Genomic DNA, 45,646 nt, shown 5'->3' on the forward strand with positions numbered 1-45,646 from the left:
TTGTCGCAGACACTCACGACGCTGTCTGATACAGATGCGTCAATTTAGTAACTCGGTGTTAGAAATGTCTTCCCGTTCGACTTGCATGTGTTAAGCACGCCGCCAGCGTTCGTCCTGAGCCAGGATCAAACTCTCCAAAAAATATATCTAACTCGGCCTTTTCACCATTATCTTTGTCACTCATCATCAGCTGCGTTCCATGTACATCAGTACACCATCACTTGCTGATTTCTTCGTTCCTCGATACTGGCAAAAATTCCTTCGTTATATACTCTCTCAGATAACTTTGAATGGCTCTAAAGTTTCTAGAATTACCTTTGTAATAAAGGAATTTTAGTTTGGTCCGTCGTCAACATCTACCAATCAGCTGCGTCGCACGCGACTTGCTTTTTGGGATGTTTTGACATGGGCAATATTTACCAATCGCTTTCGCTCTTGGATATTGCTCCAACAAACTATTGTATGTTTATTACTTCCGAAGAAATAATACCATCATCTGGCTTGAATCATGTGTGCATGATTCCTGTTGCATTGTTTAGTTTTCAAAGAACACCGCCAACTCCTTGAGTCAGCTTTTACATAATATCTTAAAATCATGACCATGTCAAGATTTTCAATATTATATTTTGTTGCCCTGACTGCTTGTTCTAAATTAGCGCCGACAACATGGATAATAATACTCTCAAACAAACTCTTTGTCAACCGTTTTTTGATTTATTTCCACATATTACTATCCAGGAATTCTCCCTTGAGGTGTACCGTTGAATTCATAAGCTCTACAACCATACTTTCATCATATGCAGTTATCAGATTAACTGCTGTATTGTCCTGACGGATATGCCACATATTATTAAGTGGCATTCCCAGGGCATAGGCCAACAGGGTCCTGATTACGCCACCATGAGCTGCTATAACGATATTTTCTCCCTCCGGGGATTTTATTATCTTCTTTAGCTTGGCCACAGCCCTGGCCTGAACATCAGCAAAGCTCTCACCATCAGGACAAGTCATTTCACCTGGGCATTTAAAAAGCTTTTCGTGTTCCACAGGCCATTTATCATGTATCTGGTCATAGGTCAGGCCCTCCCAGGCCCCAAAATTAATTTCCTTAAAATCATCACAGCTTTTTACCTTCAACCCGAATTTACCAGCCACTGCTTTTGCTGTTTCCACTGCCCTGTTAAGAGAGCTTGAGTATACTGCATCCACCTTGTCAAAAGGAAAATTTTCCTTCAGAAGCTGTGCCTGTCTCCGTCCCTGTTCACTTAATTCCACATCTGCCTGCCCCTGATATTTTCCCAGCTTATTCCAGGCAGTTTGTCCATGCCGTACCAATATTATTTTTTTCATTTTATCACCTGTTTCTGCACTTTAGCAGTACTTCTCTGATTGCATCCACCAACAAGCTGTTTTCATGCTCTGTCCGTACTGCCGTCCTTATGTGAAAATCATCCAGTCCAGGATAATTACTGCAATCCCGGACCAGAATGTTCTGTCTTGCCAACAGTTCAACAAATTGACTGCTGCTCAATCCTGTTTTTTCTACACTGAACATGATAAAGTTCACCGTTGGGCTATATACATCAAGTTCTTCAAACGCTGAGAGTCTTTCGTATAATGCCTTCTTGTATTTTTGAATCAGCATTCTGGTTTTCTCCTGATAGTCAACATCCTTTAATGCAGCTACTCCCGCATACTGGGCCAAGAGATTAACATTCCATTGGTCCTTTCCGGCTTCCAGCATGTTAACAAGGTGTTCCCCGGCAACACAAAACCCCAGACGCAGGCCAGGAACAGCAAAAAACTTTGTCATGGAGCGTATAATCAATAAATTTGAATATTTATCAGCGACATCTATTAAGGTGTAATTTTCCTCATCTGTTAAGAAATCCAAAAAGGATTCATCGATTATCAGATCAGTATCGCTCTGCGCTGATTTTTCCAGAATTTCCTCAAAGTCTCCCCTACTGATCAGACTGCCGGTTGGATTGTTGGGATTTCCCAATACAACTGCATCAACCTCCGGTATTTTTTCCATTAATCTTGTCTTGTTCAAGGCAAAATCATCTGCTTTGTCCAGATATTGATATTCCACTTCACATCCTGCAGCCCTTGCTCCTCGTTCATATTCACTAAAGGATGGCACCGGTATCAAAACTCTTTTTGGCCGCCTGGAGTGAAAATATACATACAGCAATTCTACTGCGCCGTTCCCCAATACTATATTTTTCATATTGGTTTTATAATGCACAGAAATAACCTGTTTCAGCTGCAATCCGGATGGATCAGGATAGTGAACCAGGTTATCAACATGTTTTATTATTGTATTTTTTACCTTATCAGATATTCCCAGTGGATTTATATTAGCGCTGAAATCATACAGCTCAGGCCTGCAGACTCCAGCGCTATATACATTGCCACCATGTTCAAATGGTCTCATTACTCACCTTACCTCTGTCTGATAATCCAGCCCCCTGGAATCAGGCGCTCCACATCAAAATATTCCATATGTGGAAATTTGTCGCCAATCATCCTGACAACATCCAGCACCTTTTTCATGGATTCATCCGGTTTAAACATTACTCCCAGCATAGTCCCACTATGAGCCACATTCACACCTATTGCTCCCTGTGATTTAGCAAACTCTATAATCTCATCCAGCTGTGGCTTGGCCAACAGCTTTTGGTTTGCCAATGCACTGATAGTTGCTACCCTGCCTATATTTTCTGCAGAGAAATCCTTGGAAAGTGAATCAACGGCCTCCAACAACTCAGAAGGACTATCCGCATTCCCACTGTTATCTGAATAATCAGAGTGAAAATCTATTGTATTTACAGTCCCACCAGTGTCAAACATGGCAATAATGATTTTAGGAACATTCTTATATGACCTTACAAGTTGACCTGTCATATAATTCATCAGGACTACGCCTTCATAAAAAACTCCATCCGTTGGTTCAATGCCGGCTGCAAGCTCTGCAACCTCTTCAGGTGCCAGTTCATCGTCGATAGCCGTAGCCACAGCCTGTATGACCGCAACAATATCAGCTGTACTAGCAGCCATTCCCTTACCAGTAGGCAATTGTGATTCCAAGGCTAATCCAAGAGGAAACTCCGTAAATCCCATATAATTCACAGTGTTCTTCAAGGCTATATTGGCTTTCTTCCCCAATCCGGTTTTTGCAGAGGTTCTTTCTGTCACCAATGCTCTTGAATAAAGACCTATAGGACAAGTTACCAAAAAAGGCTGCCCATCCTTCCACCCCTGGGCAATCTCTCCACAGGAGCCAGGCACCAAAACTTCTAAAAGCATATTATATTATCCCCCTCTCAAAAAGGTATGTTCCAAATATAAAGGCAATGATAACCACCAGCTCACACAATGTGGTCACAGCACCATATACATCACCTGTCAGTCCGCCAAGAATCCGGGATACATAACAACCAAACAAGGCAGTAAAAACCATGGCATATAGTACAGCCAATGCAGCACTCCAGCCCCAGGGAAGTACAAACAATAGCCCGGAAACGAATGCAACCAGCAGCGTATTTCCCTTTGATGAATTTGTAAAGGACTTTCCCATGCCTTCCTTGCGGGCATAGGGGAAAAGCGTTATGGCCATTACCATCATCATCCTGGAAATAATCGGCATAACAAAAAGAGCTACCGGTAATTGCTCCGCAGGCAAATCAGAAATCGCTGCATACTGCAAAAGAATAAACAATACAAAGGAAATTACCCCAAAGGCTCCGGAGCAGCTGTCCTTCATTATTTCGAGCATTCGCTCCCTGCTGCGCCCGGAAAACACTCCATCAACAGTATCCATCAGGCCGTCGCAATGAAGAGCCCCTGTACACAGAACCGGCAAAGTAACCAGTATAGCATTTACCAGGTGTTCCGGCATATCAAGGCCATAGGATGGCGCAAGACAACAGAGAATCCAGGCTGTACCACCATATATTGCCCCCAAGACTGCCCCCACAAGAGGAAAAAACTTCACACTTCTGCCAAAATCCTCCTCGGTCCAAACAGTCTGCTGCACGATATGGATCCTGGTCAAAAACTGCAAGCCTATCAGAAAACTCTGCATTTAAAGCACTCCAATACTATATATTACACACAAAATATGACAAACAAGCAAAAACAATATTACATCCGTATACATCATACAAATTGTTTTAATAATGTGTTCCTTATTTATTGTTTCATCCGGATCGCCCATATACGCCCTAAAATGAACTTTGCCAAAATATGAATTATAGCCGCCAAGCCTTATTTTCAATGCGCCGGCCACAGAGGCCTCAGCCCAGCCCCCATTAGGACTGGGATGTTTTCCCGCATCCCGCCACAGGATTTTCCAGGATTTTTTTCCATCATAACGAAGAATAAAGGCCGAAACCACAAACAATAAGCCGGTAATTCTCGCCGGTATATAGCCAAGAACATCATCCAGCCTTGCGGATACCCGGCCAAAATACAGATATCGCTCATTTCTGTATCCTACCATGGAATCAAGGGTATTTACCGCCCTGTAAAGATAAGCCACCGGCAATCCTCCAATCAGGAAAAAAAATAACGGTGCTATGATTCCATCCACTGTATTTTCCGCTATGGTTTCAACTGTAGCCCGGGAAACCTCTCCGGAATCCAGCTGATCCGTGTCCCGGCCAACTATCCAGCCCACCTTGTACCTGGCATTTTCCAAGTCACCTGCTGCCAAGTAGCCGTACAGTTCTTTGCCGGCAGCAGCCAGACTCTTGGGTGAAATTGTAAAGCTCAGCAAAAATGCCTCTATCAGCATTGAGACATAATAATTGTTTAGCATATTCACAATATTCATTATACCATTTACCAATAAAAAGGTGAATAGCAAAACAATACAAGCCAGCAGGCCTCCCAACATCAATTTTCTGGTATTGCTGTCTTCCTTCCTGTAAAGAGGTCCCTCCAACGCTGCAATCAGCTTGCCTATGAGTACCACAGGGTGAAAATTGCTCCGGGGATCTCCGATAACTGCATCAATCAAAAATGCCGCAATAGCTGTTATCATCAATTCTCATCACCCATTATTTTCTCCAGTCTGACCATATCCATGTTCTGTTCAACTATATCTGCCAGACGCTCATAATTTTTCTGTTTCTCGGCCATAACATTCCGTGATGATTTCAATGGCAAAAGTCCCTTGGAGGTCCTTACTGCATTTAGAAGCTGTCGCCGAAACTCATCATTGTCAAATATTCCATGAATATATGTTCCCAGTACATTACCGGAAGCTGTTACAGTCCCCTCCGTACTGCTGCACTGCCCGCGACTGCGCTCTTTTATCACAAAAGGATGCCTGTCTGATTTGTCGACAAATTCCGTCTTGCCCGTATGAATTTCATACCCTGTTATATCATTCGCCTTAATCATTGCGCCCATAAATTCAAGCCCTGTACAATCTGCCTTTACTTGACTTGTCAGTTTTTTTTCTGCAAATACGGTTTCTACCCCCAAAAGCCCCAAGCCAGCAATTTCGTCATGCTCCGATTCTGTATGATGCGGATCCCGAATCATTCTTCCAAGCATCTGATAACCGCCACAAATACCTATCAATGGTTTTCCTTTGACGCTATGACCATTAAGCAGTCCGGACAATCCTGATTTGTTGAGATACATCATATCTTCAACAGTATTTTTACTGCCGGGCAAAATGACCATGTCCGGATTCCCAAATTCATCGGTATTACGGACATAATAAAGGGATACATCTCCTTCATGAGCCAATGCATCAAAATCAGTAAAATTTGAAATCTTTGGAGTTTGAATAACAGCAATTTTTATATCGGCATCATCACGCACAGATACTTTTTCATCCAGGGATACCGAGTCTTCATCGTCTATTCCCATTTCCTCAATATGAGGTATTACACCCAATACCGGTTTACCTGTTTTTTCCTCCAGAAAGTCTATGGCTGGTGTCAGCAGGCTGATATCTCCACGAAACTTGTTGATTACCAAGCCCTTCACCAGTTGACGCTCATCTTCATCCAGTAATTCCAAGGTGCCAACCAGTGAAGCCAATGCGCCACCTCTATCTATATCGGCAATCAAAAGCACAGGTGCATTAAGGTGCTTGGCCACCCGCATATTTACAATATCATTGTCCTTCAGATTTACCTCGGCAGGACTTCCTGCACCTTCAATCACAATGGTATCATATTCATCATCAAGTTGATTCAGGACAGACTTCACAGCATCAAAGGCTTTTAATGAGTATCCCTTGTGATATTCCCTGGCCGACATGTTTCCTACAGGTTTTCCCATAATGATCACCTGGGAACAGGAATTGCCAGTTGGTTTTAACAGCACCGGATTCATTTCCACTGTCGGTTCCAACCCTGCAGCCTCTGCCTGTGCTACCTGAGCCCTGCCCATTTCTCCACCATCCCTGGTCACATAGGAATTAAGCGCCATATTCTGTGCCTTAAAGGGTACTACACGACTGCCCTTGCGATAAAAAATTCGGCACAGAGCCGTTGCCAATATACTTTTTCCCACATGGGATGATGTCCCCATGCACATAATTTTCCTAGCCATTTTCTACCTCATTTATCAGATATTCTCAGAGATTTTTTTGATGTCCACCGGAATCCCGGATATTACCATATACACTTTTTCAGCAGCCTGGGCGAGCATCTGATTTGTCAATCCCGATAAATCTCTGTATTCCCTGGCCAAGCGGCTGTTGGGAACTATCCCGGAGCCCACCTCGTTGGTAACAATTACTACCGTGGCATCAGAGGCTGTAATTGCCTTTATCAGCTGTTGGATATTGTCGGTAACCAGTCTGTAATTTGCATCAAAATCGTCTATATCGTTGACAGTGCTCAATATATTGCTGATGTATATTGTCATACAATCAAACAAAAACATATCATAGCTTTTGCCCTGTTTTTCAATCACCTCGTAGGCATTAAAGGGCTTCTCAAAGGTCTTCCATTCCTTGGGACGGCGCTCACGATGCAGCTTTACCCTATATTCCATTTCCACATCGCTAACCTGGGATGTAGCAATATACCCGATTTTCTTGCCATATTTCGCAACATATCGTTCCGCAAACGAACTCTTGCCACTTCTTGCCCCACCAGTAACCAAAATAATTTTTCCCATTACTATCCCTTATTTCCTCTAAAATTCCTGCAGGCTTCCACAAATTCTGATGCTGCATCCGGATAACCTGCAAAATGTATATGCAGATATGAGCCCAATACATTCCCCCTGACATAACCGCCAGGATAATGTACGCCATTTCTGGCCCGAACAAACTCAAAGGCCCTTTTCCCCTCTGTATTGTCTTCCCTGGGAAGCTCAACCGAAAAATGGAACTCATGTCCCTTGAGCACATCTCCCTTTTTCCCAAGGATTGTATCTGTCTGTAGCTCAGCCGAGACATAGCCTACCATCTGCAATTTGTTGTTCATTTTAACCCGGCATGGCAATATATCACACATGGGGAATACTTCGCCATTGAAAGCTTCCATTGAACTGCTCAAAAACATAAAGCCGCCACATTCGGCGTATATAGGCATGCCAGCAGCTGCTTCTTTTCTGATACTTTCAATAAGCTCAAGATTACTGCTTAATTTGTCTGCAAACATCTCCGGGAAACCGCCACCAAAAATCAGTCCATCCACCCGGGGAAGCTGTCGATCAGCAAGGGGGCTGAAATAAACAACTTCTGCACCCTGTTGTTCAAGGACACTGATACTCTCCGGATAATAAAAGGAAAATGCATCATCCCTGGCAATGCCGATACGGACCTTTGGTAAGGTATTTTCATATATCTTGCCATCAGGCACATTAATTGCTGCCGCGCCCTCACCGACCTTTATTATTGCAGCAATATCCAACTCACGGGCCATGGCCTGTCCCATATCATCAACAACCTTAAGCTCTTGATTTTCCTCAACCGGCAATAATCCTAAGTGCCTTTCCGGCATAACAAGATCATCATTACGATGAACCGCACCTAAAACCGGAATATTAAGATCAGCCATTGCCTCACGAATAATTCGTTCATGGTTATCTGAGCCAAGTCGGTTCAATATAACCCCAGCCAGCTGTACATCCTTGTCAAAGGATTTAAATCCCAGGGCAACTGCCGCTGCAGATGCTCCCATGGATTTGCAGTCCACAACCAATATTACCGGGGCATGTAGACATTTGGCAATCTCAGCAGAAGAGCTTATCCCGTTATTTCCACCATCATAAAGGCCCATAACGCCCTCGATCACAGCCAATTCAGCTCCACAGGCGGATGCAGCAAATACTTCCACCATCTTTTCCCGGGGCATCAGCCAGGAATCAAGATTATGAGACGGCCTGCCACTGGCCAGCCTGTGATATCCGGGATCTATATAATCAGGTCCGACCTTATAGGGCTGAACCTTTATTCCTTGTTGCCGCAGTGCCGCCAACAAGCCTGTAACTATTGTTGTCTTGCCGGAACCACTTTTAGTGGCAGCAACTACTATTCTTGGAATACGGCATTCCATATACTACGCCCCTTAAATATCACACACGGTTATTATCAATAATATACATAACAGCATTAATAACCGAAGCTGCAATCGGACTGCCTCCTTTTGTTCCGGCCACGGTTACATAAGGTATAATGGAATTGTTCTCCAACGCCTCCTTGGAATCTGCTGCTCCCACAAAGCCTACAGGAATCCCGACGATTAATGCAGGCCGAAGGCCTTCGTCCTTCACCATGCGTAACACTTCAAACAAAGCGGTAGGGGCATTTCCTATAGCCACAATGGCACCATTCATATCGTTGCCAAAGCTCCTCATTGCCGCCATGGACCTTGTAATCCCCTGCTGTTTTGCCAGCTGGCTTATCTGGGGATCAGCAACACGGCAGAATACCTCTCCCCCAAAGGTTGCCAGCTTCCTTTTATTAATGCCGGTACGAACCATTTCAACATCTGTATATATGTTGCATCCACTCAAAATTGCCTTTTTCCCTGCTTCAATTGCTTTTGGGTGCATTCTGATTATGGGCGCATATTCCACATCACCGGCTGCATGAATAATCCTTGAATATACTTTCGTGGCATCCTCATCCAGGTTCAGGCCCTTAAGGTGCGGTGCAATAATTTCCATACTCCTTTTTTCTATTTCCATAGGCTGCCTTATAAAATCCATGTAAATCCTCCACAAAATCGAAATAACATATATCTGCTTTTTATCAAAGTTTGATTCCCCCACCTATAGAGTAAGAGGACATCCATAACCTAATCATAACTTATACTAAAAAACACAATTGAATTATAACACATGATAATATATTACAAAAGTGAACCGCTCCAATGGATACCTTTAATCAATATAAGTATCACAAATTTTATTCATAATAAATTCCATTATAAATCTTTAAAAATTTTATTATCTTCCCATTAAATGTTTGTATATAAATAACAACATGGTATAATAAAAATAGAAAGTTAACATTTATTAGGTGGTGATACAATATGAAAAAGAAAATTCTCATTATCGATGACGCCGAAGTAAATCAGATGCTTTTATCAAGAATGTTGGAGAAATATGAGGTTCTTTCAGCTTCCAACGGTGCACAGGGCCTGGAGCTTGTACAGGCAAATGCTGACACTCTGGCACTTATAATATTGGATATAGTTTTGCCTGAGACTACCGGTGTTGAGCTTTTGGAGAAAATCAAGGCAGATCCGGCTACGATGGATATTCCGGTAATAGTTATGAGTGCACAGCACCAGACAGAGGAACAGGTAATGGAACTTGGTGCCATTGATTTCTGGCGCAAGCCTTTCTATGCTGCCAAGGAAATTCAGGAGAGAGTAGCGCGTATTGTCGGGTATTGAAAAGTCATAAGCTGAAACTTATCTGGAGGGAGTTTTTACTCCCTTCTTTTTTATTCCCATTTACCCAATAACAGCCAAAAAGACTCTTCGACAAAATCAAAGAGTCTTTTTTACTGCACTAAAAAAGTATAAATGTATTCATTAATATCTTTCTTCCACCGCAAGGCGAAATATCATTACACATTTTCCCGGACAAAACTCAGAATATCCTGAAAGCTGTTTGCAATATTTGTGTATTTCATTTTGGGCCTGTCAATAATCACCAGAGGTAACTCAAGGTCTCTGGCTGCCTCAAATTTTGTATCCGTGCCGCCCATGGAGCCACTATTCTTGGTTACTACAACATCCGCATTGTACTTCACAAAAAGTTCCCGATTCAGCTCCCTGGAAAAAGGACCTTGCATGGCAATGATATTATCAGGAGTAAACCCCAGCTCCCTGGCGCCCTTCACCACCTCGGCCTCAGGTAAGATGCGGCAGATAAGTCGGCATCCAACCAGCTCATCGGCTTTGGAAAAAATACTGAGGGTCCTGCTGCCGGTAGTCAAAAATATATTTTCCCCCAGCTCACCGGCTTTTTTTGCAGCAGATTTATAATCTGCCACATAATAAGCCTTGTCGTATTTGAGCTGACTGACCTCCCTCTCAAACCTTATATAAGGTATCTCACACTTTTTACACGCTGCCATGGCATTTGATGATATATTGGCAGCATAAGGATGACTGGCATCCACAAAACATTTTACACCATTTTTACGCAAATAATCCGTAAGTCCTGATTCATCCAAGGGTTTGTCATTTATTTTTATACCCTGATATGCCTTGAGCAGAGACTGACCATATTGACTTATTACAGAAGCTGTCACATCGTAGCCCTGATTCAGTAAATATCCTGCCAGTTCCCTGCCATCCTGCGTACCTGCTGCAACAAAAATCATACCTTATACCCTCGTGGAGTTATCATGTACCCATCTTTTACATAAGTCCTGCTGTTTCCAATGATGACAATGGAGAACATTCCTATTTCCTCCTCAGTAAAATGAGCTAAATCACTTATAACATGACTTTCCTGATCACGACTGGCACCTGTTACTATTCCAACAGGGGTTTTAGGATCTCTTGATTCCAAAATAATTTTTTGTATCTGGTTGATGTAGTCCGGGCGTGATTTACTCTTCGGGTTATATAAGGCAATCACAAAATCACCTTCCCCGGCCAATCTTGCTCTTTTTTGTATCAGTTCCCATGGAGTGAGCCAATCACTAAGACTGATTACTGCAAAATCGTGCATAAGGGGAGCACCCAAAATAGATGCCGCTGCATTGACGGCCGATACCCCTGCTATTGTTCCACCAAATTCCGGTCTCGATTCCCCAGGACATTGCAAAAGCATTTCCAATACAAGACCTGCCATGCCATATACCCCGGCATCACCACTGGAAACTACCACGGTATTACTTCCATTGACCGCTTCTTCCACAGCCATACGGCAACGGTCTACCTCCTGCATCATCCCTGTACCGATTACTTTTTTACCATCAAGTAATTTTTCTATCAACTTGATATAGGTTGTATAGCCAACAACCACATCAGCTGATTCTACTGCCGTCCTTGCTCTTGGCGTCATATCCTCAATACTTCCGGGCCCTATTCCAACTACAGTTATTTTTCCCATACCAGCGCCACCGTCACTTTCTCAAATTTCGTTTTTGGTAAGGCCAGCGCACCATGACTACAGCAGCAATAAGCTGCTGCCTCTGACACATTGCCTACGCCTACATTATTTTTGACAAATTCCGATTCCTCCAAATTATAGGAATCTATTTTTTCAGCCAATTTGTCATTTTCATAAAAACTGATTTTTCTTTTCAGCTGTGCAGCTGCAGCCAAAAGGCCCTGTTCATCAGCCTTGATACCGGCACTTGCCAGCTCATCTATACGCCCGATCTGCCAGTCGATGCTGTTACAGGCCTTATCCAGTGCTGACAAAACCAGCTCCTTACCAACACCGCGGCGACAGCCTACTCCTGCAATAAGCCTGCGAGGTTTTAAAAGCAAAACCTTTCTGCCTACAGAAATATCTTTATCACTTATCACCACAGTATAGTAATCCTTATGGGCAATTATACTGTCAAGCCCTGAAATATTATCGATTACAGTCGGATGAATTGCCATTTTCCCGAGAGCGTTTATATAATCCTCAAGACAGGGTATTTCTTTATCGATGATATACTCCACCACAGCACCCTTTAATATTGCACTGTTAATGGAAAGAATATTACCTGTTGGATACGGCATAAGTCCCAACCTGGATGCAATAAGATCAGGGGCCAGCATGTTATTTATGTCGGTTGCTGTTGTAATGACCGGATTTGCTCCCAGCCCTTTTGCCAAAAACTTGGTCAGTTCATTGGCTCCACCAATATGACCTGACAAAAGACTGATTATATTAAGGCCCTTTTCATCCATTACCACCACAGCCGGGTCATGCAATTTCCCCTTTAAATGTGGGGCAATCGCCCTTACCACGATTCCCGTTGCCATAATGAATATCAATGCAGAATACTTATCAAAAACCTCCGTCACTGCCTCAGTCACCCGGCTATAAGGTATAAAACCACTATTTTCCTTTAAATTTTTATGCCCATATATATCTATGGTGCCATTCATCATAGACTGAACCCTTTTGGCCAGCTGCAATCCCTGTGCAGTTGAGGTAAAAATCGCACATCTCATTTTTTTGCATCCCTATAGCCATGACTAAATTCCGGTGCATACAATCTGGACAGTTCATAATCACTGCCCAAAACATGGCTGACAACAATCATGGAGGTTCGGTCTACCCCCTCACCTTCTATTTCACTGCATATTGTTTCCAAAGTAGCCCTGAATATACGCTGCTCAGGCCAGGTTGCCCGTTGAACAATAGCAATTGGTGTATCTGGCTCATAACCGCCGGCAATCAGCTCTGCCACTACTTCCTCCAACATGGAAATACTCAAAAAAATACACATTGTAGCCTTATGCGCTGCCAATGACTTCAGCTTTTCCCGGTCAGGTACCGCAGTGCGCCCTTCATTTCTGGTGATAATCACTGTTTGTGTAACCCCAGGCAAGGTATATTCCTGCTTCAGTACCGCCGCAGTTGCCAAAAAGCTGCTTACTCCCGGTACTACTTCAAACTCTATTCCCTTTTTGGATAAAGCATCCATTTGTTCCTGAATGGCTCCATAAATACTTGGATCCCCGGTATGCAGTCTTACTACTTTTTTCCCTGCCTCCACGCTTTTCTCGATGACCTCCAGGACTTCCGGCAAAGACATTGATGCTGAATTATGGATTTCACATCCTTCCCGGGCATATCCCAATAATGCCTTTGGCACTAGTGAGCCTGCATAAATAATTACATCAGCAGCCTCCAGGAGCCTGCGGCCCTTGACGGTAATCAGTTCCGGATCACCAGGACCTGCACCTACTATACTAACATTTACCATGTACATAACCTCATTTCTTAATACAAGTAACAATAAAAATTGGATTATTGGCTTTTACCATATCATATGAACCTAGCTGATGAAGCTGACTCACCTGTACCTGAACAGCATCATAGCTATAATCCTTGCGATTGCGCAGATATTCTATACACTGTGCTATGGTCTGGATAGTTATGCAATTGATTACAATCCTTCCACCGACTTTAAGTTTACTGTCCACCAAATCCATAATAGGTGCCAGATTTCCACCGCTGCCACCTATTATGGCAGCATCCAATAAAGGCAGCTGCTCCATCCCATCTGGTGCACAGGCCTCAATTATCTCAAGATTATCAACACCAAATTTCCCTGCGTTGGCCTTTATAAGCCCGATTCCCTCCGGATTACGCTCCAGTGCATAAACCCTGCCCTCCGGGGCCTGAATTGCTGCCTCTATGGACAAAGATCCAGTACCTGCTCCTATATCACATACCAGACTGTCCCTTTTAATACCGGCCTTGACTATGGTCAATATCCTGATTTCCTGTTTGGTCATTGGAACCTTGCCGCGTATAAACTCCTCATCAGGAATTCCAAGGGTATACATTATGCCACCACCACCAATACACAGTTATAAAATGTTTTCTCAACCATTGCTGCATCACCAAGAGTTGTTTTTATGATTTCCTCATCATCATAGGACAACCGGCTGCATATCCCCAACATGGATGAATCCGGCCAACCTCTTTCCTGCAGCATTTTAGGGATCGTTTTTGAATTATTATTTTTATCAGTCAAAAAGCCTATCACTCTGCCAGGCTGGAAATCCAGGCTTTCAGGAGCAGGCTGTCGGCCATGCATACTGATTAAATCCGCATCATGCCAAGGCAGTCCAAGCTTGGCAAAAGCTACCTGCATTGAGCTGAGCCCGGGAATCACTTTGATACATTCATCGGAATAACTGCGGCGAACAGCGTCCAACATGGAATAATAGCCAGGATCACCGGATACCATTACTATCACATCATTATCCGGCAAATGCAGTTCAATAAATTCCATAACCGCCGCCATATCTGCCCTAATTATAAACTGTTTTTGCCCCTCAGGATTTCCGTACTGCTCCATGGCCCTGCTACTGCCCACCAGCACCTTTGCCCCTTTTATGGTATCAAGAGCCTCAGGTACCATATATCTAGGTGAGCCAGGGCCTATCCCCACTATTATGATTTTATGTGCCATCCTAATTCTCCGCCTATCATCCTTGCATTATCATCCATCCCCAACAGGGATCCCTTTAAGGTTACCAGAACAGTACCCACTGTAAGCTCATCGAAGACCAGCCTTTGGGCACGCTGACTAGCCCTGGCTGCAATAGTTTCATATACAGCTTCCAGCCCGTATTTTTCTATTACAGGGAGAGCCGCCTCCGTCGTTAGTGACTCCAAAATCTCCCTCACACCTTCGGCAGGCATACCTGCAGCGGCACTATAAGCCGCCATGGTCTCAAGTCTGCCATCCCCGACACGGTTGTGGGTATGGAAAACCCCGGCGGCCACCTTGGCTAATTTGCCGATATGACCAAATAGCAGGACCTTATCCACGCCAGATTCCGCAGCCTTTTCCAGCATATGACCGATAAAATTACTGGTTTGCACCATGGCTTCAACAGGCAATCCCCATTCTCCGGCTATTCTTTCACCGATTTTCCCCGGCACAAAAATCTGGCTTGTATATCCGGCAGCATAGGCCACTTTTATCTGTGGGACCAGCGAATCCTTAAAGGCTTCCTCTGACATGGGTTTAAGAACTCCTGTGGTCCCCAAGATAGAAATACCATCACGAATACCCAAAATCGGGTTAAGGGTTTTTTTTGCCAGTTCTTTTCCCCCAGGAATATCAATTCTTATCCTACAGCCAATGACTTTTCCGTAAGCTGCTTCCACTGTCTCCTTTATCAGCTGTCTTGGTCCCGGATTAATGGCCGGCTCACCAGGTGAAACTGCCAAACCTGCCTTGGTCACGGTTCCCACACCTTCACCAGCGGTGAATTCCAAATAGTCAATGCTTTCATCAAACTCTACCGTGGTGATAACGACAGCTCCATTGGTTATATCAGGATCATCGCCCCCGTCCTTTATCACAGAAACTTTAATCCCCTCACCGGCATTTTCAATGTCCTTGATTGGTATTGTCAGTTTTGTTCCATCTAGGGCAGTTATATCAACAAAATCACAGCAGCTCCCCTGAGAAAACAGTATTGCTGCCTTGACTCCCGCTGCCACACAGGCCCCGGTGGTATACCCACCTTTTAGCTCCTTAGTCATGTTTCCCCCATAAATTTTAAAATATATCACTATTGCATATTATAACGCAGTTGTTCAAATTTTTCTTCTTTGGAAGAAAAATACTTTGATTGACATAAAAAAAAGCAGTTAAAGTCTCACCAACTGTCAAAAATTTAAGGCCCAAGGAATTTTCCTTGAGCCTTTTCAACGATGAACATCATCCTTCAAACAACGCCTTGGCGAAATCCTCGGCTATGAATGGCCTTAAATCCTCTACCCCTTCGCCAACACCAATCCATTTTACCGGCATGGCGAGCTCTGCCTTTATACCAATTACTACACCGCCCTTGGCTGTGCCATCCAGCTTTGTAAGCACAATACCGGAAATAGGAGCCGCCTCAGTAAACAGCTTGGCCTGACTTATGGCATTCTGCCCAGTGGTAGCATCGAGAACCAACAGGGTTTCATGAGGTGCCTCTGGAATTTCCCTCTGAATTACCCGATTGATTTTTTTCAGCTCCTCCATCAAATTAGATTTAGTCTGAAGCCGACCGGCAGTATCTATAAGAAGGACATCCACATTCCGCGCCACAGCAGCTTTTACAGCATCAAAGGCTACTGCAGCCGGATCCGAATTTTCCTCATGACGAATCACCTTGGCATCAGTGCGCTCTCCCCAAATTTCCAGTTGGTCAATGGCCGCTGCACGGAAGGTATCTGCCGCAGCCAGCATAACACTTTTCCCCTGGGCCTTATAATAAGCACTGAGTTTTCCAATAGTTGTGGTTTTCCCAACTCCATTGACACCAATAACCAAAAAAACCGTAGGCCCTGACTTGGCCATATTGATTTCATTTGACTCCCTGGTAAGCAGGTCAGAAATCTGCTTCTGCAAAAATGGCTTCAAATCCTCCGGAGAATTGATTTCCTTTTTCTTTATTCCCTTACGCACGGACTCCATCAGCCGTTCCGTGGTATTGACACCTACATCAGCCATTATCAGGATTTCTTCCAGCTCATCCAGCAGATCATCATCTATATCGGCATAGCCAATAACCAGCTTTTCTATTTTTTCAGTTATCGACGCCCTTGTTTTAGTCAGTCCTTTTTTTAATTTATCAAAAAAACCCATAGTACTACCTCCCCAATATTAATCTTCCACCATATCTTCAGCTTCCTTCAGCTTGACAGATAAAATCTTGGAAACACCTGCATCCTCAACGGTGACACCATACATGGCATCTGCTGCTTCCATTGTGCCTTTTCTGTGAGTCACCACGATAAACTGGGTGTTGGCAGAGAATTTCTCCAAAAAGCTCCCAAATCGGCCTATATTGGCCTCATCCAACGGAGCATCAATCTCATCCAGCAGTGAAAATGGCGCTGGCCTGTACTGGAGGAATGAAAACAATAAAGCTACTACAGTAAGAGCCCGTTCGCCTCCTGAAAGTACTGCAAGATTCTGTTTCTTTTTATCAGGAATCTGAACAACAATATCAACCCCGGATTCAAGGACATTATCCTTGTCCTTTAACAGTATCTTTCCTTCTCCGCCACCAAACAACCGGATAAATGTATCGTTAAAGAAAACATTAATTTTATTGAAGGCCTCTTTAAACTGTCTGGTCATGGTTGCATCCATCTCACCAATTATTTTTAAAAGGTCTTTCTTGGCGGCTATAAGGTCATCTGCATTACCCGCCAGGAATCCATGACGCTCAACAAGCTCCCTATATTCTTCAGGTGCATTCGGGTTCACGGTCCCCAAGGAATTGATATCTTTTTCCAGGCGCCTTAACTCCCGCTTGAGTACTGACGGTTCCATATCCGGCACCATATCAGCTGCCCGTTCAGGTAATATTCCATATTTTGAGAGCATCTCCTGCTGCAGCTGGTCCAAATCATAATCAGTTCGTGAGCCCTCAAGCTCCAGGGCATGAAGCTCATCCTGAATACCATTTAAACGCCGCTGTGATTCCTTGATTTCCTTTTCATTCTTCTGGCTTTCTACCAGCTTTTCCATCCGATTGTCATATATTTTTTTGTATTCATCCTTGGCTACAGCAAAATCATCCTGCAGCTGCCGGGTCTTTGTGATTAAAACGCCAATTTGATTTTGGCTCTGTTCCAGTTCATCATCCAGACGCCTTATTTCCTTTTCATTCTGGGACAATGTCTCCTGATTTCTTGTAAGCTCACGCTGACAAAGCAATATTTTTTCCTTTATCCGCAAAATATTCTGTTCATGGACAGTTTGCTGATGCTCCAGCCTGTTGGCTTCCTCTGATACTTCATCAGCTTCTTTGTCCAATTCATCATATTCTGCAATAAGTCCTGTAAGCTTATTTTTTAAATCAGCATTATCGGCCTGCTGGCGGTCGAGCTCCCGTCGTAGGAGAGTTGCCCTTTCCTCCCTGGCCGAATAGTTTTCCTGTGCATTGACCAGCGCTTCATTAACAGATGTCATTTCAGCCTTTTCCCTGGCAAGCTCGTCCTCCAGGGTTGCACAGCGGAGCTGCTGCCCCTGCACCTCCATCTCCATACGATGAAGCTCGTCTTTCAAGCCCAAAAGCGTTACGTCTGTATCTTTTTTTTCCTGCTGAAGCTGACCATATTTTTCCTTCAGCTGTTGGGCTTCCCTGGTGAATATATCCTTCTGTTCCCTCAGATCCTTTATCTCACCCTGACGGTTTAAAAAACTGCTTTCCCTATGCTGGTGACTTCCTCCTGTCATGGCTCCCCCGGGACTGAGCAGCTCGCCTTCCAGGGTAACTATCCTGAGCCGTTGCCCCATCCTCTTGTTGAGCCTGACTGCATTATCCAGTGTATCCACCACAAGGGTTCGTCCCAAAAGAAAATCCACAACATCCTTGTACATTACTTCACTGCCCACAATATCCTTGGCCCAGCCAATAACTCCGCTGACATCTGCCGGCAGCTGTTCTTGATTCTGACGCACCACAATGGAGGACAACGGTAAAAAAGTAACCCTGCCCAATCTGTCCCGCTTTAAATATGCGATAGCTTCCTTGGCGGTATCCGTATCTTTTGTAACTATATTCTGCAGCCCAGCTCCCAAGGCAGTTTCAACAGCAGTAATATATTTACCCGGTACATCCAACAGCTCTGCTACTGTACCACATATACCATTACGCCATGGTGCCTTGCTGGTCAACACCTGCTTTACAGCCTTACCAAAGCCTTCATATGACTGCTGTAATTTCTCCATTATCTGCAGCCGGCTGATGATTTTCTGCAGTCTGGTATCATTTTCATTCTTCTTGCCGGTAATTTCTTCAAGCTGCCCATCTATTGACTCCATCTTCTTTTCTGTCTGGGCAATTGTCATTTCCTGATTGCTTTTTTCAGTCAATGATTTTTGGACAGTTACCGCAAGAGTATCCTTCTGCTTTTCCATTTCAGCTATGTGTGCTGAAATGGTCTTAAGCTTTTCACCTTGACTGCTCCTTACCTCACCATCATTTGCCAGGTCACGCTCCAAAATCATTAACTCACTGCTTTTTTGATTTAATATTTGGAGATCTTTTTCCAGTTCCACCTCAATGGAACTACGCTGATTTCGCCTCACCTGCAGGTCTTCTCTAAGGACCTTGGCTCTCTGACGGCATTTGGTAATCCGTTGGATAACATCCTCCAAGGTTTTTTTAGATTCAGCCCCTCCCTGCTCTGCCAGCTCTATGTCGGCTTCAGCTTCCTTGGCTGCAGCATTCAGTTCATTTATCTGCTGAGTCAAAAGCTGTCGCGATGTCTTGCCTTGACGGCGGCGTTCCTCCAATACCTTTATATCACTTTCCGCCGATTCAATTTTTCCATGAAGTTCATTTTTCCTATTGGCAATACTCTCCTGCTCCTTTTCAAGCTCCAATATTACCTTATTGAACTGTTCCTTACGGGTTTCAGACAACTGTAATGCCGTTTTGGCAGCAATTTCCTGGTCCTTTTTCTCATTGATGGCTACACTTTGTTTTGCCTTTTTCTTGTTTAGCCCCAAAAAACCAAGATATATTTCTGCCAGACTGTACTTTTTTAACTCTTCCTGCAGGCTATTATATTTTTCTGTTTTTTCGGCACTGATTTTCAGTGGTTCCAATCTGGTCTCTATCTCACCGATAATATCCTGTACCCTGAGAAGATTAGCCTCTGTATCCTCCAGCTTCCGCATGGATTCCTTTTTGCGGTTTCTATACTTTGTAATCCCGGCAGCTTCCTCAAAGAAAAGCCTCTTCTCCTCAGGACGGGCATTTAGTATATCATCAATCTTATTCTGACTAATAATCCCCATACTGTCATGACCAATACCTGTATCTGCAAACAGATTTATAATATCCTTAAGCCGGCATCTCGCCTTGTTTATATAAAACTCACTGTCACCATTACGAAACAATCTTCTGGTGATTTTGACCTCCTGAAAATCGACAGGAAGTGTCCCATCATTATCAAATGTCAGTGAAACCTCAGCGACTCCCATAGCACGGCGGGAGGAGCTGCCATTAAAGATGACATCCTCAGCCTTAGTTCCACGAATATTACGGACATTCTGCTCCCCTAACGCCCACTTGACTGCATCGGAAATATTGCTTTTCCCGCTGCCATTTGGTCCAACAATTGCTGTTATTCCTTTATCAAACTCTACTTCTATCCTATCTGCAAATGTTTTAAATCCATATGCTTCCAGTCTTTTTAACTGCAAAAAAAACACCAACCTGAAATATAATAGTTAAACCATACCTTGTTATACCGGAAAATAAGCCCTGAAAAATTTATCCTTCCGCTAAATTTCGGTCTTATTTTACCGCACTCATTGTATTATAACGCTTCAGAGAGGTTTTTGCCAATAGGCATAAATCTCAGGGAAAAAAAACTGGTGTGCCTAACGACACACCAGTCTATCAATTCAAAAATTATTTTGCAAGCATTGCCATCATTGTTCCAGCAGCAACTGCAGTACCAATTACACCAGCAACATTAGGTCCCATAGCGTGCATCAGAAGGAAATTGGAAGGATTTGCCTTCTGGCCAACCATCTGGGATACACGGGCAGCCATTGGAACAGCGGATACACCGGCAGAACCAATCAACGGATTAATCTTACCACCGGAAAGACGGCACATAACTTTACCGAGCAACAATCCGGCAGCAGTACCACCTGCAAAGGCCAACAGACCAAGTAAAATAATCTCGATGGTCTGTACAGTCAAAAAGCTCTCAGCATTCATGGTCATACCAGTACCGGTAGCCAGGAAAATGGTAACTATGTTACAAAGAGCATTCTGGGAGGTATCTGACAGACGATCAGTTACTCCGGACTCACGGAACAGATTACCAAGCATCAGCATACTGATAAGAGCAGCTACCGGTGGAAGCAGCAAGGAAATAATAATTGCTGCCGAAATAGGGAACACTACTCTTTCAAACTTGGTGACACTACGCAACTGATCCATTTTGACAGCCCGCTCCTCCTTGGAGGTCATGAGCTTCATGATAGGTGGCTGAATCAATGGTACCAGAGACATATAGGAATATGCCGCAACTGCAATGGCACCCAAAAGATTTGGAGCCATCTTGGAAGCCATGTAAATAGCCGTAGGACCATCAGCGCCGCCGATAATACCAATAGCAGCAGCCTCCTGGGCAGTAAAGCCTAAAAGCATTGCACCGGCCAGGGAAATGAATACACCAAACTGTGCTGCCGCACCCAAAAATAAGGTATTCGGATTAGCCAATAAAGGACCAAAATCAGTCATGGCACCAACGCCAAGGAAAATCAATGGAGGGAATATCTCAAACTGAATACCATAGTGAATGAGCTGCATTACACCAGGATCCTCCAAAAAACCAGTGCGTGGAAAATTTGCCATGATACAGCCAAAGGCAATAGGAGCCAGCAGCAATGGCTCAAATTCCTTGACAATTGCCATATACAAAAGCACCATGCCCACCAAAATCATTATAAAATTACCGACGGTAAAGGACGCAAAACCACTATCCAACCATACTGACTGAATTGATGTTACAAATGCGCTTAGAATATCCATTAATCTTCAGTCTCTCCTTATTTTTTCATTTTAATACTTTAATACTGGTCAAGCCTTCAATACGCGCCACACCAGTCCACCCTGGACGATTGGCAACCCTGATGGCCTTAACCTGTGAAAAACCAACACCAACAGATGCCAATCCCGCTGCTATAGCAGCAACAGTCTTACTGGCAATACCCTTCTCAATTGAAGGAGATAAAGTCTCAGTTGCTCCTGCTTTTGAACCATTTAAAATTCCCATTAGATATCAGCTCCTCTTATTTATTCTTCTTACTACTAGTCAAGCCCTCACTGCGTACCGCACATGTCCAACCTGGACGATGAGCCACCCTGATAGCCTTAACCCGTGAAAAACCAACACCAACAGATGCCAATGCTGCTGCAATAGCCGCAACAGTTTCACCAGAAATGCCCTCCTGCACAGAAGGAGCTGCTGCCTTAGGTGGTAAAACCTTTGGTGCATCTACCTTAGGTGTATCTGCTTTTGGTGCTGCCGGTGAAGGCTTTACCGTTGGATCGATTGCATGAATCAAACGAATATAAAGACTTAGCACAAACAACACCGCAAAAACAATTGTCATATTGATCAACATAATAACAATTGGATTTGACACTTGAGTATCCATACTCACACCGCCTTCTCATAAAATAAAAATCATTGCCACTGACTTCAGCATTAATTGACACTTTGGAAGTCAAAACAGGACCTTTCAATGATTTATCATACAAAATACTATTACATTATAACAGAATTAAATATTTCTTAAAAGGACCATATAGGCATAATTTTATAAACGAAATGAATTATATCATATTTTTCAATTTATTTACATACAACGAACGATATAGTTTATTCTCGCCAAGTCCGGCGACAATACAGCGAACTCCTATTTTTTCTGACAGCAGTACATTTTTCCAGGAATCAGGGGCATTACCGGCCATATCGTTTGTGGCATGTTCCCCCCCAACCAGCATCATAGGCCGCAACAGCACTTTCCTGACGCCTTTCGCTTTTAATCGCCTGATAACATCCTCCAGGGTAGGATAGTCATTCGCTTCAACAACACCTATATGAACCGGTAGATTATTGTCATCCGCATAAGCCTGAATAAGTTCATATACAGGATTGTGCGTATTGGGTGAGCCATGTCCCATAAGCACAAGCTCCTCATCCTCTTTCAGGGAATCCAGTTCCATCAGGATCTCGGCAACACCGGCATAATCAGCAGGTTTTGACCCTGTCAGCACCGGCTCCATTACCTTCAGCTCCCGGAAGGAACCTTTTCGTGCCTTTGCAACTGACAATATTTTGTTGTTGAATTCCTCCCCAGGAGTCAAATGTGTTGGAAGCACAACTACCTTTTGGTAGCCAGCCTCAGCAAGATTGCCCAGAACATCTTCCAAAGTCCCATAATATATTCCCTCCGCCGCCAGCTTTTTAATCAAAAATCTGCTGGTCCAGGCTTCAACAACATCGTAATCCGGAAATTCAGCATGGATATCATCAATTACTCCATCTATGCATTTATTTTTGGTAATCGGATCTGAAACTCCAAAACTGACAACTACAATCGCCTGTTTCATTGGCGTGCTCCCTGCTCTGCCACCACTACAGCTGCTATTTCATGGCATATCTTATCAAGCATTGACTGGTCAGGCCCTTCAGCCATTACTCGGATGAGAGGTTCTGTCCCGGAAGGACGGACCAGAATACGGCCATCACTACCCAATTCTTTTTCCCCAGACCTGATAGCTTCCATGATTTTGGTGTTTGTCTCCCAGCCTTCTTTTGTAGCCACTGCCACATTTACCAGCAGTTGCGGATAACTTACCATCATTTCATTCAGCTCGGATGCTTTTTTGCCACTGCGCTTAATGGCTGACAAAACTTGAATAGCTGTCACAGGCCCATCACCGGTAGTATTGTAATCGGTAAAAATTATATGCCCTGACTGTTCGCCACCCAGCTTATACCCATTGGCCAGCATATTCTCCAAAACATATCTGTCACCAACCTTTGTGATCTCAGCCTTTCCACCAAGCTCCTTAATAGCCTTATGGAAGCCGATATTGGCCATAACAGTTGTAACAACTGTATTATGTGTCAATGTACCCTTGGCCATCATTTCCTTGGCGCACATAACCAGAATATGATCACCATCTATAATATTACCCTTTTCATCTACACACAAACAGCGGTCAGCATCCCCATCATGGGCTATACCAAAATCAGCCCCAAGGCCTACCACAGCCTTCTGTATACGGTCCATATGGGTTGATCCACAGTTATCATTAATATTCCTGCCATTAGGTGCATTATTAAGTACTATAACATCAGCTCCCAGGCGGTTAAGTACCATTGGCATAACCTCATATGCAGCGCCGTTGGAGCAGTCCAGTACGATTTTCATGCCATCAAAACGCTCCTTGCAGGTGGACAAAATGAAATCCTTGTATTCATTTATATATTCATGGCGATAATCTATATATCCCATTTTGGCTCCGGTAGCCCGGGGATAATCATCTCCAGCTTCTATTTTCCTGACAATTCTTTCCAGCTCATCCTCTACGGAATCAGGCAGCTTATATCCATTACCACCAAAAAACTTGATACCATTATCATGGAACGGATTATGTGATGCTGAAATAACAATTCCTGCCTGGGCCTTTTTCTTTTTAGTAAGATATGCAATAGCAGGTGTTGGTATCACTCCAACAATAATTGCCCTGCCACCGGCTGAACATATTCCGGCACACAAGGCAGCCTCAAACATCTGACCGGAAATTCGGGTATCGCGCCCGATCAACAGTTTTGGCATGGTGTCAGAATTCTCGCCAAAATATAAAGTAGCAGCCCGGCCAAGACGATATGCCAGCTCAGGAGTTAATTCAACATTAGCTTCTCCCCGCACACCATCAGTACCAAATAATCTAGCCATAATCTACAAACCTCCATTGAATAATATCACATTCATTTAGTATGACTCTTTTTGCCTAAAAAAGCAAGTGCCGCATTTATGCCATCAACTGCCGCACTCATAATCCCGCCGGCATAACCAGCGCCCTCACCAACAGGATAAAAGCCTGATAATGATTCAGATTCATAGGTATCCCGATTCCTTATAATACGACAGGGAGCTGATGATCTTGACTCTATCCCGGTCATTACAGCCCCTGGATTATCAAAGCCTTTTATTTTGTGACCAAAATACGGCAACGCCACAGTCAACATATCACTGACAAAGTTTGGGAGACACTTATGCAGGTCTGCCGGTTTTACGCCGGGCCGGTACGATGGCACAGTCAAATAGCTCTTGGAGCCCCGACGCCCTTCCAGAAAATCACCTACTGTCTGCACAGGAGCATAATAATCGCCGCCGCCCAGCTCAAAGGCCATTCGTTCCCATTTGCGCTGGAACTCTATTCCCCCCAACACATGTTGAGCAAAATCACTGGTAGAAACAGTCACCAGCAGCGCAGAATTTGCTACACCTGAATTGCGCTGATAGTTGCTCATACCGTTGGTTACTACTCCCCCGGATTCAGAGGCAGCTGCTACCACCTGTCCACCGGGGCACATGCAAAAGGAATATACTCCCCGCCCCCTGGTCTTATCGTTATAGGTCACAGCATAATCCGCCACAGGTAACAAGCTGTGTCCAGCCGCATCACCATACTGGGACATGTCAATCAATTCCTGAGGATGCTCTATTCTGACTCCAACGGCAAAGGGCTTTGCTTCCATACTCAGACCTGCATCATACAACATTTTATAAGTATCCCGCGCTGAATGACCTATGGCAAAAAAGGCAGCCGATGCCGGAACCAGCTGTTCCCCATTAACTAACAGCCCCCTTAATGACCCATCGCTGTTTTTCTCCAAACCGGTAACCTGATTCTCAAATCGCACTTCACCGCCCAGGCTTATAATTTTTAGTCTGATATTCTTAACCACCTTACGCAAAATATCAGTTCCAATATGAGGCTTATGAAGATATTTTATATCCCCAGGTGCCCCTGCAGCAATAAAATCATCCAATACATTGCCTATTAACGGATCACTGACCCGAGTAGTCAGCTTGCCATCAGAAAATGTACCGGCTCCCCCTTCACCAAACTGAACATTGGAATTGGCCTGGAATGATCCCCCCTGCCAAAAAACCTGAATATCCTGGTGGCGCCGGTCCACATCACGGCCACGCTCAAGAACAATTGGTCTGTAGCCCGCCCTGGCTAATGTGAGGGCCGCAAACATTCCGGCAGGACCGAAACCAACTACAACCGGCGACTGCTCATCAGCAGCAGGAGGCAGCCATTCCTTTTGCTTGGCGGCAACAGGAGCGACTCCAATATTACGGTCTTTTTTGAACCGGGCCAGCAGTTTTTTCTCTGCACCACCCACTTCAATATCAATTATATATACAAACTTGATGCTAGCCCCCTTATACCTTCTGGCATCTATCGCTTTACGAACAATTACCACCTCACTTACAGAGTGAGGTGGTAATCCCAATCGTTTTTCAGCCAAAATACCAAGAGGAGTTTCATCTTCAAAGGAAACATTGAAATTCTGAATCCTGATCACGGTGTTGCCCCTTTCTTGCTGTCACCTTTTTTGATTATTACTTTTACAGATGCTTTTTTTACAGGTGCCAATATGCCATCAGGCAATACCAGCGTTACATCCCGTGTTATATCACTATTATTGGCAGCATCAATGGAAAAGGTTTCAGTGTTAATTTCACTGATCCCCCCCAGCTGCGCTGCCTTACCTGTTATTTCCATGTGCTCCGGCTGGACTGTAACAGAATCTATAACATATCCGTCCCCTGGGGAGCCATTGTACACCGCCTTAATAGGAACAACCTTCTTATCCACATCTGTCATTATCTTTGCCATTACACCAATTTCATTTGGTACGACAGTGACCTCATCAACCCTGTCACCATTCCCATCCAATGGTATCAACTTGACATTGCTCTTAAAATCAACCGTGTTATTTCCAAGAGATACATAGCCCACTACCCTGGCAACCTTTGACAGATTACTCTTAGGGCCGGAAACGACCACATGATCCTTGTCAGGAATTATCTTTTCCAATGCACTGCGAGGCCCGGTATTACCGGAAACCTGAATATCTACAGCAATACTTTTCTCAATGATTTCCTCCATTTTAACCTCTATGGTCTGATCGGAAATATCTATTATCTCAAAGCCCTGTGGTACTACTACCCTGACTTTAATGGTATTAGTTCCCTCGCTTGCATCCTCAAGGTCCACAAAGGCCTTAAAATCATTGGAGCTGACAGATGTAAAGGACGAACGGGGAGCCTTTACCCTGACGGTAATTTCATTTAGCCCAAGCTCTACCTTGTAATTATCCGGCTCATTTATAGTGTACACAGGAATAGTAAAGGTTGTATTGACCGGAGGATTCTGCTCATTCATTACAAATCCCCAAAGGACAATTGCAGCTATGAGGGCCAATATCTTGGCAGGAAGATTTTTTCTGAATAAATTTTTTAAACTATTTATCATTTTTCTTCCTCCAATTAGCTATTATGTCCTTAAATTTAATGCTGTGCTTTTCCTCCAGGAAAAGTGGACGCAGACGCTGACGCAAGCTGTCATGGTTCATGTTACGCCTTATACGGCCGTTTTCAGCAATTGATACAACACCTGTTTCCTCACTGACGATAATAATCATCGCATCACACTGTTCTGACAAGCCGATGGCTGACCTATGCCGTGTTCCCAATTCACTGCTCAGGGACCTGTCATCCGTCAATGGCAGATAGCAGCCAGCCGCCAGCATACGCTTTCCCCGTATTACCGCAGCACCGTCATGCAACGGTGTGTTTGGAATAAATACATTCATCAGGAATTCCGAGGTTACCAGTGCATCTATTTTTATACCTGTATCAATAATCTCATTTATTCCCACATTCTTTTCAATTACAATCAGGGCACCAATTTTTTTTGCGGCCATATTAAAAACAGCCTTATCAATTTCATTTATCAGGGTTTTGGCTTCCTCATCGTTAAGATATGCATCTATTCCCAGGAATTTACCCTGTCCGATACGCTCCAAGGCGCGACGCAATTCTGGCTGAAAAACTATTGGTAAGGCCACAAACAAAAGAGTAAGAGTTTTCTGCAGCAGCCATGAGATTCCGTGAAGCTCCATGATATTTGCTGCCAGGGTAACTCCCAATAGCACAATAATGCCCTTTACCAGAGTAATGGCACGGGTGTCCTGTATCAATTCATACGCTTTATATAATATTATTGCAACAATAAGTATATCTATAACATCCCAAAAGCCCACCGTACTCAACAGTCCATGGAGCTGGAACATTTTTGGCAATTCAAATGGCATACGCAAAACCCCTTAATATATTTGTACTTTATCAAATTCGAGAAAAAATGTATAAAATCCTGCAAATGCAAATACAAAAAGAATAATCCATATCAAAAATTGCATAACAGAAATGGAATACCAGTGAAAATCACATATTGATTATTATATAACAAACTAAAATGAAAACAAGCGGTAAAAGGTCCGTATTACTTTCAATATATATAAGGAAAAATACCCGCATATCATGTCACATTACATTAAAACCATGAATTGTACCTATTAAAAAAAATTATCATCGCCAACATGGATGGAAAACAAAAGGAGGGACACAAAGTCCCTCCTTTATCGACCTGGTCTTAACACCATTGTTAAACTCATGATTCAGGCAGAGCAGCTGCCCCTGCAGCTCCCTTTATCAATATTCACCGGCCACATCAATAAACCCGAAAGTATCCTCAACCTCACCAGTGTGCAGTCCATCGATAAAATCGTACATCTTTTGAGCAAATGGTCCAATTTTACCATCATTAAATACCATTTTGATATTCTGACCATCATAGCCCAATTCACCTACAGGGGAAATTACCGCTGCAGTTCCTGATCCAAAAACTTCTTCCAGCTTATTATTTTTATAGTCCTCAATCAATTCATCAGTGGAAATTCTGCGTTCTTCCACTTCATAACCCCATGCTCTTGCTACCTGAAGCACAGTTCGTCTGGTAATACCATCAAGAATAGTACCATCCAATTCAGGAGTAACAATTTTATTGTCAATTTTAAAGAGAATGTTCATGGAGCCAACCTCACCAATATATTTACGCTCCACACCATCAAGCCAGAGTGTCTGGTCATACCCCTTCTGATGAGCTAACAGTCCGGCATGAAGTGATGCTGCATAATTGGCTGGGGTTTTGGCAGCACCAAGGCCACCACGCACTGCCCTGACATAAGTATCCTCTACCATTATCTTGACAGGAGCAAATCCATGTGCATAATACGCAGCAACAGGAGACAAAATAATCAACAGCTTATAGGATTTACTTACGCTGACCCCAAGATATGGATCATCGGCAAAAATAAACGGACGAATATAAAGACTCTGTCCAGGGCCATCAGGAATCCATTCCTTTTCTATATCAATCAGCTTCATGAGCGCTTCATAAACCAGCTTTTCATCCACCTGAGGAATATCAAGAATCTTAGCCGACTTGTTGAGTCTGGCAATATGATCCTTTGCGCGAAAAACGACGGCCTTGTTTCCCTTATACCGATATGCCTTGCAGCCTTCAAAAATTGCCTGTCCATAATGTAAGGTAGTGTTGGCAGGACTAACCTGAATATCCTGATAAGGAATGATTCTTGGATCATGCCACCCCTTACCATCCTCGTAATCCATTTCAAACATATAATCCGTAAAATGAGTACCAAATCCAATTTTGGTTACATCCGGCTTTTCTTTCAAAGTATCCGCTTTAACAAAACGAATGTCTGTCATAAATATACATCTCCTATCTCTATTTACAAATATGTGTAATTTTTAATCACATTATAGAGAATTATAACGCTACAGTGTTAATAAATCAAGACTATATACTACAGTTATTCATTTTTTGTAAAATGTGGCTTCTTTCAGGGGTGCTGTTCATATTACGGCCTATAATCCGGCAACGTCTATTTCAATAAGTACACTGCCAAGGGAATTGATAATATCTGAGGCTATCAGGCCATTTCCTTTTTCAGCACCAGCTATATCACCCGCCCGGCCATGGATGTAGACTCCAACCAAAGGGGCAGCCCCAGGGCAGGTCTGCTGGACCATACCGGCTATAACTCCTGCCAGCACATCACCACTGCCGGCAGTAGCCATTCCGGGATTACCAACACCGGTAGCATACGCCCTGCCATCAGGGTACACCACAACGGTACATTCGCTTTTCACAACAAATATGGCATTGCACGCAAAGGCAGCTGCCCTGACTTTTCCCAATAAATCGCCTCTTAGCTGTTCCACGGTGATATCCAGCAAAGCTGCCATTTCACCCAGGTGAGGTGTCAAGACAGGTATCCTTTTACAGCTTCTCAACAAATCCTGTCTTCCCCGCAAGGCAAACAGTGCATCTGCGTCTATCACCAGCTGAGCCTCACTTGCCGAAATAAAATCCCTGACCATATCCATTGTTCCGGCATTCCGTCCCAAGCCCGGCCCCAGCAATACGACATCATAATCTTCAGCCTTATTCAGTAAGGGTACCAGCGCACCCCGGCCAATTTCCCCGGTTTCAGACTCCTCCACAGGCATGGTCATGATCTCCGGCAAAAGCGTTTCAAAAATATTGTTCAAACTGTCTGCACAGGCAAGAGTAACCACACCTGCACCTGCCCTAAGAGCAGCTTTTGAAGCCAATGCCGCAGCACCTGTCATCCCCCTGGAACCAGCCACCACCAGAATACGACCACATTTCCCCTTATGCACATCAAGAGCTCTTTTGCGAATGTTGGCGCTTGCAAGCTGGCTGTTTATCAGCGTCTGATTGACTGGATAGTCTGCCAAGATGCTGGCCGGTACACCGATGTCCTTTACCTGCCAAATGCCGGTATACTCCCGCCCGGGAGAAAAGAACAGTCCCCATTTAGGTGCAAACAGGGTTACTGTCACATCTGCCCTTATGGCAGTATCTGTCACCGCACCGGTGGAAGCATCCACCCCCGTGGGTACATCTATGGCTAAAACCGGGCAATCACTGTCATTTATCATCTGTATCAGGGTCTTTACATTATCTCTTAATCTACCTGAATAACCGGTACCCATTATGCCATCAATGGCAAAGTCAGAATGTGACAAATTCCGGGCCAGGCGGTTCATGGCAGCCTCCGAATCAAGGATAATTGCATCGATTCCCATGCTGGTCAGTACCTTGTAATTGGCTGCAGTGGCAGGTGACATCCTTTCTGGCATACCAACAATAAACACACTCGGAATACCACCGGCATTATAGATGTACCTCGCTGTAACCAATGCATCACCGCCATTATTCCCAGTACCGGCAATAATACATATACCTGCCCCCTCAATAAAGCCCAGCCTATCCTTCAGGGCTTTATACACACTTCGTCCTGCATTTTCCACGAGTACAATTTCCGGTAAGCCAAGCTCCTCAACAATTTTCCCGTCCACAGCCTTCATTTCCTCAGGCAGGGGAATTCGCATGCCTTCCATTTTCACCCCTCCAATACACACTGCGCTACAGCATTATGCCTTGAATGACTTATACTTATCCAAACTGATTTTACGCCCTTTTGGACAGCAAACTCCTCATACCAGCCGGATAATTTAACCATAGGGCACCCCAATGAATCATTCAGGATTTCAATATCCTGGAGCGAACCGTTACGAAGTCCGGTGCCAAAGGCCTTGAGAACAGCCTCCTTGGCTGCAAACCTTCCGGCAAAGGATTCATCACTGCCCTTGCCTCTGCTTTTACAATATGCAATCTCATCTGCAGAATAAACTCTTGTTAAAAAAGCCTCTTTAGCCACAGCTTTTTTTATCCTGTCAATTTCCACAATATCCATGCCAATTCCCAAGACCATAAATAGCTCCTGTCCGTAAATAGAAAAAGGGCTCTTCTGAGCCCTCCACATTAATAAAGTTAACGAATCGTCTGCATTTCAGACTTATCGAGGTGAACCGCACGCTCAATCAAAACCTCAACACGCCTGTTCTGTGAGCGCCCCTCCTCAGTGGTATTACTTGCAGCCGGTCTGTACTGACTGCACCCAAGGGCACTGAAACGGGCAGGGTTCATCCTTGCATCCTGTGCCAAAATGAATTTCATGAAATTAACTGCACGCATTGTACTCAATTCCCAGTTTGAAGGAAATTGTGGACTGCTGATAGGCACATCATCTGTATGTCCGGAAACCAATATTCTCTGTGGAATTGGTGCAATCAATGCAGCAATCGCCGGACCTATACGCTGTACCCCAGGAACCAGGTCTGCTGATCCTGACGGGAACAGGGCCTTTTCCTTGATCCTTATCATAAGGCCATCCTCAGTCATGGTAGTACTGAGATCTTCCTGTAACTCATTTTGTTCAATATATTGGTCCAGACTCCTCTTTACAGCTTCCAGCTGGCTGTTTTCAGCAAGGTATGCCTCTACACCACCATCCTCACTGGACACCATATCACGGGAACTGTTATTTGATGGGCCTGCCCCCTCAAAAAATGAAGGTCCGCCTAAATTAAAGGCTGAGCTAAATGCCTGAGCCATCTGTGTAAGCTTTGTTTCATCAGTCTGAGAAATAGCAAACAAACATATAAACAGTGCCAGAAGCAATGTCATCAAGTCAGAATATGGCAGCAGCCATGCCTCGGAGGCTTCTTCTTCATGGGGCTTCGGTCTTTTTTTCTTTGCCATCTGTTACTCCTCCTTCTTCAAGCCTTCACGGTCAGTCTGAGGAATGAATACCATCAGCTTTGCCTCAATGGCTGTAGGAGAATCACCGGCCTGCAGGGAAAGAATACCCTCAATAATCATACGCTTCTGATTGATTTCCTGCTCAGACATAATCTTCAGCTTGTTACAGAACGGCAGCCACAATACATAACCTGTAAATATACCAAGTATTGTTGCTACGAACGCAGCAGCTATGGAATGACCCAGCTTATCGATATCATTCAGGTTACCCAGTGCGGCTATCAGACCAACAACGGCGCCCAGTACGCCCAGTGTCGGAGCATAGGTTCCTGCCTGTGAAAACATGGAACGGTTTTCCGCATGACGGGCCTGCATTATAGACAGCTCCGCATCCAGTACATCACTAACAAATTCCGGCTCCATACCATCTATGACCATTCCTAAGCCAGTACGGAAAAATGGATCCTCAATCTCCTGCACCTTGCTCTCCAAGGCAAGTATACCTTCTCTACGGGCCAACTGTGAGAGCTCAATGAAAAGCTGCAGCAATTCACCCTGGGATTGAAGCTTATTTTTCTTAAAGGTCATAGTCAAAAGCTTAGGAAACTTCAATACCTGGTCCATACGGAAACCAATAAAAATACATGAAGCTGTACCACCTATGATGATAAGAAACGCCGCCGGGTTATTAAGTGCAGATATCGGAGCGCCTTTTATTACCATACCAACGAATACAGAAATAAGACCCATAACCAGACCAACGACTGTAGCTAATTCCAAAATAATTCCCCCTGTTCAACAACCTATATTTCAATAGTTGTGATATATCTTATGCTCATATCTTAAAATAAATATATCTGCAAAAAGCTCCAACCAGCAGATATAACAATCACTTCACCCCATAATATTCACCATTGCCCGTGATGAATAACATTGGAAAAAGGAACCCTGTTCACAGTTATATTCAATAAAAAAACACAAAATCCTACTCATACCATAAGATTTATTTTAATTATACAACAAAAATAAAAAAATACAAAAAAACCTAGTACTTATGGAAAAAAATAGTCCTTTAGCCTTAAAAATAAATTAATATTATTGTACCATAAAAATCATTTAACATTCATACTACATATGATATAATAATCTTCGGATAATTATCAGTTATTACGCAAAAAATAAATCTTATTCAGCAGGCGATCAATGAGCCTGCTGAAATATAGATTCCACTGCCCAAGCCAATAAGGGTAATGTACTCAGCTTTGATAAGGTACTATCTTTCCGGCATGCGCATCGGATGAACTCATTTAATTTTATCGGAGTGATTATTAATGGAATTAAGACAATTGGAATATTTTCAGATGGCCAGCCGTCTAAAAAATATTACCCGTGCTGCGGAACGCTTGAATGTTTCACAGCCGAACATAACTGTAGCCATCAAGAAGCTGGAAGCTGAGCTGGGTATTCAGCTTTTTGACCGCAGCCAGAAACAGCTTTCCCTTACACCTGAGGGTACAATATTCCTCAATCGTATTGAACTGGCCCTCAGAAATATCCAGGATGCAGTCCTTGAGGTGAATGATTACAAACAGCTGCAGAAAGGAACCATAAAAATAGGTATCCCTTCCATGATTGGAGCCTATCTGTTCCCTAGAATTTTCTCCAGCTTCCAGCACCTGTACCCACATCTTGACATTTATCTTTACGAGGAAGGCTCCATGACCATCCGCGAACAGCTGGAAAGGGATGAACTGGATTTTGGTATTGTTATTTTGTCTGATGCCTCATCCAGCCTGCAGCTGCTTCCCATGACCCGCAATCAGATTGTGGCCTGTGTACCGGACACCCATCCATTGGCCCAAAAGGATTCAATCACCATACAGGACATTGACGAAACTGATTTAATCATGCTGAAGGAAGGGTCCTTTCTCCGCTATATGGTTCTCAATAAACTGAAGATGGCCAATATATCACCTAATATAGTGCTGGAATCAAATCAGATTGAAACCATAAAGGGGCTTGTAAGCAGCAATGTTGGAATCTCCTTCCTCCTTGATTTTATAGTCAAGGGTGCTCCAGGCATAAAGCCGCTTCCTTTTGCCGAACCAATATATGTAGACCTTGGTTTGGCCTGGAAAAAGGAACGCTACATTTCCAAGGCAGCACAATCCTTTATTGATTTTTGTAAAAACACTTTAAATACCAATCATTAATTGGTAAAATAGTAGGGTACAATGAAGTGCCGGTAACAGCAGACTGACTTATGTACTGTTGTTACCGGCATTTTTTTAAAACAATACCAAATAGTATCTTAAATATATTTTGAGGAGGACTTGAATATGGCTCTTATCAATGAAAACTATTTAAAGCTGGCCGGCAGCTATCTTTTTAGGGAAACTGCCCACCGTACTGCTGCATACAAGGAAGCACATCCTTCCGCCGATGTTATTTCCCTCGGTATAGGAGATGTCACATTGCCACTTCCGGATGCCTGCATTCAGGCAATGCACAAAGCTGTTGATGAAATGGGTGATGCCACAACTTTCCGTGGATATGGCCCCGAGCAGGGTTATGGTTTTCTTATCGATGCCATCATTGAAAACAACTATAAAAAATATGGCATCGAAAAGGACGAAGTATTTGTTTCTGACGGTGCAAAAAGTGATTGCGGAAACATTCAGGAAATATTCAGCTCAGACAATACAATAGCCATTACAGATCCGGTATATCCGGTATACCTTGATACCAATGTAATGGCCGGACGCACCGGGACACTTCAAAAGGATGGCCGCTATGAGGGGGTTACCTACCTGCCTTGCTCTGCCGAAAACGATTTTGTCCCAGCCCTGCCGGAAAAAAGGGTAGACCTGATCTATCTCTGCAGTCCAAATAATCCTACCGGTACTGCGCTCACCCGTGATCAGCTAAAGGTATGGGTCGATTATGCCAGGGAAAATGACTCCATTATCTTGTTTGATGCCGCCTACAGTGCATATATATCAGAGCCTGAGGTACCTCACACCATTTTTGAGATTGAGGGGGCAAAGGATGTAGCTATTGAATTCCGCTCATTTTCCAAGACAGCCGGATTCACCGGTACCCGTTGCGGGTACATTGTTTTACCAAAAACTGTGATGGGCAAAACTCTGGATGGTTCCAAAAAACCGTTGAATCCACTGTGGAACCGCCGTCACACCACCAAATTTAATGGCACAGCCTATATCATACAGCGGGGTGCTGCTGCCATCTTTACTCCGGAAGGCAAAAAACAGGTACAGGCATCAATAGATTACTATATGGAAAATGCCCGCTTGATTCGTGATGGTATTTCTGAGGTAGGGATCACCTGTTTTGGTGGTGTAAACTCACCATATATATGGTTAAAAACACCAAATAATATGCCATCCTGGGATTTCTTTGACAAACTCCTCAATGATGTCAACATCGTGGGAACCCCTGGCGCAGGCTTCGGTCCATGCGGCGAAGGCTATTTCCGTCTGACAGCCTTTGGCAGCCGCGAAAAAACAAAAGAAGCAATTGAGAGAATAAAACATAATTTAAAGCTATGATTCAATTAGCCCTTACATCTCTTTAAGGAGGTATTCGGATGATTTCCCTTGATCTTGAAAATATGCTTGTATGCCGCAGCATACTGAGTAATGAACTTGTACAGGAGCTTATGGCTGCCAGTGCCCAACAGGATGACCTGGGGCTCAGCCATGCCTTTGCCGGACACCTGATTGAACAGGCTGAAAATGAAGGCTGGAGTGGCAATCTAATCAGAGCCCTATTTTTACACCTTTTAAGTCAGGAGGGCTGTTTGGCAGCAAAAATGGCCGAAGCATCAAAAGGTCAGATTGGTCTCAGCCTGAAAAGGGCCTTTATCCATGATATAAAAAAGTTAATGCCGGCACTGTTCAGTCCCGCGACCAGTATTATCAACATCAGCATATTGGACAATTATGAGCCATCAATCCCCCATACCCTTGAAGCAACGCAGTTTTTAAATAAACAGCTTCAGGGCTGTACAACCCCTGAAGCTGTAACAGATGCCTTTCTCTGCTTCTACCAAAAATACGGTTATGGCGAAATCGCTTCCTATCAGGCATTTTCCTGGGATTCAAAGCATCAAAAGCTCCATGGTATCAGACATTTTGAGGCCATGGACTTTGAGGATATTATCGGCTATAAGCGTCAAAAGGAACAGCTCATCAACAATACCATGGCTTTTATAAACAAAAAGCCGGCCAACAATGTTCTTCTGGTAGGCGCACGGGGCACGGGCAAATCCTCCGGAGTAAAGGCCTTGGCCAAGGCGTATTATACTGAAGGTCTCCGCCTCCTGCAAATGCAAAAATCCCAATTAAGCGAGCTGCCAAAAATCATGTCCGTGTTACGGCAATATGCCAGCAAAAGATTTATTATTTTCTTTGATGATTTATCTTTTGAAGAATCCGACAGTAATTATAAATACCTGAAATCAGCCATTGAAGGCGGTGTGGAATCCTGCCCGGAAAATGTACTGATCTATGCCACCCCCAACCGCCGTCATCTTATACGGGAAACCTGGCGTGACCGCACTGATGAACAGGATGAATTGTTCCGCAACGACAGCATCAACGAAACAATTTCCCTGTCTGACCGCTTTGGTATTATAATTACTTACCTTGAGCCTACTCAGGCAGAGTATCTGGACATAATAGACCATTTCCTGCAACAGGAAGGCGTACATCTTGACCGGGAAGAGCTGCGCATCCTTGGGCACCGCTGGAATCTGGAGCATTCAGGCCGGAGTGGCCGAAGTGCCCGTCAATTTGTCACCCACTATCTGGGGCAGCTAAAATAAAACACACAAAAGGGGATGTGAATAAAATGCAAACGCATTTTTCACATCCCCTTTTTCGTCCTTAATAATCATCACAAAATTCCCTTAACGCAGACAATCTATCGTTTCATCAAACGGGCTGCTATACTGCTTCAGCCTATCAATGACCCTATTGCCTTCACTGCCGCTCAGCACAACCGGTCTGAAATCATTTGTATCCAGGCGCGAAGAAATCCGGCAGGGAATAATTTCCGTTTTTACAATCTTTCCGTCACTCCTGAAGGTTTGCTGTAAAATAAAAGAATCCTTATCTGACGGGTTATTATTGGCTCCAAAGCAAAAATTCCCCAATGAGTAGGCTATCACCTTGCCACGATATTTTTCCACTCCCTGAATAACATGCGGATGCGTCCCCAACACACAATCCGCACCACTATCTACAGCAAAATGTGCCAGGGACCTTTGGGTTTCATTGGGATAATGTGCCCCCTCCTCTCCCCAGTGGAACTGGACACAGACAATAGCCCCCTTTGCACCTTCCCTGCAGACTTTAATATCTGCAGAAATCTGCTGTCGAAGGACAGAATTATTTTCCCAGCCATGATACCCCAAAAAACATACTTTGGCTCCATTGATTTCCATCTGAGCTATATGTTGCTCACCACAAAAATTTATGCCGTTTTGCTTTAAAAGATTTATGGTATCAGCAAAACCCTTTTCCCCACAGTCCATAATGTGATTATTGGCCAGATTGCATACATTGACACCGGAGCCCTTTAATATATCCACATACCACGGCTCTCCCCGCATTGAAAACTGTTTTTCCACTACCTGTGGATTTGCAGTAAGGGGCCCCTCCAGGTTGACAAAGGTAATATCATCTGCCATAAATATTCCCCTTACATTAGCGAGAAAATAATCAGCACCATTTTGGGCATAATAGTTGGCAAACTGTTTATCACTCCCCTTAAAGCTCCCAAGGGTACAATCTCCGGCAAAAGAAACAGTAACTGTATCCTTCTGCTTTTTTTCCGTTGTCTGAAGCGGTGCTGCATCTGCCTTCTCGCTTTGTCTCGGTTGATCAATTCCAAATAATATACTTGTGTTCCCACTGACGACATTAACCGTAATCAATACAATAAAGGTATTTACAACAACTACCGTCAGGAAAAGAACTCCCACCAAAAGCTTTCTCATTTCATCTCTCTCATTATTTCATAATCCTGCCTGACATAATCTTCGTGGCCATTGTACTAATTTTACCCTAACAAAAGCCTAACAATCAATAGTATTTATTTTCACATTACCCTATTGCCTTCCCCAACCTTTGAAGACAATGGGGCACTATCTTTAATCGTATTTGATTATTATACTATAATTACCAACAGATTTGGTGCACTCCCAGGACACAGTTATCCTGTTTGCCCTACCGTCATTATGATGTATAGGCAGATTTAAAATAATAATTATCAGTATTCAATTTGTAAAGTAATAACAATTAAATATTATGTTCTGTGTTCTATCAGGACACCAAAAATCCGCTTAAATGTGTTACACTGTCGATGAAGGGGGGAAGCTCCCACTATAACACATATAGGAGCATTGACATGACCGATAAGGATACTCTTGAACTTGAACATCAGCTATCCATAGCCGAAGAAATAGGAAGCATTTTACGGGATGATTGCAATGATATTCCCGACATGACCATAAGCGAATATATCACCTTACTCATGGAAAGACATCAACTGAACAAAACAGATGTAATTGCCGCATCAAATCTGGATCGACATTATGCTTACCATATACTTTCAGGAGAAAAAAAACAGCCGAGTCGGCAAAAGATTATTGCTTTGGCTCTGGCCATGAAACTTAGTCACCGTGAAACTCAACAATTATTGTATTATGCAAAGGTAAATCAGCTATATGTGAAAAATACCTGGGACAAGGTAATCTGGTACGCATTGGAAAAAAAATTATCCGTACAGGAAACTAATCGCATTCTAAATGATTTTTCCCTGTCACCGCTTTTACAATAACAGCAATAAAAAGCAGATAAGTGTTCCCTGACAGGACAGCTTATCTGCTTTTATATTTCTTCAGGTTATCTTCTTTTCATAAAGGAAATTACATCCCTTGACACCTGCAATGGAGATAAATCTGTGGTATCCAGGGTATAATCAGCCTGAGCATACATTTCCTTACGCTCATCCAGCAGCTTAATAATTCCCTGACGGCGGTCCTCAAAAGAGTCCAAAAGAGGTCTGGTACCGGTTGTTGCCGTACGCTCCAATATGGCATCAACACTGGCAGTCAGGCATACTATTTTCCCGGTACGCTTCAGAATGCTCACATTTTCCGGATCCTTTACAGTGCCTCCACCCGTAGATATGACCACACTCTTCTTTTCGGCTATCTCACGGCACATTTCCTTTTCCTTTTCCCGAAAAAAAGCCTCACCATATTGTTCAAACATTTGTGGAATAGTCATATTCCACTTTTTTTCTATGGCCTTGTCCATATCAATGAACTTAAACCCCAACTGATTTGCCAGCATCCGTCCGCTGCTTGTCTTACCGACACCCATAAAACCTATAAGCACAACATTCTTAATCATAATCCACCCTGAACTCTCTGCCTGTAGCGTTCCAGTCCCTCTAATATATCTACCATGGCATCACAGCCAAATTTATCAAGCATGGCTTCAGTCATGATGATTGCTGTCATGGCTTCTCCAACCACAGAGGCTGCAGATACTGCACACACGTCGCTGCGTTCCTTGCAGGCAGATACCTCACTTTTTGATTTTATATCTACAGAATTAAGTGGCTGCATCAAAGTCGGAATAGGCTTCATACATGCTTTAACAGAAATTTCCTCACCATTGGTCATGCCGCCCTCCAGGCCGCCGGCCCTGTTTGTTTTCCGATAGACCCTGCTCTCTGAATCCAGGAACATCTCATCATGTATCTGACTGCCGGGCAAATCACCACATTTAAATCCGGCACCTATTTCTACGCCCTTGATGGCCTGAATAGCCATCAGTGCCCAAGCCAGTTTTCCGTCCAGACGCTTGTCCCACTGGATGTGACTGCCAAGTCCCAACGGAGCACCTCTGACAATAACCTCAAAAACTCCCCCCAAGGTATCCCCATTGGCCATAGCTTCCTGAATTTTTTTCTTCATCAATTCCTCGGCAACAGAATCATAGCAGTTAAGCTCAGAATCACCTTTGCCAATCATGCTGCGGTCAATATTGGCCTCATTTACCGATATGCCACCAATCCTGACAACCTGAGAAACCACCTGGATGCCACATGCAGCAAGAAACTCCTTACAAAGAGCCCCTACAGCGACTCTGGCCGCAGTTTCCCGGGCACTGGCCCTTTCCAATATGTCCCTGGCATCGTTTCTGTCATATTTTAGTATTCCGGTAAGATCCGCATGTCCAGGGCGCACTGCAGTAACCTTTTCACCGGCCTCTTCTCCAAATACAGACATTCTCTCAGTCCAGTTTTGCCAATCCCGGTTTACAATACGAAGAGTAATTGGATCACCCATTGTTTCTGCAAATCTTACACCAGAAATAATATCCGCCTTATCAGTTTCAATTTTCATTCGTCCGCCACGCCCATATCCTTGTTGACGACGCGCCAAATCACGGTTTATTTCATTTATATCAATTTTCAGACCAGCCGGTAACCCTTCAACGATTGCCGTAAGACATTGGCCATGGGACTCACCTGCTGTTAAAAATCTAAAATTACCCATCAATCCACCTCATTATACTCAACAATAAAAAGCATATACTTTTTTAATTCTATGCTAACTGTTTACATAAATCAAGCAGTTAGCTTTATTTATCCTCAATTAAGTAAAATATAGAGGTGTTAATATGACACTCCAGTCCATCTGACGAGCATTTTAACTGCAGTTTATTCGTAGTAGTGAATCTTTCTCCTTCCTGTAACCATCCCAGAAAATTCATAATATCAAAAAAATCACCCTGCACCCCATACTCCAGCGGTATTTCCCCCAGCTGTTTATTTTTCCGTTCTTTTGCCGGCTGCAGGGATATTATCATAAGCCTGTACTTTACAGCATTTTCCTCAAGACTGGCAATATATTCCTCCAAAGCAGGCTGCACCGGTAACAGCTTTTTGCTGAAATTATAGGTTATCTCCGCATCCTTTTCATATTTATGTATATCCTTATATTTTGTCTGAAAGTCCCTCATCTCCTGCAGTTTATATTCCAAATTGGCATTTTCCGCCTTGTCCTCTGCTATCATGGTTTTGATAAGCGGGTACATATAAAAACAGTCCCAGAGTACAACAATGATTCCCATTAGCAGCAATACCAAACAGCAATACACTCCCAGGGGAAGCAGCTTATATTTTTCCTTTGCAAGTAAATCTGATATAACCATTCTCATCCTGTTCAGTCTTCTCAATCATCATTTTTCCCTTAATCCAGCCGCCCATTTTATCGGAATGATTAATGAAATCAAGCAATCTGTCCATATTTTTTGCCTGTCCATGCACCACAAGCCCTTTAGCTGGCTCCGCCACAATTTCAGATAATACAATTCCTTCCGAAGAAGAACACGAAAGATATACCATTATACTGTATCCGGAAATACCCAGGCCCTTTTCCCCCAAGCCTGCCAAGGTGACCAAGTTTTTTTTCCCATCAGCTGTCAGCTTTTCTGTTTTTGAATGTATACGAACAGTTTCCTCCATCAGGGCCAGCTGCTGCTTTTTTTCCCTGCACTCTGTCTGCAGGCTGTTATGCCACAGATGTCCAACACTCCCCAGAATCAATCCGGCTGCCATACTGAGGGTAAAAAGCAGTACACTAATCCTGTCCCACCTCCATTCAAAAAACAATTTTGGAAGACGCATCAGGCAAAGGGAGTCATTTTTCAGATAGCTCGCTATTCCCCCCAATAATTTTATATAAGTCACATCAAGCGCTTCAGGTGTAAACTCCTGCCAATCGACAAAGCAGTCAACCTGCCCAGCATTATTTGGCAATCCAATAACCCCTGATATCACCAGCTCATTTCCATATTCTTTTGCAAGTTCTTCGACCCTTTCTGATAAAATTGTTTTTATTGTCAGCCGGGATCCATCATATTCATAACCCCATAAACAATTATCAGCATATAAGTATTTTATCTCCAGGCTAACTGCCTGATTTACCTCTTTGGCAGTGAGCCCCGGTATATCCTTTATCACTGTATCAAATTCATTGTCACTGAGGCAAAGAATGATTTCAGAATCACCTGACAGCTGCAGCATTCTTTCTAAGATACGGCATTCCGGCTTATTCCCTGCATCAGTCACCATATCCAGCCCTTCAACAATAATTTGGCTGGTTGACAACGCGGAAACCGCCAGGACATAACCTTTATTTTCCGTACAATATAATGCTGAAATATGCCTTCTTTCTTTCCTGAAAAATTGCACCAGCCTCAATCAAAACATTCCCCTCAGACAACATTCACCGGTTTCCCTGTCTACATCCAGACAATAGCCACACTGAACCTTTATCTCATTTTTTCGGACCACTGCCCATATTATCAGCGTATTACCCACTACCCCTACATAGGTATCACACTCCATGTCAGAGGGAACAATGTAATTTCCTGTTTTATGCAGCCCCTCCTGATAACACAGTATTTCCTGTACCTTTTCACTGTTCCCTGAAAGGAGCCTGTATTCCCTGTCACAGGAATTTTCTGCCACCATTCTCATATCTTCCCTCAAAATATCTGTTTCTACCAGCCTCAGCTCATTCTGCTCCATAATCCATATTATTCCAATCATTATTCCTGCCAGGGCTATTATTACAACCCCCAGCAGTGAAAGACTCCCCCTGTCACAGGAACGCATCATCATATTCCTCCGTTCCCTCGAGGCTTTTTTTCCATATACAATAACTGTACAAGACGGTATCCATCTGAATTTCCTGACCGGTTATACCATTTGCTACATCTATTTTAATCCGTACTTTATATGGAGAAATTTCCCTGAACTGTATTTCCCTGATGTTCACATATTTTTTATTGTCCAGGCTGGATATAGGTTGGCCATTATAATATAAAATACCTGTTTTTTCCGGACCTCTTGAGAAAGCATACCTGATTTTTCTTTCACTGCCATCAGAAGAGCATTGTACCAGCTCCATACTGTTTCCTTCTGTGATGGTAATTTTTTTTGCGCTATGAACAGCATCATACAGGGTGTCCATGATAAACCTTATTTCCTCGACACATTGCCAATAGCTTATCAGCCCTACACATCCTCTGCTCAATTCTCCATATACAAAGAATATTCCTGAAATCAATACCATATAAACCGGTAATAAAACCATCAGCTCCACCATGCCCATGCCGTCATCCGATGTCAACTGCCCCTTATTCCATTTCAATTTACTTTTCCACCAAATCCCTTTTCCGTTTCAGACTGCACCTCCTGGTTCCTTCCTGCCATGTACATTCCCCATACAATTCACCAGTGCCATGCTTTTCTGTTTTTACCGTATAGCTGATACTGCCGGGTACCAGCAGACTATCAGTACCACAATCATTTTCCATAACGGCCCGGTCCATTTTTTCCCTAAGCAGGATGTGCGCCACAACGCGATGCTCAAAATATATCACTGAATCAAAGGATACTGCACTGCATTTAACAAAACCTGTTAATACAATCAGGGTAATGACCCCCAGAAGAACCTCCAACATCATATACCCCCTGTCATTACCATGGTCATTCAATTCTTATTCTCCCCACTCTGTCAATTATTACCCGAGACTGTTTATCTCCCAGGCTGATTGTATACATTCCTGCTGTAGCTTCCCCATTGGGCCAAAACATAATTTCAGCCCTGTTGCAGCTGATATTAATATCACTTCCGTATGACCAGCTCGTCAGCAGCTTTTTGCCTGACCTTAACAGGATTTTATGCTGGGACTCCTCAAGTATCAGTCTTGGCACCGGCTCATATGTCCGTCCCTCAGCCTCTTTAAAATAATCTGTATAGGTGCTTATTTCCCTGACATATTTCAGCCTGTGATATAAAACAGAGGCTTCATATTCCAGACGAAATTGATCAACTGCTGTAAACAGTGGCATTATCATCCCCGTCAAGGCCGCAATAATACTAATTGTCACCAATAAATCCACCAGCCCGACTCCCCTTATATCTGCAACAAACTCAGCCAGGCTGCCAACGCATCTTTTCCCCAAATCATTCCTGCTGAGCCTCCCAGAGCCATAAAGGGACCAAAAGGAATTGTAATCATTCCGGCCTGCCATAAATGTATCCCCTTGTACCACAAGTAAAATAAGCCATATATCCCTCCCGTGACAAAGGCGATGTATACTGCTGCCAGAGATGCCTCCGGTCCCAGCCAGATTCCCAGTGCAAAACCAAATTTAACATCACCTGCCCCAAGCCCATTTCTGGATACGACCCGCAAGACAAAAAGGATACCGCCAAATACCAGGGATCCCTCCAGACAAAGCCCCAGGGCTGCCCCTTGTCCATAGCATGAAAATATAAGCCCCGTAAAGCCAGTAAGCGCCGTGAGCTGATTAAACAATCGTCCATAATAGTAATCAAGTACCCCACACCCGATAATCAATAAATTAAATACAGCCAGTTTAAATGGTTGCTGCAGATCACCTGTCATATAAATTTCCGGCACTGTCACACTGATCCACCAAAGCAAGACCATCCTTTGATTGCTTTTTAAAATACTTACCAGCCCATACTCCGACACTGCCATCAGGGCTTCTCCTGACGACCAAAATCTGACAGCCTGTAGCCCTGACACAGAACTTCATTTTCAACTGGATCTATTGCATAAGAATCCACATCAATTTCAATTGCACTGCCATCCCGTAATAAGCACCGTCCCTTTGGGGGATGGATATCCTGTGCATTTCTCACATAATCGTCTAATGCCTCTATTTCTGAGGGATAAGTTCCATGCTCTGTATAATACATCATCACCGCACCATCCAGCACCTGCAGATCAGCCTGTATACGAGCTGTATTGGCCATTGCAATGGCATTATTGTATTTTGGCACGGCAATGGTCAAAATTATCCCCACAATAGCCACATACACTATCAGTTCAATCATTGAAAAGCCTTTGTCTTCCCTTAACACCATATCCTGATCTCCTACTTGTTATAACGCCATTGTTCAAATTTTTCTTCTTTAGAAGAAAAATCTTCCAATTAGCGTTTCAACGAGCTGGGAGATATGCTCGCCAGCTGTTGTAGTTTGTTTTCCCCCACCTAAAGAGGAAGGGGACATCTTAAAG

At 43.6% G+C, this 45,646-nt stretch carries 47 protein-coding genes and 1 rRNA gene; 5 read left to right on the plus strand and 43 right to left on the minus strand.

Annotated elements, in window-relative coordinates; all coding sequences use genetic code 11:
- From K6C05_RS10445 to K6C05_RS10490, 10 genes are all read right to left on the minus strand, one after another.
- A 16S ribosomal RNA gene (locus tag K6C05_RS10445) occupies positions 1–141 on the minus strand; the annotation flags it as partial.
- A 573-nt stretch (positions 142–714) separates the two neighbouring features.
- On the minus strand, positions 715–1,350 hold the full coding sequence (gene cobC / locus K6C05_RS10450) for an alpha-ribazole phosphatase (RefSeq protein WP_296734491.1): 636 nt from the start codon (positions 1,348–1,350) through the stop codon (positions 715–717).
- Between the two features lie 4 nt (positions 1,351–1,354).
- Entirely contained in the window at positions 1,355–2,440 is a 1,086-nt protein-coding gene (gene cobD, locus K6C05_RS10455) for a threonine-phosphate decarboxylase CobD (protein ID WP_296734494.1), read from the minus strand.
- An 8-nt stretch (positions 2,441–2,448) separates the two neighbouring features.
- Complete coding sequence (locus K6C05_RS10460; protein ID WP_296734496.1) at positions 2,449–3,312, minus strand: GHMP kinase; 864 nt, start codon at positions 3,310–3,312, stop codon at positions 2,449–2,451.
- 1 nt (position 3,313) lies between these two features.
- Positions 3,314–4,090: an adenosylcobinamide-GDP ribazoletransferase gene (cobS, locus tag K6C05_RS10465; RefSeq protein WP_296734498.1), complete on the minus strand. Its 777-nt coding sequence runs from the start codon at positions 4,088–4,090 to the stop codon at positions 3,314–3,316.
- Positions 4,091–5,050: an adenosylcobinamide-phosphate synthase CbiB gene (cbiB, locus tag K6C05_RS10470; RefSeq protein WP_296734501.1), complete on the minus strand. Its 960-nt coding sequence runs from the start codon at positions 5,048–5,050 to the stop codon at positions 4,091–4,093.
- Positions 5,050–6,579 (minus strand): cobyric acid synthase, encoded by a 1,530-nt coding sequence (locus K6C05_RS10475; protein WP_296734503.1) that lies wholly within the window; start codon positions 6,577–6,579, stop codon positions 5,050–5,052. The genes cbiB and K6C05_RS10475 overlap by 1 nt, the downstream gene beginning before the upstream one ends.
- A gap of 15 nt (positions 6,580–6,594) precedes the next feature.
- On the minus strand, positions 6,595–7,152 hold the full coding sequence (cobU, locus tag K6C05_RS10480) for a bifunctional adenosylcobinamide kinase/adenosylcobinamide-phosphate guanylyltransferase (RefSeq protein ID WP_296734505.1): 558 nt from the start codon (positions 7,150–7,152) through the stop codon (positions 6,595–6,597).
- A gap of 2 nt (positions 7,153–7,154) precedes the next feature.
- Positions 7,155–8,537 (minus strand): cobyrinate a,c-diamide synthase, encoded by a 1,383-nt coding sequence (locus K6C05_RS10485; protein WP_296734507.1) that lies wholly within the window; start codon positions 8,535–8,537, stop codon positions 7,155–7,157.
- Positions 8,538–8,556: 19 nt separating this feature from the next.
- Positions 8,557–9,192 carry a precorrin-8X methylmutase gene (locus K6C05_RS10490; protein WP_296734508.1) on the minus strand — a complete coding sequence of 212 codons (636 nt, stop codon included), beginning with the start codon at positions 9,190–9,192 and terminating at the stop codon, positions 8,557–8,559.
- Positions 9,193–9,518: 326 nt separating this feature from the next.
- Between K6C05_RS10490 and K6C05_RS10495 the strand changes: the two genes are divergently transcribed.
- On the plus strand, positions 9,519–9,884 hold the full coding sequence (locus K6C05_RS10495) for a response regulator (protein ID WP_296734511.1): 366 nt from the start codon (positions 9,519–9,521) through the stop codon (positions 9,882–9,884).
- Positions 9,885–10,060: 176 nt separating this feature from the next.
- Here K6C05_RS10495 and K6C05_RS10500 read toward each other — a convergent pair whose 3' ends face one another.
- From K6C05_RS10500 to motA, 22 genes are all read right to left on the minus strand, one after another.
- Positions 10,061–10,822, minus strand: coding sequence for a cobalt-precorrin-6A reductase (locus tag K6C05_RS10500; protein WP_296734514.1), 762 nt, complete (start codon positions 10,820–10,822; stop codon positions 10,061–10,063).
- On the minus strand, positions 10,819–11,559 hold the full coding sequence (gene cobJ, locus K6C05_RS10505) for a precorrin-3B C(17)-methyltransferase (RefSeq protein ID WP_296734516.1): 741 nt from the start codon (positions 11,557–11,559) through the stop codon (positions 10,819–10,821). The genes K6C05_RS10500 and cobJ overlap by 4 nt, the downstream gene beginning before the upstream one ends.
- Complete coding sequence (locus K6C05_RS10510) at positions 11,547–12,620, minus strand: cobalamin biosynthesis protein (protein WP_296734519.1); 1,074 nt, start codon at positions 12,618–12,620, stop codon at positions 11,547–11,549. Before K6C05_RS10510 ends, cobJ begins: the two co-directional genes overlap by 13 nt.
- On the minus strand, positions 12,617–13,378 hold the full coding sequence (gene cobM, locus K6C05_RS10515; protein ID WP_296734522.1) for a precorrin-4 C(11)-methyltransferase: 762 nt from the start codon (positions 13,376–13,378) through the stop codon (positions 12,617–12,619). Before cobM ends, K6C05_RS10510 begins: the two co-directional genes overlap by 4 nt.
- A 10-nt stretch (positions 13,379–13,388) precedes the next feature.
- Positions 13,389–13,964: a precorrin-6Y C5,15-methyltransferase (decarboxylating) subunit CbiT gene (gene cbiT, locus K6C05_RS10520; protein ID WP_296734524.1), complete on the minus strand. Its 576-nt coding sequence runs from the start codon at positions 13,962–13,964 to the stop codon at positions 13,389–13,391.
- Positions 13,964–14,596, minus strand: coding sequence for a precorrin-6y C5,15-methyltransferase (decarboxylating) subunit CbiE (gene cbiE, locus K6C05_RS10525; protein WP_296734528.1), 633 nt, complete (start codon positions 14,594–14,596; stop codon positions 13,964–13,966). The genes cbiT and cbiE overlap by 1 nt, the downstream gene beginning before the upstream one ends.
- Complete coding sequence (gene cbiD / locus K6C05_RS10530) at positions 14,578–15,681, minus strand: cobalt-precorrin-5B (C(1))-methyltransferase CbiD (RefSeq protein ID WP_296734531.1); 1,104 nt, start codon at positions 15,679–15,681, stop codon at positions 14,578–14,580. The genes cbiE and cbiD overlap by 19 nt, the downstream gene beginning before the upstream one ends.
- Positions 15,682–15,859: 178 nt before the next feature.
- On the minus strand, positions 15,860–16,774 hold the full coding sequence (gene ftsY, locus K6C05_RS10535) for a signal recognition particle-docking protein FtsY (RefSeq protein WP_296734534.1): 915 nt from the start codon (positions 16,772–16,774) through the stop codon (positions 15,860–15,862).
- An 18-nt stretch (positions 16,775–16,792) separates the two neighbouring features.
- Positions 16,793–20,353 carry a chromosome segregation protein SMC gene (gene smc / locus K6C05_RS10540; RefSeq protein WP_296734537.1) on the minus strand — a complete coding sequence of 1,187 codons (3,561 nt, stop codon included), beginning with the start codon at positions 20,351–20,353 and terminating at the stop codon, positions 16,793–16,795.
- A 211-nt stretch (positions 20,354–20,564) separates the two neighbouring features.
- Entirely contained in the window at positions 20,565–21,698 is a 1,134-nt protein-coding gene (locus K6C05_RS10545) for a sodium ion-translocating decarboxylase subunit beta (RefSeq protein WP_296734538.1), read from the minus strand.
- A gap of 25 nt (positions 21,699–21,723) precedes the next feature.
- Positions 21,724–21,942 (minus strand): hypothetical protein, encoded by a 219-nt coding sequence (locus K6C05_RS10550; RefSeq protein WP_296734541.1) that lies wholly within the window; start codon positions 21,940–21,942, stop codon positions 21,724–21,726.
- Positions 21,943–21,958: 16 nt separating this feature from the next.
- The gene (locus K6C05_RS10555) at positions 21,959–22,327 is read right to left on the minus strand and encodes an OadG family protein (RefSeq protein WP_296734543.1); all 369 of its coding nucleotides are present in this window, start codon (positions 22,325–22,327) and stop codon (positions 21,959–21,961) included.
- 178 nt (positions 22,328–22,505) lie between these two features.
- The gene (locus tag K6C05_RS10560; protein ID WP_296734546.1) at positions 22,506–23,285 is read right to left on the minus strand and encodes a sirohydrochlorin cobaltochelatase; all 780 of its coding nucleotides are present in this window, start codon (positions 23,283–23,285) and stop codon (positions 22,506–22,508) included.
- Positions 23,282–24,640, minus strand: a complete 1,359-nt coding sequence (gene glmM / locus K6C05_RS10565) for a phosphoglucosamine mutase (protein WP_296734549.1) — start codon at positions 24,638–24,640, stop codon at positions 23,282–23,284. Before glmM ends, K6C05_RS10560 begins: the two co-directional genes overlap by 4 nt.
- 32 nt (positions 24,641–24,672) lie before the next feature.
- Positions 24,673–26,286 carry an FAD-dependent protein gene (locus tag K6C05_RS10570; protein ID WP_296734551.1) on the minus strand — a complete coding sequence of 538 codons (1,614 nt, stop codon included), beginning with the start codon at positions 26,284–26,286 and terminating at the stop codon, positions 24,673–24,675.
- Complete coding sequence (locus tag K6C05_RS10575) at positions 26,283–27,239, minus strand: CdaR family protein (protein WP_296734553.1); 957 nt, start codon at positions 27,237–27,239, stop codon at positions 26,283–26,285. Before K6C05_RS10575 ends, K6C05_RS10570 begins: the two co-directional genes overlap by 4 nt.
- Entirely contained in the window at positions 27,229–28,080 is an 852-nt protein-coding gene (cdaA, locus tag K6C05_RS10580; protein WP_296734555.1) for a diadenylate cyclase CdaA, read from the minus strand. Before cdaA ends, K6C05_RS10575 begins: the two co-directional genes overlap by 11 nt.
- A 397-nt stretch (positions 28,081–28,477) precedes the next feature.
- A complete protein-coding gene (locus tag K6C05_RS10585; protein WP_296734558.1) occupies positions 28,478–29,557 on the minus strand; it encodes a branched-chain amino acid aminotransferase in 1,080 nt (359 codons plus the stop codon).
- A 159-nt stretch (positions 29,558–29,716) separates the two neighbouring features.
- Positions 29,717–31,279 (minus strand): NAD(P)H-hydrate dehydratase, encoded by a 1,563-nt coding sequence (locus tag K6C05_RS10590; protein WP_296734559.1) that lies wholly within the window; start codon positions 31,277–31,279, stop codon positions 29,717–29,719.
- A 2-nt stretch (positions 31,280–31,281) separates the two neighbouring features.
- Entirely contained in the window at positions 31,282–31,653 is a 372-nt protein-coding gene (gene acpS / locus K6C05_RS10595; protein ID WP_296734561.1) for a holo-ACP synthase, read from the minus strand.
- Between the two features lie 59 nt (positions 31,654–31,712).
- Positions 31,713–32,483 (minus strand): flagellar motor protein MotB, encoded by a 771-nt coding sequence (locus K6C05_RS10600; RefSeq protein ID WP_296734563.1) that lies wholly within the window; start codon positions 32,481–32,483, stop codon positions 31,713–31,715.
- 3 nt (positions 32,484–32,486) lie between these two features.
- Complete coding sequence (motA, locus tag K6C05_RS10605; RefSeq protein ID WP_296734565.1) at positions 32,487–33,263, minus strand: flagellar motor stator protein MotA; 777 nt, start codon at positions 33,261–33,263, stop codon at positions 32,487–32,489.
- Between the two features lie 551 nt (positions 33,264–33,814).
- Here motA and K6C05_RS10610 point away from each other — a divergent pair.
- The 3 genes from K6C05_RS10610 (at position 33,815) to K6C05_RS10620 (ending at position 37,329) form a co-directional block, all read left to right on the plus strand.
- Positions 33,815–34,696, plus strand: a complete 882-nt coding sequence (locus K6C05_RS10610; protein WP_296734567.1) for a LysR family transcriptional regulator — start codon at positions 33,815–33,817, stop codon at positions 34,694–34,696.
- Between the two features lie 126 nt (positions 34,697–34,822).
- On the plus strand, positions 34,823–36,052 hold the full coding sequence (locus K6C05_RS10615) for an LL-diaminopimelate aminotransferase (RefSeq protein ID WP_296734568.1): 1,230 nt from the start codon (positions 34,823–34,825) through the stop codon (positions 36,050–36,052).
- A 38-nt stretch (positions 36,053–36,090) separates the two neighbouring features.
- Positions 36,091–37,329 carry an ATP-binding protein gene (locus K6C05_RS10620; protein WP_296734570.1) on the plus strand — a complete coding sequence of 413 codons (1,239 nt, stop codon included), beginning with the start codon at positions 36,091–36,093 and terminating at the stop codon, positions 37,327–37,329.
- An 84-nt stretch (positions 37,330–37,413) separates the two neighbouring features.
- On the opposite strand, the gene K6C05_RS10625 is transcribed toward K6C05_RS10620, so the two are convergent.
- On the minus strand, positions 37,414–38,505 hold the full coding sequence (locus tag K6C05_RS10625; protein ID WP_296734571.1) for a CapA family protein: 1,092 nt from the start codon (positions 38,503–38,505) through the stop codon (positions 37,414–37,416).
- 410 nt (positions 38,506–38,915) lie between these two features.
- Here K6C05_RS10625 and K6C05_RS10630 point away from each other — a divergent pair, with 410 nt between their 5' ends.
- Positions 38,916–39,347 carry a hypothetical protein gene (locus tag K6C05_RS10630; protein ID WP_296734574.1) on the plus strand — a complete coding sequence of 144 codons (432 nt, stop codon included), beginning with the start codon at positions 38,916–38,918 and terminating at the stop codon, positions 39,345–39,347.
- A 65-nt stretch (positions 39,348–39,412) separates the two neighbouring features.
- On the opposite strand, the gene K6C05_RS10635 is transcribed toward K6C05_RS10630, so the two are convergent.
- The 10 genes from K6C05_RS10635 to K6C05_RS10680 form a co-directional block, all read right to left on the minus strand.
- Positions 39,413–39,922 (minus strand): shikimate kinase, encoded by a 510-nt coding sequence (locus tag K6C05_RS10635; protein ID WP_296734598.1) that lies wholly within the window; start codon positions 39,920–39,922, stop codon positions 39,413–39,415.
- Positions 39,922–41,079 carry a chorismate synthase gene (gene aroC, locus K6C05_RS10640; RefSeq protein ID WP_296734576.1) on the minus strand — a complete coding sequence of 386 codons (1,158 nt, stop codon included), beginning with the start codon at positions 41,077–41,079 and terminating at the stop codon, positions 39,922–39,924. The genes K6C05_RS10635 and aroC overlap by 1 nt, the downstream gene beginning before the upstream one ends.
- A gap of 85 nt (positions 41,080–41,164) precedes the next feature.
- Entirely contained in the window at positions 41,165–41,743 is a 579-nt protein-coding gene (pilO, locus tag K6C05_RS10645; RefSeq protein ID WP_296734578.1) for a type 4a pilus biogenesis protein PilO, read from the minus strand.
- Entirely contained in the window at positions 41,700–42,695 is a 996-nt protein-coding gene (locus tag K6C05_RS10650; protein WP_296734581.1) for a hypothetical protein, read from the minus strand. Before K6C05_RS10650 ends, pilO begins: the two co-directional genes overlap by 44 nt.
- Before the next feature lie 93 nt (positions 42,696–42,788).
- Entirely contained in the window at positions 42,789–43,211 is a 423-nt protein-coding gene (locus K6C05_RS10655; RefSeq protein WP_296734584.1) for a hypothetical protein, read from the minus strand.
- Positions 43,192–43,743 carry a hypothetical protein gene (locus K6C05_RS10660; protein WP_296734585.1) on the minus strand — a complete coding sequence of 184 codons (552 nt, stop codon included), beginning with the start codon at positions 43,741–43,743 and terminating at the stop codon, positions 43,192–43,194. The genes K6C05_RS10655 and K6C05_RS10660 overlap by 20 nt, the downstream gene beginning before the upstream one ends.
- Position 43,744: 1 nt before the next feature.
- Entirely contained in the window at positions 43,745–44,089 is a 345-nt protein-coding gene (locus K6C05_RS10665; protein ID WP_296734588.1) for a hypothetical protein, read from the minus strand.
- On the minus strand, positions 44,082–44,561 hold the full coding sequence (locus tag K6C05_RS10670) for a hypothetical protein (RefSeq protein WP_296734591.1): 480 nt from the start codon (positions 44,559–44,561) through the stop codon (positions 44,082–44,084). The genes K6C05_RS10665 and K6C05_RS10670 overlap by 8 nt, the downstream gene beginning before the upstream one ends.
- Positions 44,513–45,103: an A24 family peptidase gene (locus K6C05_RS10675; protein WP_296734592.1), complete on the minus strand. Its 591-nt coding sequence runs from the start codon at positions 45,101–45,103 to the stop codon at positions 44,513–44,515. Before K6C05_RS10675 ends, K6C05_RS10670 begins: the two co-directional genes overlap by 49 nt.
- Entirely contained in the window at positions 45,103–45,492 is a 390-nt protein-coding gene (locus tag K6C05_RS10680) for a prepilin-type N-terminal cleavage/methylation domain-containing protein (protein WP_296734596.1), read from the minus strand. Before K6C05_RS10680 ends, K6C05_RS10675 begins: the two co-directional genes overlap by 1 nt.
- Positions 45,493–45,646 lie beyond the last annotated feature (154 nt).

It is taken from the genome of Anaerovibrio sp. (assembly GCF_024697385.1).
GTDB lineage: Bacteria > Bacillota > Negativicutes > Selenomonadales > Selenomonadaceae > Anaerovibrio.

Bases quoted from the DNA above. Each gene is read 5' to 3' on its own strand.
- cobC (WP_296734491.1), bottom strand. From the start codon at position 1,350: ATGAAAAAAATAATATTGGTACGGCATGGACAAACTGCCTGGAATAAG.
- cobD (WP_296734494.1), bottom strand. From the start codon at position 2,440: ATGAGACCATTTGAACATGGTGGCAATGTATATAGCGCTGGAGTCTGC.
- K6C05_RS10460 (WP_296734496.1), bottom strand. From the start codon at position 3,312: ATGCTTTTAGAAGTTTTGGTGCCTGGCTCCTGTGGAGAGATTGCCCAG.
- cobS (WP_296734498.1), bottom strand. From the start codon at position 4,090: ATGCAGAGTTTTCTGATAGGCTTGCAGTTTTTGACCAGGATCCATATC.
- cbiB (WP_296734501.1), bottom strand. From the start codon at position 5,050: ATGATAACAGCTATTGCGGCATTTTTGATTGATGCAGTTATCGGAGAT.
- K6C05_RS10475 (WP_296734503.1), bottom strand. From the start codon at position 6,579: ATGGCTAGGAAAATTATGTGCATGGGGACATCATCCCATGTGGGAAAA.
- cobU (WP_296734505.1), bottom strand. From the start codon at position 7,152: ATGGGAAAAATTATTTTGGTTACTGGTGGGGCAAGAAGTGGCAAGAGT.
- K6C05_RS10485 (WP_296734507.1), bottom strand. From the start codon at position 8,537: ATGGAATGCCGTATTCCAAGAATAGTAGTTGCTGCCACTAAAAGTGGT.
- K6C05_RS10490 (WP_296734508.1), bottom strand. From the start codon at position 9,192: ATGGATTTTATAAGGCAGCCTATGGAAATAGAAAAAAGGAGTATGGAA.
- K6C05_RS10495 (WP_296734511.1), top strand. From the start codon at position 9,519: ATGAAAAAGAAAATTCTCATTATCGATGACGCCGAAGTAAATCAGATG.
- K6C05_RS10500 (WP_296734514.1), bottom strand. From the start codon at position 10,822: ATGATTTTTGTTGCAGCAGGTACGCAGGATGGCAGGGAACTGGCAGGA.
- cobJ (WP_296734516.1), bottom strand. From the start codon at position 11,559: ATGGGAAAAATAACTGTAGTTGGAATAGGGCCCGGAAGTATTGAGGAT.
- K6C05_RS10510 (WP_296734519.1), bottom strand. From the start codon at position 12,620: ATGAGATGTGCGATTTTTACCTCAACTGCACAGGGATTGCAGCTGGCC.
- cobM (WP_296734522.1), bottom strand. From the start codon at position 13,378: ATGGTAAATGTTAGTATAGTAGGTGCAGGTCCTGGTGATCCGGAACTG.
- cbiT (WP_296734524.1), bottom strand. From the start codon at position 13,964: ATGTATACCCTTGGAATTCCTGATGAGGAGTTTATACGCGGCAAGGTT.
- cbiE (WP_296734528.1), bottom strand. From the start codon at position 14,596: ATGGCACATAAAATCATAATAGTGGGGATAGGCCCTGGCTCACCTAGA.
- cbiD (WP_296734531.1), bottom strand. From the start codon at position 15,681: ATGACTAAGGAGCTAAAAGGTGGGTATACCACCGGGGCCTGTGTGGCA.
- ftsY (WP_296734534.1), bottom strand. From the start codon at position 16,774: ATGGGTTTTTTTGATAAATTAAAAAAAGGACTGACTAAAACAAGGGCG.
- K6C05_RS10545 (WP_296734538.1), bottom strand. From the start codon at position 21,698: ATGGATATTCTAAGCGCATTTGTAACATCAATTCAGTCAGTATGGTTG.
- K6C05_RS10550 (WP_296734541.1), bottom strand. From the start codon at position 21,942: ATGGGAATTTTAAATGGTTCAAAAGCAGGAGCAACTGAGACTTTATCT.
- K6C05_RS10555 (WP_296734543.1), bottom strand. From the start codon at position 22,327: ATGGATACTCAAGTGTCAAATCCAATTGTTATTATGTTGATCAATATG.
- K6C05_RS10560 (WP_296734546.1), bottom strand. From the start codon at position 23,285: ATGAAACAGGCGATTGTAGTTGTCAGTTTTGGAGTTTCAGATCCGATT.
- glmM (WP_296734549.1), bottom strand. From the start codon at position 24,640: ATGGCTAGATTATTTGGTACTGATGGTGTGCGGGGAGAAGCTAATGTT.
- K6C05_RS10575 (WP_296734553.1), bottom strand. From the start codon at position 27,239: ATGATAAATAGTTTAAAAAATTTATTCAGAAAAAATCTTCCTGCCAAG.
- cdaA (WP_296734555.1), bottom strand. From the start codon at position 28,080: ATGCCATTTGAATTGCCAAAAATGTTCCAGCTCCATGGACTGTTGAGT.
- K6C05_RS10585 (WP_296734558.1), bottom strand. From the start codon at position 29,557: ATGACAGACATTCGTTTTGTTAAAGCGGATACTTTGAAAGAAAAGCCG.
- K6C05_RS10590 (WP_296734559.1), bottom strand. From the start codon at position 31,279: ATGGAAGGCATGCGAATTCCCCTGCCTGAGGAAATGAAGGCTGTGGAC.
- acpS (WP_296734561.1), bottom strand. From the start codon at position 31,653: ATGGTCTTGGGAATTGGCATGGATATTGTGGAAATTGACAGGATAAAA.
- K6C05_RS10600 (WP_296734563.1), bottom strand. From the start codon at position 32,483: ATGGCAAAGAAAAAAAGACCGAAGCCCCATGAAGAAGAAGCCTCCGAG.
- K6C05_RS10610 (WP_296734567.1), top strand. From the start codon at position 33,815: ATGGAATTAAGACAATTGGAATATTTTCAGATGGCCAGCCGTCTAAAA.
- K6C05_RS10615 (WP_296734568.1), top strand. From the start codon at position 34,823: ATGGCTCTTATCAATGAAAACTATTTAAAGCTGGCCGGCAGCTATCTT.
- K6C05_RS10620 (WP_296734570.1), top strand. From the start codon at position 36,091: ATGATTTCCCTTGATCTTGAAAATATGCTTGTATGCCGCAGCATACTG.
- K6C05_RS10625 (WP_296734571.1), bottom strand. From the start codon at position 38,505: ATGAGAAAGCTTTTGGTGGGAGTTCTTTTCCTGACGGTAGTTGTTGTA.
- K6C05_RS10630 (WP_296734574.1), top strand. From the start codon at position 38,916: ATGACCGATAAGGATACTCTTGAACTTGAACATCAGCTATCCATAGCC.
- aroC (WP_296734576.1), bottom strand. From the start codon at position 41,079: ATGGGTAATTTTAGATTTTTAACAGCAGGTGAGTCCCATGGCCAATGT.
- pilO (WP_296734578.1), bottom strand. From the start codon at position 41,743: ATGAGAATGGTTATATCAGATTTACTTGCAAAGGAAAAATATAAGCTG.
- K6C05_RS10655 (WP_296734584.1), bottom strand. From the start codon at position 43,211: ATGATGATGCGTTCCTGTGACAGGGGGAGTCTTTCACTGCTGGGGGTT.
- K6C05_RS10675 (WP_296734592.1), bottom strand. From the start codon at position 45,103: ATGGCAGTGTCGGAGTATGGGCTGGTAAGTATTTTAAAAAGCAATCAA.
- K6C05_RS10680 (WP_296734596.1), bottom strand. From the start codon at position 45,492: ATGGTGTTAAGGGAAGACAAAGGCTTTTCAATGATTGAACTGATAGTG.